Annotated in this window: 54 protein-coding genes and 1 other annotated feature (2 of these 55 cut by a window edge); of the genes, 38 read left to right on the top strand and 16 right to left on the bottom strand. The window is 49.3% G+C overall.

What is annotated here, in order from left to right:
• From wbaP to wzzB, 31 genes are all read left to right on the top strand, one after another.
• Positions 1-1,115: the 3' portion of an undecaprenyl-phosphate galactose phosphotransferase WbaP gene (gene wbaP, locus FBY13_RS10920; RefSeq protein WP_063880176.1), read on the top strand. Its footprint begins 319 nt before the window's first position; 1,115 of the gene's 1,434 nt are visible here — the last part of the coding sequence; the start codon falls outside the window, past its left edge; it ends in the stop codon at positions 1,113-1,115.
• Between the two features lie 278 nt (positions 1,116-1,393).
• Positions 1,394-2,539 carry a polysaccharide export protein gene (locus FBY13_RS10915; RefSeq protein WP_145394140.1) on the top strand — a complete coding sequence of 382 codons (1,146 nt, stop codon included), beginning with the start codon at positions 1,394-1,396 and terminating at the stop codon, positions 2,537-2,539.
• A 9-nt stretch (positions 2,540-2,548) separates the two neighbouring features.
• Entirely contained in the window at positions 2,549-2,983 is a 435-nt protein-coding gene (locus FBY13_RS10910; protein WP_063880174.1) for a protein tyrosine phosphatase, read from the top strand.
• A 12-nt stretch (positions 2,984-2,995) separates the two neighbouring features.
• A complete protein-coding gene (gene wzc / locus FBY13_RS10905; protein WP_145394139.1) occupies positions 2,996-5,173 on the top strand; it encodes a tyrosine-protein kinase Wzc in 2,178 nt (725 codons plus the stop codon).
• A 255-nt stretch (positions 5,174-5,428) separates the two neighbouring features.
• Entirely contained in the window at positions 5,429-6,565 is a 1,137-nt protein-coding gene (locus tag FBY13_RS10900) for an EpsG family protein (protein WP_063880172.1), read from the top strand.
• 129 nt (positions 6,566-6,694) lie between these two features.
• Positions 6,695-7,612, top strand: a complete 918-nt coding sequence (locus tag FBY13_RS10895; RefSeq protein ID WP_145394138.1) for a glycosyltransferase family 2 protein — start codon at positions 6,695-6,697, stop codon at positions 7,610-7,612.
• An 81-nt stretch (positions 7,613-7,693) separates the two neighbouring features.
• On the top strand, positions 7,694-8,446 hold the full coding sequence (locus FBY13_RS10890; protein WP_063880171.1) for a glycosyltransferase family 2 protein: 753 nt from the start codon (positions 7,694-7,696) through the stop codon (positions 8,444-8,446).
• A gap of 45 nt (positions 8,447-8,491) precedes the next feature.
• Positions 8,492-9,526 carry a glycosyltransferase gene (locus FBY13_RS10885; RefSeq protein WP_145394137.1) on the top strand — a complete coding sequence of 345 codons (1,035 nt, stop codon included), beginning with the start codon at positions 8,492-8,494 and terminating at the stop codon, positions 9,524-9,526.
• 87 nt (positions 9,527-9,613) lie between these two features.
• On the top strand, positions 9,614-11,827 hold the full coding sequence (locus tag FBY13_RS10880; protein WP_145394136.1) for a phage tailspike protein: 2,214 nt from the start codon (positions 9,614-9,616) through the stop codon (positions 11,825-11,827).
• Positions 11,828-11,971: 144 nt separating this feature from the next.
• Entirely contained in the window at positions 11,972-13,234 is a 1,263-nt protein-coding gene (gene wcaK / locus FBY13_RS10875) for a colanic acid biosynthesis pyruvyl transferase WcaK (RefSeq protein ID WP_145394135.1), read from the top strand.
• Between the two features lie 4 nt (positions 13,235-13,238).
• Positions 13,239-14,462, top strand: a complete 1,224-nt coding sequence (locus tag FBY13_RS10870; RefSeq protein ID WP_145394134.1) for a glycosyltransferase — start codon at positions 13,239-13,241, stop codon at positions 14,460-14,462.
• Positions 14,459-15,799 (top strand): lipopolysaccharide biosynthesis protein, encoded by a 1,341-nt coding sequence (locus tag FBY13_RS10865; protein WP_063880166.1) that lies wholly within the window; start codon positions 14,459-14,461, stop codon positions 15,797-15,799. Before FBY13_RS10870 ends, FBY13_RS10865 begins: the two co-directional genes overlap by 4 nt.
• Before the next feature lie 267 nt (positions 15,800-16,066).
• Entirely contained in the window at positions 16,067-16,963 is an 897-nt protein-coding gene (gene galF, locus FBY13_RS10860) for a UTP--glucose-1-phosphate uridylyltransferase GalF (protein WP_063880165.1), read from the top strand.
• A gap of 45 nt (positions 16,964-17,008) precedes the next feature.
• Entirely contained in the window at positions 17,009-18,022 is a 1,014-nt protein-coding gene (gene galE / locus FBY13_RS10855) for a UDP-glucose 4-epimerase GalE (RefSeq protein WP_063880164.1), read from the top strand.
• A gap of 511 nt (positions 18,023-18,533) precedes the next feature.
• Entirely contained in the window at positions 18,534-19,610 is a 1,077-nt protein-coding gene (gene wecA / locus FBY13_RS10850; RefSeq protein ID WP_096010810.1) for a UDP-N-acetylglucosamine--undecaprenyl-phosphate N-acetylglucosaminephosphotransferase, read from the top strand.
• Positions 19,611-19,766: 156 nt separating this feature from the next.
• The gene (gene rfbB, locus FBY13_RS10845) at positions 19,767-20,852 is read left to right on the top strand and encodes a dTDP-glucose 4,6-dehydratase (RefSeq protein WP_145394133.1); all 1,086 of its coding nucleotides are present in this window, start codon (positions 19,767-19,769) and stop codon (positions 20,850-20,852) included.
• Positions 20,852-21,748 carry a dTDP-4-dehydrorhamnose reductase gene (gene rfbD / locus FBY13_RS10840; RefSeq protein WP_145394132.1) on the top strand — a complete coding sequence of 299 codons (897 nt, stop codon included), beginning with the start codon at positions 20,852-20,854 and terminating at the stop codon, positions 21,746-21,748. Before rfbB ends, rfbD begins: the two co-directional genes overlap by 1 nt.
• Before the next feature lie 55 nt (positions 21,749-21,803).
• Positions 21,804-22,679 carry a glucose-1-phosphate thymidylyltransferase RfbA gene (gene rfbA, locus FBY13_RS10835; protein WP_096010807.1) on the top strand — a complete coding sequence of 292 codons (876 nt, stop codon included), beginning with the start codon at positions 21,804-21,806 and terminating at the stop codon, positions 22,677-22,679.
• 76 nt (positions 22,680-22,755) lie between these two features.
• Entirely contained in the window at positions 22,756-23,319 is a 564-nt protein-coding gene (rfbC, locus tag FBY13_RS10830; RefSeq protein WP_145394131.1) for a dTDP-4-dehydrorhamnose 3,5-epimerase, read from the top strand.
• A gap of 4 nt (positions 23,320-23,323) precedes the next feature.
• The gene (locus tag FBY13_RS10825) at positions 23,324-24,565 is read left to right on the top strand and encodes a flippase (RefSeq protein WP_145394130.1); all 1,242 of its coding nucleotides are present in this window, start codon (positions 23,324-23,326) and stop codon (positions 24,563-24,565) included.
• Complete coding sequence (locus FBY13_RS10820) at positions 24,552-25,460, top strand: glycosyltransferase family 2 protein (protein WP_145394129.1); 909 nt, start codon at positions 24,552-24,554, stop codon at positions 25,458-25,460. Before FBY13_RS10825 ends, FBY13_RS10820 begins: the two co-directional genes overlap by 14 nt.
• The gene (locus tag FBY13_RS10815; RefSeq protein WP_145394128.1) at positions 25,457-26,641 is read left to right on the top strand and encodes an EpsG family protein; all 1,185 of its coding nucleotides are present in this window, start codon (positions 25,457-25,459) and stop codon (positions 26,639-26,641) included. Before FBY13_RS10820 ends, FBY13_RS10815 begins: the two co-directional genes overlap by 4 nt.
• A gap of 36 nt (positions 26,642-26,677) precedes the next feature.
• Positions 26,678-27,715, top strand: a complete 1,038-nt coding sequence (locus FBY13_RS10810) for a glycosyltransferase family 1 protein (RefSeq protein ID WP_145394127.1) — start codon at positions 26,678-26,680, stop codon at positions 27,713-27,715.
• Positions 27,712-28,818 (top strand): GDP-mannose 4,6-dehydratase, encoded by a 1,107-nt coding sequence (gene gmd, locus FBY13_RS10805; RefSeq protein ID WP_096010801.1) that lies wholly within the window; start codon positions 27,712-27,714, stop codon positions 28,816-28,818. Before FBY13_RS10810 ends, gmd begins: the two co-directional genes overlap by 4 nt.
• Positions 28,819-28,820: 2 nt before the next feature.
• Positions 28,821-29,783, top strand: a complete 963-nt coding sequence (locus FBY13_RS10800) for a GDP-L-fucose synthase (RefSeq protein WP_096010800.1) — start codon at positions 28,821-28,823, stop codon at positions 29,781-29,783.
• A gap of 1 nt (position 29,784) precedes the next feature.
• A complete protein-coding gene (locus FBY13_RS10795) occupies positions 29,785-30,249 on the top strand; it encodes a GDP-mannose mannosyl hydrolase (RefSeq protein WP_096010799.1) in 465 nt (154 codons plus the stop codon).
• Positions 30,250-30,253: 4 nt separating this feature from the next.
• Complete coding sequence (locus FBY13_RS10790) at positions 30,254-31,669, top strand: mannose-1-phosphate guanylyltransferase/mannose-6-phosphate isomerase (protein WP_096010798.1); 1,416 nt, start codon at positions 30,254-30,256, stop codon at positions 31,667-31,669.
• 2 nt (positions 31,670-31,671) lie between these two features.
• Positions 31,672-32,415: a glycosyltransferase family 2 protein gene (locus tag FBY13_RS10785; protein WP_145394126.1), complete on the top strand. Its 744-nt coding sequence runs from the start codon at positions 31,672-31,674 to the stop codon at positions 32,413-32,415.
• Positions 32,416-32,419: 4 nt separating this feature from the next.
• Positions 32,420-33,796 carry a phosphomannomutase CpsG gene (gene cpsG, locus FBY13_RS10780; protein ID WP_109717345.1) on the top strand — a complete coding sequence of 459 codons (1,377 nt, stop codon included), beginning with the start codon at positions 32,420-32,422 and terminating at the stop codon, positions 33,794-33,796.
• Between the two features lie 186 nt (positions 33,797-33,982).
• Entirely contained in the window at positions 33,983-35,392 is a 1,410-nt protein-coding gene (gndA, locus tag FBY13_RS10775) for an NADP-dependent phosphogluconate dehydrogenase (RefSeq protein ID WP_145394125.1), read from the top strand.
• A gap of 96 nt (positions 35,393-35,488) precedes the next feature.
• Positions 35,489-36,493: an LPS O-antigen chain length determinant protein WzzB gene (gene wzzB / locus FBY13_RS10770; RefSeq protein ID WP_096010794.1), complete on the top strand. Its 1,005-nt coding sequence runs from the start codon at positions 35,489-35,491 to the stop codon at positions 36,491-36,493.
• Between the two features lie 192 nt (positions 36,494-36,685).
• Here wzzB and FBY13_RS10765 read toward each other — a convergent pair whose 3' ends face one another.
• From FBY13_RS10765 to hisL, 12 genes are all read right to left on the bottom strand, one after another.
• Positions 36,686-37,984, bottom strand: coding sequence for a succinylglutamate desuccinylase/aspartoacylase family protein (locus FBY13_RS10765; RefSeq protein WP_096010793.1), 1,299 nt, complete (start codon positions 37,982-37,984; stop codon positions 36,686-36,688).
• 104 nt (positions 37,985-38,088) lie between these two features.
• A complete protein-coding gene (locus FBY13_RS10760) occupies positions 38,089-38,886 on the bottom strand; it encodes an ABC transporter substrate-binding protein (protein ID WP_096010792.1) in 798 nt (265 codons plus the stop codon).
• Positions 38,887-38,952: 66 nt separating this feature from the next.
• Entirely contained in the window at positions 38,953-39,432 is a 480-nt protein-coding gene (locus tag FBY13_RS10755; RefSeq protein WP_063881212.1) for a YbaK/prolyl-tRNA synthetase associated domain-containing protein, read from the bottom strand.
• Positions 39,433-39,521: 89 nt separating this feature from the next.
• A complete protein-coding gene (gene hisIE, locus FBY13_RS10750; protein WP_096010791.1) occupies positions 39,522-40,133 on the bottom strand; it encodes a bifunctional phosphoribosyl-AMP cyclohydrolase/phosphoribosyl-ATP diphosphatase HisIE in 612 nt (203 codons plus the stop codon).
• A complete protein-coding gene (hisF, locus tag FBY13_RS10745) occupies positions 40,127-40,903 on the bottom strand; it encodes an imidazole glycerol phosphate synthase subunit HisF (RefSeq protein WP_063880148.1) in 777 nt (258 codons plus the stop codon). The genes hisIE and hisF overlap by 7 nt, the downstream gene beginning before the upstream one ends.
• A complete protein-coding gene (gene hisA / locus FBY13_RS10740; RefSeq protein ID WP_145394124.1) occupies positions 40,885-41,622 on the bottom strand; it encodes a 1-(5-phosphoribosyl)-5-[(5-phosphoribosylamino)methylideneamino]imidazole-4-carboxamide isomerase in 738 nt (245 codons plus the stop codon). The genes hisF and hisA overlap by 19 nt, the downstream gene beginning before the upstream one ends.
• Positions 41,622-42,212: an imidazole glycerol phosphate synthase subunit HisH gene (gene hisH / locus FBY13_RS10735; protein WP_063880146.1), complete on the bottom strand. Its 591-nt coding sequence runs from the start codon at positions 42,210-42,212 to the stop codon at positions 41,622-41,624. Before hisH ends, hisA begins: the two co-directional genes overlap by 1 nt.
• Positions 42,212-43,279, bottom strand: a complete 1,068-nt coding sequence (gene hisB, locus FBY13_RS10730; protein ID WP_145394123.1) for a bifunctional histidinol-phosphatase/imidazoleglycerol-phosphate dehydratase HisB — start codon at positions 43,277-43,279, stop codon at positions 42,212-42,214. The genes hisH and hisB overlap by 1 nt, the downstream gene beginning before the upstream one ends.
• Positions 43,280-43,281: 2 nt before the next feature.
• The gene (hisC, locus tag FBY13_RS10725; RefSeq protein ID WP_109717339.1) at positions 43,282-44,352 is read right to left on the bottom strand and encodes a histidinol-phosphate transaminase; all 1,071 of its coding nucleotides are present in this window, start codon (positions 44,350-44,352) and stop codon (positions 43,282-43,284) included.
• Complete coding sequence (hisD, locus tag FBY13_RS10720) at positions 44,349-45,656, bottom strand: histidinol dehydrogenase (protein ID WP_063880143.1); 1,308 nt, start codon at positions 45,654-45,656, stop codon at positions 44,349-44,351. The genes hisC and hisD overlap by 4 nt, the downstream gene beginning before the upstream one ends.
• Positions 45,657-45,659: 3 nt before the next feature.
• Positions 45,660-46,559, bottom strand: coding sequence for an ATP phosphoribosyltransferase (gene hisG, locus FBY13_RS10715; protein WP_145394122.1), 900 nt, complete (start codon positions 46,557-46,559; stop codon positions 45,660-45,662).
• A 52-nt stretch (positions 46,560-46,611) separates the two neighbouring features.
• Positions 46,612-46,732 (bottom strand) — a sequence feature (His leader region).
• Complete coding sequence (gene hisL, locus FBY13_RS10710; protein WP_100396937.1) at positions 46,708-46,755, bottom strand: his operon leader peptide; 48 nt, start codon at positions 46,753-46,755, stop codon at positions 46,708-46,710. (Overlaps the previous feature by 25 nt.)
• Positions 46,756-46,933: 178 nt before the next feature.
• Between hisL and FBY13_RS10705 the strand changes: the two genes are divergently transcribed.
• Entirely contained in the window at positions 46,934-47,761 is an 828-nt protein-coding gene (locus tag FBY13_RS10705; RefSeq protein ID WP_145394121.1) for an SDR family oxidoreductase, read from the top strand.
• A gap of 44 nt (positions 47,762-47,805) precedes the next feature.
• On the opposite strand, the gene FBY13_RS10700 is transcribed toward FBY13_RS10705, so the two are convergent.
• The 3 genes from FBY13_RS10700 to puuD are packed head-to-tail and all read right to left on the bottom strand — an operon-like array spanning position 47,806 to position 50,426.
• The gene (locus FBY13_RS10700; protein ID WP_145394120.1) at positions 47,806-49,083 is read right to left on the bottom strand and encodes an FAD-binding oxidoreductase; all 1,278 of its coding nucleotides are present in this window, start codon (positions 49,081-49,083) and stop codon (positions 47,806-47,808) included.
• Positions 49,084-49,110: 27 nt separating this feature from the next.
• Positions 49,111-49,668 (bottom strand): HTH-type transcriptional regulator PuuR, encoded by a 558-nt coding sequence (gene puuR / locus FBY13_RS10695; protein WP_145394119.1) that lies wholly within the window; start codon positions 49,666-49,668, stop codon positions 49,111-49,113.
• The gene (gene puuD, locus FBY13_RS10690) at positions 49,665-50,426 is read right to left on the bottom strand and encodes a gamma-glutamyl-gamma-aminobutyrate hydrolase (protein WP_096010785.1); all 762 of its coding nucleotides are present in this window, start codon (positions 50,424-50,426) and stop codon (positions 49,665-49,667) included. The genes puuR and puuD overlap by 4 nt, the downstream gene beginning before the upstream one ends.
• Positions 50,427-50,638: 212 nt before the next feature.
• On the opposite strand from puuD, the gene FBY13_RS10685 reads away from it, so the two are divergent.
• Both FBY13_RS10685 and FBY13_RS10680 read left to right on the top strand, forming a co-directional pair.
• Positions 50,639-52,054 (top strand): glutamine synthetase family protein, encoded by a 1,416-nt coding sequence (locus FBY13_RS10685; protein ID WP_096010784.1) that lies wholly within the window; start codon positions 50,639-50,641, stop codon positions 52,052-52,054.
• A gap of 375 nt (positions 52,055-52,429) precedes the next feature.
• A complete protein-coding gene (locus FBY13_RS10680) occupies positions 52,430-53,788 on the top strand; it encodes an APC family permease (protein ID WP_063880136.1) in 1,359 nt (452 codons plus the stop codon).
• A 54-nt stretch (positions 53,789-53,842) separates the two neighbouring features.
• On the opposite strand, the gene ygbI is transcribed toward FBY13_RS10680, so the two are convergent.
• Complete coding sequence (gene ygbI, locus FBY13_RS10675) at positions 53,843-54,610, bottom strand: DNA-binding transcriptional repressor YgbI (protein ID WP_063880135.1); 768 nt, start codon at positions 54,608-54,610, stop codon at positions 53,843-53,845.
• Positions 54,611-54,874: 264 nt separating this feature from the next.
• On the opposite strand from ygbI, the gene ltnD reads away from it, so the two are divergent.
• The 4 genes in view from ltnD to FBY13_RS10655 are tightly spaced (each overlapping or abutting the next) and all read left to right on the top strand, a layout consistent with a single transcriptional unit that may run on beyond the window.
• A complete protein-coding gene (ltnD, locus tag FBY13_RS10670) occupies positions 54,875-55,780 on the top strand; it encodes an L-threonate dehydrogenase (RefSeq protein WP_109717334.1) in 906 nt (301 codons plus the stop codon).
• Positions 55,780-57,042, top strand: a complete 1,263-nt coding sequence (gene otnK, locus FBY13_RS10665; protein ID WP_145394191.1) for a 3-oxo-tetronate kinase — start codon at positions 55,780-55,782, stop codon at positions 57,040-57,042. The genes ltnD and otnK overlap by 1 nt, the downstream gene beginning before the upstream one ends.
• On the top strand, positions 57,035-57,661 hold the full coding sequence (locus FBY13_RS10660; protein ID WP_145394118.1) for an aldolase: 627 nt from the start codon (positions 57,035-57,037) through the stop codon (positions 57,659-57,661). Before otnK ends, FBY13_RS10660 begins: the two co-directional genes overlap by 8 nt.
• Positions 57,661-57,671 carry the start of an HPr family phosphocarrier protein gene (locus tag FBY13_RS10655; protein ID WP_145394117.1) on the top strand. 775 nt of this gene lie beyond the right edge of the window, so 11 of the gene's 786 nt are visible here — the first part of the coding sequence; its start codon is at positions 57,661-57,663; its stop codon lies beyond the right edge, outside the window. Before FBY13_RS10660 ends, FBY13_RS10655 begins: the two co-directional genes overlap by 1 nt.

The following is a 57,671-nucleotide window of genomic DNA, read 5'->3' as shown; positions in this document are numbered from 1 at the left end:
TGTCTCAATGGCAGATGTCACGTTTTGTCTGGTTGCTGACCTGGCTTATTACGCTGGTGATCATTCCGGTCTGCCGTTCGCTGTCTAAACGCCTGCTGAATAAATACGGCTTGTGGAAAAAGCAGACCATTATCATCGGTAGCAATAAAAACGCACAGGAAGCCTGGCAGGCGCTGCAGAGCGAAGAAGTCATGGGCTTCGACGTGATTGCCTTCTATGACGTGGACGGTTCCTGCCCGCAGGAGTTGATTTCAGGTATCCCGGTGCTGCGCGATGAGCAAGCGCTGTGGAATCTGACGAACAGTGAAACGCAGTTTATTGTTGCGGTTGAGTTCGAGCAAAGTCAGCACCGCGACATGTGGCTGAAATCCCTGGCCATGCATAACTGCCGTTCTGTGTCAGTGATCCCGACGCTGCGCGGTGTGCCGCTTTACGGCACCGACATGGCCTACATCTTCAGCCATGAAGTCATGATTCTGCGTGTTCAGAATAACCTGGCAAAACGTACCTCACGTTTCCTGAAACGCACCTTCGATATTTTCGGTGCACTGTCGATCATCCTGATGCTGCTACCGGCTCTGCTGGTGCTGGGCTTCCTGGTTGGACGCGATGGTGGGCCGCCGATTTATGGTCACGAGCGCGTAGGTTTAAACGGTCGTAAGTTCAAATGCCTGAAGTTCCGTTCGATGGTGATTAACTCGAAGGAAGTGCTGGAGGAAGTTTTACGCACGGACCCGATTGCCCGCGCTGAATGGGACAAAGATTTCAAACTCAAGAACGATCCACGTATTACTAAAGTCGGGCACTTTATTCGTAAAACCAGCCTTGATGAACTGCCGCAGTTGTGGAACGTCGTGCGTGGCGATATGAGCCTGGTCGGACCGCGTCCGGTGATTGAAGATGAACTGGCTCGCTATGCTGGCGATGTCGATTACTACCTGATGGCTAAACCGGGCATGACAGGCTTGTGGCAGGTCAGTGGGCGCAACGATGTAGATTATGAAACGCGAGTCTATTTCGACTCATGGTATGTAAAAAACTGGTCTCTGTGGAACGACATTGCGATTTTGTTCAAAACCGTTGGTGTCGTACTTAAACGTGATGGTGCTTACTAGCCGCAGAAAAAAACTCTGTCAGCCATGCTCTGATAGCAGCCTTTTTCAGGTGCCCGGCTGGCAGGTTTTTCTAAAAAAAAGCGGTACGGCATTGATAAACAGAAATGTTCTGCTTTGCTTTAATCCGTCCCGGGTAAAGCGCGTTATTGGTAAAAGACAGGAGCTAAGAATAATGAACGACATGTTCAGGGCCTGATTCAGGATAGTTTACATTTTTCGAGCGCTTACACAGCGGCGTATTCGCCTCTATCAAACATTAACTGATAGCGAAGATCTAAATGATTACAATGAAAATGAAAATGAAAATGATACCTGTTCTGGTATCTGCCACGTTTATGGCCGGCTGTACCGTCGTGCCGGGGCAAAATTTGTCCACTTCGGGAAAAGATGTCATTGAGCAGCAGGACAACAATTTTGACATCGACAAATACGTTAACGTTTACCCGTTAACACCAACGCTGGTGGAGAGAATGCGTCCCAAGCCCCTGGTGGCACAGGCTAATCCATCACTCCAGACCGAGATTCAGAACTACGAATACCGCATCGGCATTGGTGACGTGCTCACCATCACCGTGTGGGATCACCCTGAGCTCACCACCCCCGCAGGTCAGTACCGCAGCGCCAGCGACACAGGTAACTGGGTACATTCAGATGGCACGATTTTCTATCCTTACATTGGCAGAGTCCGTGTAGCTGGTCGTACCGTTGGTGAGGTGCGTGATGAAGTCGCGCGTCGTCTGGCGCAGTACATCGAAAGCCCTCAGGTCGATGTCAGCATCGCCTCGTTCAAGTCACAGAAAACCTACGTGACCGGCGCCGTGACCACTTCAGGCCAGCAGCCTATTACCAACGTCCCGCTCACTGTCCTGGATGCGATTAACGCCGCAGGTGGCTTAGCGGCGGATGCAGACTGGCGTAATGTCATTCTGACTCACAACGGTCGTGAGCAGCGCGTCTCGCTGCAGGCATTGATGCAGAACGGCGATCTGAGCCAAAACCATCTGCTTTATCCGGGTGACATTCTGTATGTGCCGCGCAATGACGATCTGAAAGTCTTTGTGATGGGTGAAGTGAAACAGCAGGCAACCCTGAAAATGGATCGCAGCGGCATGACGCTGGCGGAAGCACTGGGTAACGCGGCGGGCATGGATCAAACCACCTCTGACGCGACCGGTGTGTTTGTTATCCGACCGACTCGCGGCACTGATCGCAGCAAAATTGCCAACATCTATCAGTTAAACACCAAAGATGCGGCGTCCATGGTCATGGGTACCGAATTCCAACTTGAACCTTACGATATCGTCTACGTAACCTCGACGCCGCTGACGCGTTGGAACCGTGTGATATCGCAGTTGATACCAACCATCGCCGGTGTTAACGATGCGACTCAGGCCGCACAGCGCATCCGCAACTGGTCGAACTAAGGTTTAGCCATGATTAAGTCCGTGTTAGTCGTCTGCGTAGGCAACATCTGCCGCTCTCCCACAGGAGAGCGCCTGTTCAAACGTGCGCTGCCGCACCTTCCTGTGGCATCTGCCGGACTCGGCGCGCTGGTCGGTCATGCGGCGGATAAAACCGCGACTGAGGTGGCGGCCGAAAAAGGGTTATCCCTGGACGGTCATGAGGCCCAGCAGTTAACGGCCAGCCTGTGCCGGGAGTATGACCTGATTCTGGTGATGGAAAAACGCCATATTGAACAGGTTAACCGCATCGATCCGGCTGCACGCGGCAAAACGATGCTGCTTGGGCACTGGCTCAATCAGAAGGAAATAGCGGATCCGTACAGAAAAAGCCGTGAGGCCTTTGAAGAGGTTTACGGGTTACTGGAACACGCCACTCAGAAATGGGTCAGCGTACTAAGCCGATAGTTGGGATTATCCATGAATATAAAAAACAAAGTCATGACCGCGCCACGCGAGGAATCGAATGGGTGGGATTTGGCGCATCTTGTGGGACAGCTTATTGATCACCGCTGGGTCATCGTCGCTGTTACCGCTTTTTTCATGCTGGTGGCAACGCTTTACACGCTGTTTGCGACGCCCATTTACAGCGCCGACGCCATGGTTCAGGTTGAGCAGAAGAATAGCAGCACCGTCCTGAATGAACTGCAGTCAATCATGCCCACCACGCCGGCCTCTGATACCGAAATCCAGATCCTTGAATCACGTATGGTGCTGGGGAAAACCGTTCAGGACCTCGGCCTGGATGCGATGGTTTCGCAGAACTACTTTCCGGTCATCGGTAAAGGCTTGTCGCGTCTGATGGGCAACAAGCCCGGACAGGTCGCGGTATCCCGTCTTGAAATCCCGCGCACTATTGAAAAACGCAGTGTTGAACTGGAGGTTACGGGTAAAGACAGCTATACCGTTTCGGCTGATGGCGATGAGCTGTTCAAAGGTAAAGTGGGGCAGTTTGAAAAACACGGCGACGTGAGCATGCTGGTCAGCGATATCAATGCGGAGCCTGGCACCACGTTTACCGTCACCAAGCTCAACGAGCTGCAGGCAATTAACAGCATCCTGTCTAACCTGACCGTTGCGGACAAAGGGAAAGATACCGGCGTACTGGGACTGCAGTATGTGGGTGAAGATCAGGAGCAGATCAGCAAAGTTCTGAACCAGATTGTCAATAACTACCTGTTACAGAACGTGCAGCGTAAATCCGAACAGGCCGAGAAAAGCCTGGAGTTCCTGAAACAGCAACTGCCGGAAGTTCGCGGCAAACTGGATCAGGCCGAAGACAAACTTAACACCTACCGTCGCGAGAATGAGTCCGTTGACCTGTCGCTCGAAGCAAAATCGGCACTGGATTCTTCCGTCAGTGTTCAGAGCCAGCTTAACGAGCTGACCTTCCGTGAAGCTGAAGTTTCACAGTTGTTCACCAAGGATCACCCAACCTACCGGGCGCTGTTGGAAAAGCGTAAAACGCTGGAAGACGAGCAGACGCAGCTGAACAAGAAAATTGCGCAGATGCCTAAAACCCAGCAGGAAATTCTGCGTCTGACCCGCGATGTGCAGTCAGGACAGGAAATCTACATGCAGTTGCTGAATCGTCAGCAAGAGCTGAGCATCAGTAAAGCCAGTACCGTGGGTGATGTCCGTATTATCGATCAGGCCGCGACCGCCAATTCACCGGTTGCGCCGAAAAAGCTGCTGATTATTGCCGCCAGCCTGATTCTGGGTCTGATGGTGTCCGTGGGCGTGGTACTGCTGAAGGCGCTGCTGCATCACGGTATCGAGAACCCAGAGCAGTTGGAAGAGCTGGGCATGAACGTTTATGCCAGCGTCCCGCTTTCCGAGTGGCAACGTAAGAAAGATACCGAAGCACTGGCACGTCGCGGTCACAAGGTGAAAACCGATCCGCATGAGACGTTGTTAGCGCTGGGTAACCCAACCGATCTGTCCATCGAAGCGATTCGTAGCCTGCGTACCAGCCTGCACTTCGCGATGATGGAAGCGAAAAACAACATTCTGATGATTACCGGTGCCAGCCCGGGTATTGGTAAAACCTTTATCTGCGTCAACCTCGCCACTCTGGTTGCGAAAGCAGGGCAGAAGGTGTTGTTTATCGATGGTGATATGCGCCGTGGTTACACCCACGAACTGTTGGGCGCGGAAAATAAATCCGGTCTCTCTAACGTGCTGTCAGGCAAAACTGAATTTACGCCAGCGATGATTCAGCAAGGACCATACGGTTTTGACTTCCTGCCGCGCGGTCAGGTTCCACCGAATCCGTCGGAGCTGTTGATGCACCGCCGCATGGGTGAACTGCTGGAGTGGGCAAGTAAAAATTACGACATAGTCCTGATTGATACGCCACCGATTCTGGCCGTAACGGATGCCTCCATTATCGGTAAGCTGGCCGGTACCTCGCTGATGGTGGCGCGCTTTGAAACCAACACCACGAAAGAAGTGGATGTCAGCTTCAAACGCTTTGCCCAGAACGGTATCGAAATTAAAGGGATTATCCTTAACGCTGTGGTACGAAAAGCGGCTAACTCGTACGGTTATGGCTATGACTACTACGACTACGAGTACGGTAAACCGACGAAAAGCTAAGAGCTGAAAGAAAAGGGGCGGGTTTGACCGCCCCTTTTGATCGCAGGCTCAGGATGACGACACATAACGATTTGCACAGGTGATTCTGGATACAACGCACAATAAGCGACGATCTAACGTCAATCATCAGAATTCATCATCAACACGCTTTTGTCTGTCGCGATGTCGGCGCAGACCCGCTGAGATATCAACCCGGAAGGTAATCAGCACAGGCCGCTGTTGGCATGAGAACTTGTGGATTTAAGGAATCACACCATGGCTCCATATTGGTATATATCAGGGTTTTTGCTGCTGATTTCGCTGTTTGAAATCCTGGTGAAAAAAGACGAACGCACAAATTATATTCTGACCTGGCTGCTGTGCTTTGCGGCCATTATTCTGATCGTGTTTGGTGGTATTCGCGGGCTTGGCACCGGCATGGATGACTACCAGTACCGCAGTTTCTTCGAAGATTTTATCCGGCGCATCCAGATCAACGGCTTTTTCGAGACCGTTGCGTTTTTCCGCTACGAACCGCTGATTTTTGCGATGGCGTGGGTAACCAGCTTAGTTTCGCACAATGCCAGCGTGTTCCTGTTTGTCTTCTGCGCCATCGCGGTATCGATAAACGCTTATTTTTTCAAAAAGATGTCACCTTACCCGGTGCTGGCGCTGGCGCTGTATTCGGCGCACATCTTTATCAATAAAGACATTAACCAGATACGTTTTGGCTTAAGTTCCGCCCTGTTCCTTGGCGTACTGTGGACGATATACCTCAAGCGCTACTGGTGGGCCTTTGCCTTTTTTATTCTGTCATTTATGAGCCACAACACCGCCGTGATGGTGGTGACGCTGGTGCCATTCCTGTTTATTCGTGACTGGCGCTGGTGGCCGGTGATTATCATCGGTTTCAGCCTGCCGCTCTCGGTGGTGGGGGGATCAAGCTTTATTGCCCTGATTGCCGGTCATCTTGGATCTCTAGGGGAAAGGGCATCGGGTTATAACAATGATCCCTCCTATGCAATGGATGGCAGCATCCTGTCAGTGTCGAACCTGAAGAACATCATGCTGGTGTTTATCTTCTTCTATTTCATGCTGAGCAATGAGCTGAAACGCGAAAACTATGCGCAGTATCGCCTGAACTACCTGCTGATTTTAAGCTTTGCTATCGGCGGGGCGATCCGTATCTTCCTGTACAACTTCCCGTCAGGTTCGCGTCTTTCTAACTATCTGCAACAGGTTGAGCCCATCATCCTGACCTCACTGATCTATCAAGCCAGGCGAGTATGGAAGCCGGCGCTGTTTGGCATGCTGTTTTTCTTCCTGCTCTATTACCTCTACTACAACACCATTTCAACCAAGCAAGCGGTTGTTGGGTATGAAGTGGCCCAGGAGTTTTGGCTGATTCGGTAACGGACCCGGCGATCCGCGCCGCGTGAACGGCTTCACTCAGCGCGGCGGTCGCCTGAAATATCACAGGTTTTTCTTCGACGTTTGTCGATTGAATTGTTTATTTTTGAATACTTTTATGAGGTGCTGGCAATGAAGGACATTCGTTTCTCCATCGTAATTCCGGCTTATAACGCGTCAGAATCGATTGTCACGACGCTGGATTGCGTTAAAGCACAAACGTATCGTCATTTCGAGGTCATCATCGTGGATGACAAATCCGCGGATGCTGCCGCGCTGGCCGATGTGGTGCGCAGTGAGCGCTATCAGGATCTGGACATCAATCTGGTGTTATCTGAGGTGAAACTCAACGGTGCCGGGGCTCGTAATAAAGGCATCGAGCTGGCAACGGGTGACTACGTCAGTTTTCTGGATGCCGACGATGAGTGGCATGCGGACAAGCTGCAGCAGGTCAGCGAGAAAATTGCTGAGCTTGAGGCACAAGGCAAACAGAACACCATTATTTTCAGTCAGGTGAATATCTATCAGGACGGTGAGTTCCTGAAAGTCATGCCCATGCAGCCGCCCGCCGAAAATGAAACCGTGGCGGAATACCTGTTTGGCTGTTATGGCTTTATTCAAACCAGCACCATTGTGCTGAAGCGTGAAGATGCCGCTAAAATTCAGTTCGACGCGCGGTTTATACGCCACCAGGATTATGATTTCTGCATCCGTGCCGATCGCATGGGCTATCGGTTTGAAATGATCGCTTTCCCGCTGGCTAACTATCATCTGGTCACGAAGTTTGGATCTAAACACAAAGGTGAATCGGTCAAGTACTCCCTGTTTTGGCTGGAGACGATGAAACCGCACCTTACCGCACGTGATATTCACACCTACAAAGCGTTCAAGCTGCCCCTGCGCTACAAAATGGACGGCAACTCGCTGATGGCGAGCGTCAGTTTTGCACGCTACTTCTTGCTGACCAATAAAGACAACCGCACTTACTTCCTGAACCGCGTGAAAGACAAGTTAAAAGCGCGTTTAGGCGGCGAAAAGGCGCTCTCCTGATTCCATTTAATGTCGTGACGTTTTAACGCTGCCGGACAGGCTCCTGGTGGCTCCGTCTATTTTATTTATTCAGGTATGAAAATGAATAATCACTCTGGTACCGTTGGCATTGTTATGCCTATGTATAATGCTCGCCAGACGGTATTACGCGCCGTGCAGTCCGTTATCAATCAAACCTATCAGGACTGGCACCTGTATCTGATCAACGATAAATCCACCGATGATTCACTCGAGTGGGTGAGAGAACAGTGTCAGGACCCGCGTATTACCCTTCTCGATAACGCGGTCAACATGGGCGCCGCAGAAACCCGCAATGTCGGACTGCGTGCCGCTACAGAAGAGATCATCGCCTTTCTTGACAGCGATGACGAATGGCACAGCGATAAGCTGCGTCAGCAGATGCAGGCTATTGCCGATGGCGATAATCTGGTCATTACGGAATATCACTACAAAACGCGCAAAGCCGACCACGATATCCGCTACGCAAAGCCTTACCTGCAACAGGACAACTTCGTGAAAAAACAGTATCGGGTGTGCTTCTCATCCGTCTGTTTTCGCCGTCCGCCGGGTGGCATTTTGTTTGAACGTAAAGGCCATGAAGACTTCCTTTTCCTCTACGAACTGTTTAACCGTTATAAACAGGCCCGCATAATTCAGAGCATTCTGGTGAATTATTACGAACTGGGTGATTCCCTGTCGCGCAATAAAAATAAAGCCGCCAAATGGCACCTCGAACTATTAAGAATTATCTATAAAAACAATCCGTTAAAAATCTATTACTATTACGCCTGGTATATGGTGAATGGTGTGCTGTTTAGCCTGAAACACCGCTAAGCCGATCGGCAGGATTGTGTATAAATTTGAGGTGGATAACGTTTCATGAAAAAAATTGTCCTGGTGATCAAAGACGCTTACTCGTATGCGGGCACCGAAAATATCTGTAATTTTATGTCGGAATGTCTCGGCGATGAGCACGACGTCACCATCTACTCGCTAGAGGGGCACGGTGAACCCTTTTACCCTTTTGAGAAGGTCAGGCAGATCGTCAGCTTTGAAGGGGAAAGCAATCCCATCAAGCGTGCCGTTGCCCGTATCCAGCAGGAAGGCTTCGACACCGTATTTTTAATCAGCATGGGTCGCCTGAGCGTGATGTTTGCCTTCTGGAACCTGATGGCGCTGAAAAAGAAGCGTTTCAAAGCCTATGCCTGCGAGCACATCGCCATTAACTCCTTCAGTAAACCCATTAAATTCCTCAAGTTCCTGCTACTGCGCTACTACGATCGCGTCATCGTGCTGACGGATAAAGATCACCAGGTGTTTCAGCGCTGGCACATTCCCAGTCAGGCCATTCCTAACCCGGTAGTGTACAAATCCTGGCATCGCACCACGCGCCATCGTCAGGCGCTGGCCGTGGGCCGTCTGGACAATCAAAAGGGATTTGACCTGTTACTGGATATCTGGCGCGACTTTACGAGAGCCCATCCTGACTGGACGCTGGTCATTGCCGGCGACGGCGAATTACGTCAGCAGTTGCACGATCAGGCGGCGGTACTGGGCATCACTTCCAGCGTGAATTTTGTCGGTAAAGTCACCAATATCAATGATTACTATCGCGACAGTGATATGGCGCTGATGACCTCGCGCTACGAAGGTTTGCCGCTGGTGCTGCTGGAAGCAAAATCCTGGTCACTGCCGGTCGTCGCCTATGACTGTCCAACCGGCCCGCAGGAGATCATTAACCACGGTGAAGACGGTTTCCTGGTGCCAATGAACAAGAAAAGCGAATTCCTGGCGCGGATGGAACAGCTGGCCAGCGATGATGCGCTGTTCTACGCCATGAGCAAAAAAACCCAACAAACCGCGCTGAAATTTGACGGCAAGCAAATTAAACAAAGCTGGCTGGCACTGGTGTAACGGGCTGGAGAAGCTCACTTTTGATGTGCCTCATGGGACACCTTTTATGGCTGAGTTTATAGCCTTCATGACGACGGGATTTATTGCATGAAAAGAAGAGAAGTCTTGCAAACCGCAGCCTCCGCCCTTGTAGGAGCGCTCTCCGTGAGCACCTTTTCCAGTTACGCCGCTAAAAACAATGGCCTGGCGCTAAAGTCGGTTGATGCCACCGCGATTCCCAAAGGCGATGTACCCATTCTGACACCTGAAAACGTCTATGCGATGCCGCCGCAGTTTTGGCAAAACTTTCAGGGAAAACTGTGGATTGGTCAATCCGGCAGTGATGCCAGCAAACCGGGTAACCAGATACCGGTATTCCTGCGCGATGCAAAAGGTAATCTGGCACAAATCAGCCAGCCGATTACCCTGAACAAAGGCAATTTTGACCAGTTCGTTAAAGATAATGCGGCGCTGATAGCCAACCCCTCGCACTCGATGGCGCTGGAAGACAGCAACGGGCAGATGGTGTTTAACATTCCTGATGTCAGCCAGCCGGGCCAGGCGGCCTTCAGCCAGCGTCTGGCGCAGCCTGCGGGTTACCAGCTGATTGGCGAGATCCCCTCGGTAGACGATCTGCGCAAGACGCGACCGCTGTTTGAAGGGGCAAAAATCAAGCTGAAAAGCTGGCACGCCGGGCTTGAAGTGGGCGGCGGTGAGTTCGTCGGCAGCTTTCAGCCGGCGCAGGACGATCAGGGGGTGATTTTCAGCGGCGACGGATTTCACTGGCGTCGCGTGGTCGATGACTTCAACCGCCTGTCGCTGTTTGATTTTGGCGCTATCGCTGACGGCAAAACCGACAGTGCGCCCGCGATTAAAGCCATGTACCAGTGGTCGCAACAGAGCGATCAGCCCATCTGTGTGCAGTTCCCTGCCGGTACCTTCTTTGTGTCCGGCTGTGATTTCGGCGAAGAACAGCGCCGCTTCTTCCGTATCTCCGGGGCGATGGTTAACTTCGGCTATTTCCCGGCGACCACCATCGTTTCAGATGGTAAATCCCCGTTTGTGTTCGAAGTCAGCGCCCGCTGGGTGGAAATCTCTAACCTGATTTTCAATGGCAATACGGATTCCAGTCCCAATAAACAGGGCCTGTTCCGTAATACCTGTCCGGGCGGCCAGTTTTTCCGTGGCGCGTGCCTGCGCTTCAACCAGGTCGGCGGCACCGCGCTCAGCCTGCTGGATACACTGGACTGTAAGATTGACCAGTGGTACGCCTCGGCCTGTACCGGTGATGTGATCCAGGCGGGCTGGTCCGGTCAGAAGAAGGGCAACTGGGATCACAGCACGGCCATCGAGCTGTCTAACTTTAACGCTCAGCACTGTAAGGGCGGCAAAGTCCTCAATCTGCCGCGCTGCAGCCAGTCGCTGATTCATAACGGCTGGATAGAGCACTGCGACAATCCGGGTGATATCTCAAACGGTCAGTGGATTATTGACGCCCTCAGCCTTGAGGATTGTAAAAATCCGCTAATTGCCTGGCATTCCCGCCTGAATACACGTCAGACCAACCTGCAATCCGGTAGCTGGATTGATAATTCAGAGCAGGGCGACCGGTGGTTAAGCGCCTGGGAGATGGGATCAACCCGCGTTGAATCCTATGGCGTCGCCATTGATGGCAGCCTGAAATACAACTACCTCACCTCGCGCTGGTTGCTGGAAAACAACAGCAATCAGGCCGTGTGGTTCGAACTAGCTAATCTTTATTCCCCGACCGTCGGTGATTCGTGGGAAATCGAACTCTTTGGTCAGTCGCAGTTCAATAACGGCACGGATGGTGAACCGCTGATGAACCTGATCAGTGGCAAAAACACCGGCGGCCGGGCGGTGGTTCATATTCAGCGTAAGAAAGACCATGCCGAAGCCAGCTGGTCAGCGGAAGGCAGTAGCCCGGTGCTGGATGTGCGTTACGTCGCCAAAACCGATACCGACACCCAGGTTTTCGTCAAACTCGCCGGGTGGACGCCATCTGCCGCCGTGATGATCAAGAGCACAGCGAAAGATCGTTTTGTGACCGGCCGTTGTGCGCGGGTCGATGCCAAAATGGCGAAGGCCACGCCGGACAGCAGCAGTCATGCTGCCCCACAGCGTTTCAGCCTGCACAATGGCAAAGCGGGCGTGGGCGCGAATGAGCAGGGGGATTTATTGCTGGCCTCCCGCGCGTTGTCTGAGGACAAGGTGGATACCAGCAAACCTGAAGGATTCGTGTCTGTCGTTATTAACGGTAAGCAGGTCGCTTTACCGTATTTTGCTATCAAATCGTCATGAGAGAGGGCTGCCTGATGGCAGCCAACACCAACAGCATCTGGGACGTTGGTGAACTGAAATAACTTGCTGTTTTTAATCGTATTCATTTTGCCCGTTTCGGAACTGGGCGGTTGGTAGAATTAGAAAAAATTATTCGGAGTTTTTATGAAGATTTTATTGGTGGGTAACCATACCTGTGGGAATCGTGGGGATGGCGCGATTCTACGTGGACTGATTGATTCAATTCAGGCCGCGCGCAACGATGTAGATATTGATGTTATAAGCCGTTATCCAACCAGCTCCGGTTATCTGCTTCAGCAACATATTCAGCAGGATAAGCTCTTCCTGCACAATAACTCCTCGGGTAAAGGCCTGATTGGCTCCGTGAAACGCAAAGTCGCTAACCGACTGATGCCGAATATCATGATGGCGCACCTGGGCAAAGGCGGGCCGTATAAATCCTTTTCCGTTCCGCCGCACCTAAAAGCTTTTACGGAAAGTCTGGCGCAGTACGATGCGGTGATTCAGGTTGGCGGATCGTTTTTCGTCGATCTCTACGGTGTCACCCAGTTTGACCATGCGCTCTGCGCACTACTGGCGAAAAAACCGCTTTATCTCATCGGTCACTCAGTCGGCCCCTTCCAGAACGCCCGCACTAATCAACTGGCCAATTTTGTCTTTGACCGGGTTGATCAACTTATTTTGCGTGAGTCTGTCAGCCTGGCCCTGATGAAGCGCGACGGCGTGACCAGCTCGAAAGTGGTGCCCGGCGTGGATACCGCATTCCTGGTTCGCGCCCGCCACGTTGACAATCCCAGCCACAGCCTGCAGCACTGGCAAAGCGTCATCCGTACCCGTAAAACCATTGCGATTACGGTCCGCGAACTGGCCCCGTTTGATAAGCGTCTCGGCGTGACGCAGCAAGAGTATGAAGCCGCATTCGGTCGGGTGATCAATGCGATGATCGCCAGCGGTTACCAGGTCGTGGCGTTATCAACCTGCACGGGCATCGACAGCTATGCAAAAGATGACCGTATGGTGGCGCTGACTTTACGCGACCATGTCCAGCAGCCTGAGCATTATCACGTTGTCATGGATGAGTTTAACGACCTCGAGCTGGGAGTGCTCCTCAGCGAGTGTCATTTGACCATTGGAACCCGTCTGCACTCAGCCATCATCTCAATGAACTTTGGCACACCTGCGGTCGCTATCAACTATGAACACAAATCCATGGGCGTCATGAATCAGTTAGGTCTGCCGCAAATGGCGACCGATGTGCAGAGCCTGATGGACGGTTCGCTGATTGATAAGGTTCAGGCTATCCTGGCCGACTACGACACCATCAAGCAAAACGTCGACATCGCCGTGGCGCGCGAAAGGGAAGTCGGTAACAGAATCACGGAAGAGATTCTAAACGTAATAGGATAATGTGATGAAACTGACTTTTTTCACTATGCGTTTCCCGGTTGCCTCAGAAACCTTTGTTCTCAACCAGGTCACTCACTTTATTGATGCCGGTTACGACGTCGAGATTATCTCGGTGTTTCCGGGGGACTTAGTGAACCGGCACGGCGCGTTTGACGAATATGGCCTGGCGGCAAAAACGCATTATCTGCTGCCAGAAGAGAAAATTTCCCTGGCCGATAAGCTGGGTCAACGCCTGAAACTGGTTCTGCCGAAAATCACCAAAGTCTCGTTACTCCGTTCGCTGAACGTGCGCCGCTATGGCGCACAGTCCAGCAAACTGCTGCTGCCTGCGATTGTCGCCAACGCGCGCCAGACCTACGTCGCCGATGTCTTTCTGGTGCATTTCGGCTACGCCGGTGCGCTGGCAAACAAGCTGCGTGAACTGGGTATCCTGAAAGGTAAACAGGCAACGGTGTTTCACGGAGCGGATATCTCCCGTCGTCACATCCTGGACGAGCACAAGCAGGATTACCGCAATCTGTTCCAGCAGAGCGAACTGATGCTGCCTATCAGCCATCTGTGGCAAAACAAGCTGATTGCAATGGGTTGTCCGCCAGAGAAGATCCACGTTACCCGCATGGGCATTGAACCGGAAAAATTCAATTTCCAGCCACGTGATGCCTTTCACAAGCCGTTGCGCATTGTGTCCGTCGCTCGCCTGACCGAAAAGAAAGGGTTGGACGTGGCCGTTAAAGCCAGCGCCATTCTCAAACAGCGCGGCGGGCAGTTCCAGTACACCATCATCGGTAATGGCGACCAGGATCAGATGATGCGCGACTTCATCGCGCACGAAAAGATGGACGACTGCGTCACCATGCCGGGCTTTAAACCTCAGGAAGAGATCCGCAAGGCACTCAATGAAGCCGATATCTTTCTGTTGCCTTCGAAAACAGCTGCAGATGGCGATATGGAAGGGATTCCGGTTGCTCTGATGGAAGCGATGGCGGTGGGGCTGCCGGTGGTTTCCACCTTCCACAGCGGGATTCCAGAGTTAATCGAACATAACGTTTCGGGCTGGTTGGTGAAGGAAGATGATGCCGAAGCGCTGGCCGACACGCTGCTGAAGTTATCTCAAGGCGAAGTGGACGTTGCGCCGGTTGTCTCGGCCGCCAGACAAAAAGTTGAAACCGAGTTTAATCAGCACATCGCGTATCGCGAGCTGGCACAGATTCTGGAGCAAATGGTTTGAGTGGAATAAAGTCACAGGCGATGTGGTTGTTTGGCAGCACCTGTTTTTCAGCCGTATTACAGGTCGCCCAACTGAGTATTCTCGCCCGGAAACTCGAAACCCATGAACTGGGGCTGTTGGCGATCATCAACGCGATTCTGGCGGTAGCAGGCGTGCTGCAGGACATGGGCATGAGCAGTTATCTGGTCCATCGCCAGAACATTACCCGGCGCGAACAGAGCACCATCTACTGGGTGAACGTCTCGCTCAGCTTGTGTACCGGCCTTGTTATGCTGTTGATTGCCTGGCCTGTTTCCTGGTTCTATCATCTGCCGGAACTGGTGGGGCTGATTATGCTGACCAGCCTTAACTTTCTGGTACTGGGGCATCTTTCGCAATATCAGGCGCACTACATTAAAACCAAACGCATGGTGTCACTGGCGAAGATTGAAATGGGCACCAAGCTGTTTGCGTTTCTGTGCGTCGTGGCGATGCTGGAGTTTACCTCGCTGACGGTGGCTGCGGCGATCCTTGGCCTGTTCATCAACGCCTTCACCCGCATTCTGTGCATGATTGCGCTGGGTGAGAAGTCCTGGCGTCCTACATGGGAATTCGACAAGCAAACCTTCTTGAGTGCGATACGTTACGGCATCTATCAGCTGGGTTCACAGACCATTAATCAGCTCCGCACCCAGGCCGATGCGCTGGTGGTCGGTAAAGTGATGGGGGCCGAGATGCTCGGCATCTATTCACTGGCAAAAGAGCTGGTGCTGCAGCCGCTGAAGTTGGTGTCGCCGGTCATCAACCGCCTGGCACTGCCGCGTTTTGCCGAGAAGCAGCAGGACCCGGAGCAGTTAAAGAAGCTGTTCCTGAAAGGCACATTGATGATAATGCTCTTCAGCAGCGCCATGTACCTTGCTATCGGTATTCTGTCTCCGGTCATTGTACGCGTGCTCTATGGTGCATCTCATGAACAGGTTTATCACCTGATCCCGCTGATGCTGCTGTTTGGTATGTTGCGTCCAATGGGTGGACTGACCGGGGCGATTTCCCAGGCGAATGGCCGCACTAACGTGGAGTTCTACTGGAACATCGTTGCCAGCCTGGTGGTCATGGCCGTGCTTGCCACCACCTTCATCTGGCCAAACGTGCTCTATGTCGCGCTGACGTTGTCGATCTCACAGGTGCTGATTTCCGCCCTGGCGCATCCATTCTTCATCAAGCCGGTGATAGGTATCCGCTTTATCCCTTACGCCCGACAGTGGGTATCTGTGTCGGTACTGTTTGTGGGACTCATGCTGCTGGTTAATCACTTCGATCTTTTCGTGATGCCAGAATGGTTTGAACAGTGGCTGTAAGCCAATAACTACGGGCGACCTCAGGTCGCCCGTTTCTTTTTACGGCTGGTATTAAAAACACCTGAGTAAATTCTGATAACACGTCTCAGGCTCGCCTTAATTAATTGTGTTCACTCCGCATATTTCGGTGTTCAGGCATCGTAAAAAACCGAATTTGTAAGATTTCACAGCGAGTTAGTGTTGCCTTTTCAGATAAAGATTATACTTCCTTTTCCGGTCCATCCGGCATAATTGACGTATGTCTTCACTTCATTAGATGGAATAACTATGACCAAGCTTAAAGCAGTAATCCCGGTTGCGGGTCTCGGTATGCATATGCTTCCGGCGACTAAAGCCATTCCGAAAGAGATGCTGCCTGTAGTGGACAAGCCAATGATTCAATACATCATTGATGAGTGTGTTGCGGCAGGTATCAAAGAGATTGTGCTGGTCACCCATGCGTCAAAAAATGCGGTAGAAAATCACTTTGACACCACCTATGAGCTTGAAGCTCTGCTCGAAGCACGCGTTAAGCGCCAACTGCTGAGTGAAGTCCAGTCAATTTGCCCACCAGGCGTGACCATCATGAACGTGCGCCAGGCGCAGCCATTGGGCCTGGGCCATTCCGTCCTCTGCGCACGTCCTATGATTGGCGACAATCCTTTTGTTGTTGTCCTGCCGGATGTGCTGTTAGACGATTCCACCGCTGACCATTTACGCTATAATCTCGCGGCAATGGTTGCACGTTTTGAAGAGACAGGTAACAGCCAGGTCCTGGCAAAACACCTTACCGACTACGATCTGTCTGAGTATTCCGTTATCACTACGGAGCAGCCGCTGGAAAACCCAGGCGATGTTAGCACCATTACCAACTACGTTGAGAAACCAGAGCATCCGGATGAGTTAAACTCGGATCTGGCAGCGGTAGGCCGTTACGTGCTTTCTGCGGATATCTGGGCTGAACTGGAACGTACCGAACCGGGTGCATGGGGCCGTATTCAGCTGACGGATGCCATTGCCAGCCTGAGTAAGAAGAAAACGGTGGATGTGTCACTGATGACAGGACACAGTTTCGACTGCGGACGTAAAATGGGTTACATGCAGGCATTTGTTTCTTATGGTTTGCGTAGCAATGCGCAAGGTCGCGAGTTCCGCGAAGCCATCAAGAAAATTCTGGCGAAGTAATCACATATTATTCGCTGCGGCTGACGCGGCAGAAAGGGAGAAAAGATGGCTATTTTGGTAACGGGAGGAGCAGGTTATATCGGCTCCCACACAGTGCTGGCACTGCTTGAGCGCGGTGATGATGTGGTGGTACTGGATAATCTGTGCAACGCCTCGCGTGAGGCCATCAATCGGGTTGAAAAACTTGCCGGTAAGAAAGCCACCTTTATTGAAGGTGATGTTCTTGACCGCGCCTGCCTGCGTGACCTGTTCGCTTCAAACAGTATCTCTGCCGTGATTCACTTTGCCGCGTTAAAAGCGGTAGGGGAGTCAACGCGTATGCCGCTGGAATACTACGAAAACAACGTAGCCGGCACGGTAGTTCTGCTGGAAGAGATGCGCAATGCGGGCGTCTGGAACTTTATTTTCAGCTCTTCCGCCACCGTTTACGGTGCCAATGCGCCCGTGCCTTACGTGGAAACCACACCGATTGGTGGTACCACGAGTCCGTATGGTACCTCCAAACTGATGGTTGAATTTATCATTCGTGATTTCGCCAAAGCTGAACCTCATTTCAAAACCATTGCACTGCGCTACTTTAACCCGGTCGGCGCGCATGAGTCGGGTGAGATTGGCGAAGACCCAACGGGTATTCCTAATAACCTGCTGCCCTATATTGCCCAGGTCGCTATCGGTCGGCTGGACAAGTTAGGCGTTTTCGGCGGTGACTATGACACGCCAGACGGCACCTGTCTGCGTGACTATATTCACGTTGTTGACCTGGCGGAAGGCCACCTGAAAGCGCTGGACCATCTTGGCAAGATTGAGGGTTATAAAGCCTATAACCTCGGCGGTGGGAAAGGTTTCTCCGTGTTGGAAATGATCAAGGCGTTTGAGAAAGCCTCAGGCAAACCGATTCCGTTTGAAATCAAGCCGCGCCGTGATGGTGATTTGCCTGCGTTCTGGGCGGATGCCTCGCTGGCAAACCAGGAACTGGACTGGCGGGTTTCGCGTGGTATTGATGCGATGATGCGCGATACGTGGAACTGGCAGTCGAAGAATCCGGATGGGTTTCGCTAATCCCGTCACGTTGAGCGTATAAAAAACCCCCACGTTGTTTAATGACTAACATAGCATTAGAACAACGCGGGGGTTTTTTCTTTCAGGCAGTGAATTTTTTTAGATTAGCCAGCAAATGAAACCGCTTCATTAGAAAAAAGGCAGAATATCAAATTTTTGTTTTTTTAATGAATAAAATCAAGGGAATATGGCCGTTATACTTAACCTGCTGTGCGAATGGACGTAGAGCTTTGTAGATTAAATGAGCAAGTTTGTGATTTTGCAGTCGGGTTAATTACAAAATTGTCAAAAAGTGGCTTTTTAAATCTTGTTTCGAGACCCGTATAGTACGAGAATCGTAAGGTTTTTTATCGATTAGGCTGGGTTCTCAAAAATATTAGCCCGGCAATACAACGCCATTTTGTAATGCAGTCTATGCTTAACGATGGCTAAAACTACGTTCACGCAAGTGGTTGCGATAGCCAGGGGCGGTAGCGTGGTCAAAATATGACAACTCAGCAGTGGTGCATACATGCAAGAGATCGTTTGTGTTTTTCTAAGTGCATTTGCGTTGCTATTCATAGCGCGCAAAGTGGCTCGCAAAGTCGGGCTGGTTGATAAGCCCAACGACAGAAAACAGCATAAAGGACACATTCCACTGGTTGGTGGCGTTTCGGTCTACTTATCATTATGGATACTGTATATCATGCAGCCGGGTTGGTTACCTGACTTCACCATTTATATGTTCTGCGCTACTGTGCTTTTAGCCGTAGGCGTACTTGACGATCGTTTCGATCTGCCCGTAATGCCGCGCATAATGATTCAGGCACTCATGGCTTGCATCATGATGTGGAATGGATACTACCTCTACTCGCTAGGTAATGTTCTCTTTGGTTTTCAGTTAGTTTTAGGGATCTTTGGTTATGCTGTCACACTATTCGCTGTTATAGGTGCGATTAACGCGTTTAACATGGTTGACGGAATCGATGGGCTATTGGGTGCATTATCATGTGTGACCTTTGGCGCATTAGGCATTGTGTTTGAACTCGGTGGTAACAAGCATCTTGCGCTGTGGTGTACCTGCCTCATGGCCGCTTGTCTGCCTTACATATTGTTAAACCTCGGTATTCCATGGGGTAAAAAGTTTAAAGTCTTCATGGGCGATGCAGGAAGTACGCTAATCGGTTTCACAGTGATTTGGCTACTGATGTTGGCCACTCAGGGAACGGAGCCGGTGATGCGACCCGTTACCGCATTGTGGCTTATTGCCGTACCTCTAATGGACATGGTTCGGGTGATGACAGCACGCATTCGTCGTGGTTCAAGCCCATTTAAACCCGATCGTGAACATCTACATCATCTCCTTATGCGAGGTGGCTTAACCGGGCGTGGGACACTCGTTGTTATGGTTGCATGTGCGGCGGTGCTTGCAGCAACAGGCATTGGCTTTGATGCTTTTGGCCTCAGTGATTGTTGGCAACTGATCTTTTTCATTGGCATCTTTTTTACATTCAACGCCATCATTTATAAGTCAGCGCGTTTCCATAGGGTTAATCAAATTACTCTGACAAATCAGAATGATAACAATGTATTTGCAGATAAATATTGATGCGTGTTTTATAAATATTTCAAATGTAATAACGATTTTTTTTGTGGTTTGAAGTTTATCTTCATGTGAAAATTTAACGGCATTTTGAATTAGATGTTAGATGTTTAAAAATCTTTTCAGAATGTAGTACTAAAAATAATATTCTGGATAGCGAACGTGAAAATTTTAGTTACCGGTGGTGCGGGATTTATTGGGTCTGCTGTAGTTAGGCATATTATCAAAAATACTCAAGATACTGTGGTTAATGTTGATAAACTGACGTATGCAGGCAATCTTGAATCTCTAAAAGAAATCGATGGCCATCAACGCTATGCTTTTGAAAAAGCGGATATATGCAATGCAAGTGAGATGGCGAGTATTCTTCAGCGTCACCAACCTGATGCCATCATGCATCTGGCAGCTGAAAGTCACGTAGACCGTTCAATTACAGGTCCTGCGGCGTTCATTGAAACGAATATCGTAGGGACATACACGTTACTTGAGGCAACCAGACAATACTGGCTTCAACTTGATAGTGTTAAAAAAGAAAAATTTAGATTTCATCATATCTCAACGGATGAGGTTTATGGTGATTTGCCACATCCTGACGAGGTTGAGGTTGGGTCTGAATTGCCACTTTTCACTGAAGATACTGCCTATGCGCCGAGCAGTCCCTATTCTGCGTCAAAAGCATCGAGTGATCATCTGGTCAGAGCCTGGTCACGTACGTATGGGCTACCGGTAATCATAACGAATTGTTCGAATAACTATGGCCCATATCATTTTCCAGAAAAACTCATCCCGTTAGTCATTCTCAATGCGGTTGATGGTAAGCCGTTGCCGGTTTATGGCAAAGGCGATCAAATCCGCGATTGGTTATATGTAGAAGATCATGCCAGAGCACTTGTCGTCGTGGTTAAAATGGGCAAAGCGGGTGAGACATATAACATTGGTGGTCACAACGAGAAGAAAAATCTCGATGTAGTGCATACTATTTGCGATTTACTGGATGAAATCTGTCCTAAAGATGTTTCTTATCGTGAACAAATTACTTATGTAAAAGATCGCCCAGGCCACGATCGCCGCTATGCGATTGATTCAAGCAAAATAGCGCGTGAATTGGGGTGGAAGCCATTAGAGACATTTGAGAGCGGGATTCGTAAAACAGTAAAATGGTATTTAGCTAATACACAGTGGGTAAGCAATATTAAAAGTGGTGCTTACAAAAGCTGGATTGAAGAGAATTACGGAGATCGTCAGTAATGGATATCCTGTTGTTAGGGAAATCGGGGCAGGTAGGTTGGGAACTTCAGCGTGCTCTGGCTCCTTTGGGAAATGTAATTGCGCTGGACAGACACTCCAAAGAATATTGTGGCGATTTAAGTAAGCCCGAAGAATTAATAAAAACAATTCGCCATATCAAACCTGGTATCATCGTCAATGCCGCAGCTTACACAGCAGTAGATAAAGCTGAGTCTGAACCTGAACAAGCTTATTTGATTAATGCTCACTGCGTTGAAATGATTGCAAAAGAAGCTCAGAAAATTAATGCCTGGGTTGTCCATTATTCTACTGATTATGTATTTTCAGGAACAGGCGACAGCGCATGGTCTGAATCCGATGTTACCAGCCCAATAAATACTTACGGTGCAAGTAAACTTGCGGGTGAGCATGCCTTAAGTACCTATTCAACTAACTATCTGATTTTTCGAACCAGTTGGGTCTATGCAGCAAAAGGAAACAACTTTGCAAAAACTATGCTGAAGTTGGCCATGCAAAGAAACGAACTTTCTGTAATAGACGATCAGTTTGGTGCACCTACTGGGTCGGAACTGCTGGCTGATTGTACTGCTCATGCTCTTAGAATGGCATTGAGTCAGCCTGACGTCGCAGGCATCTATCATCTGACTGCAAGTGGTACGACGTCCTGGTATGAATATGCATCATTGATATTTAATGAGGCACGAAAAACAGGTGTTGTGCTGTCTCTGGAAAAACTCAATGCTGTAGCAACCAGCGCTTATCCCACTCCAGCTCGACGACCTAATAATTCCCGGTTAAACAATACCCGTTTCCAGGAGGTGTTTGGGTTAAGGTTACCTGAATGGCAGTTAGGTGTTAAGCGTATGCTAAGTGAAGTTTTTGCAGCAATTCCGTAACAATAATCAATTGATTGCCTGATTTCAGGCTGATTGTGCTTAAAGAGATAAATGAATGGCAAAGCGTAAAGGAATTATTCTTGCAGGTGGATCTGGAACACGCCTCTATCCCGTTACAATGGCCGTCAGTAAACAATTACTGCCTATATACGATAAACCCATGATCTATTATCCGCTATCAACATTAATGCTTGCGGGTATTCGTGACATCTTAATTATCAGTACTCCCCAAGATACTCCACGTTTCGAGCAACTTTTAGGTGACGGAAGTCAATGGGGACTGAATCTTGAATACAAGGTTCAACAAAGCCCAGATGGCCTGGCTCAGGCTTTTATTATTGGTGAAGAATTTATAGGCAATGATAACTGTGCATTAGTTTTAGGCGACAATATTTTTTACGGTCATGACTTGCCAAAATTAATGGAAACGGCAATAGAAAAAGAAAGCGGAGCGACTGTATTTGCTTATCACGTCAACGATCCTGAGCGTTACGGCGTTGCTGAATTTGATAAAGACGGGAAAGCCATTAGCCTTGAAGAGAAACCAGTTAACCCAAAAAGCAATTACGCTGTAACAGGTCTCTATTTTTATGACAATCGTGTAGTGGATATGGCAAAAAAACTCAAACCATCATCTCGCGGTGAGTTAGAAATTACGGATATTAATCGTCTTTATCTCAAGCAAGGTGATTTATCTGTAGCAATGATGGGGAGAGGCTTTGCCTGGCTTGATACGGGAACACATCAGAGTTTGATTGAAGCGAGTAATTTTATACAGACAATTGAAGAACGTCAGGGATTAAAAATTTCATGCCCTGAGGAAATTGCATACAGGAAAGGTTTCATTGATCGCGAGCAGGTTGCAAAACTTGCAAAACCACTTGAAAAAAATCAATACGGCCAATATCTGATGAGAATGATAAAACAGTAATAATTGATTGTTTAGCTAGTATTATCATCTTAAATAAAAATCAGCCTTTAAGAAATTTATCATACAGATTGAAAATATGAATATCCTAAAAACAGATATTAATGATGTAATGATTATTGAACCAAAAGTATTTGGTGATGATCGCGGGTTTTTCTTTGAAAGCTTTAATAAAAAAGTTTTTGAGGAGGCAGTCGGCTACGAAGTAAACTTCGTTCAAGATAATCATTCTAAATCAAAGAAGAATGTTTTACGCGGGCTTCATTTCCAGAAATCACCCATGTCACAGGGTAAGTTAGTTCGCTGTGTTAAGGGTGAAGTTTATGATGTTGCAGTAGATATCAGACCGGACTCAGTTTCTTTTGGTAAGTGGATAGGTGTTTATCTCTCAGCTGAAAATAAAAAACAGTTATGGATTCCAGAGGGTTTTGCCCATGGATTTTATACGTTAACTGAAGAGGTGGAATTTGTTTATAAAGCAACAGACTATTATTCTCCAGAAAATGAAAGATGCATAAAATGGGATGATAAAGATTTGAATATTACCTGGCCTCTTATGGGTAATGTCATGCCTGAGTTATCAGTAAAAGATGAGAAAGGAAGTTCTTTTAAATCAAATTTTACTAATTTCATATCTGTATAACACAATGAGTTTAATAAAAAACAGCATATTTAATCTGTCAGGGTTCATAATACCGACTATTGTAGCTATTCCGAGTTTGGGTATTTTAGCACGTACGCTTGGAACTGAGCTTTTTGGAATTTTTACGTTAGCATTTGCTGTAGTAGGCTATGCAAGCATATTTGATGCAGGGCTAACACGTGCGGTTATAAGAGAAATATCTTTATACAGACATGATGACGATGAGCAAGTTAAAATAATATCAACAGCATCAGTTTCTGTTTTGGCATTAGGATGTATAGCGGGAGTAATACTTTACTTTATCACTTCTTATGTCCCGGGTTTTTTGAATGTGTCAACAGTCAATGTGAGTGACGTTCAATCATCATTTAAAGTGCTGGCGCTAACGATACCCGTTTTTTTATTGAATCAAATATGGTTAGCTTATCTGGAAGGGCACGAAAGGTTCGCTGTAATTAATATACAGCGCGCACTAAGTAGTTCCTCCATAGCAGCAATACCTGCGATTTTAGTGTTGCTGCATAATAGTCTTTATTATGCAATTTTAGGGTTACTGGTAGGTCGGGTTATTTCGCTGATAATGAGTTTCTACTTTAGCCGTGAAATTATTCTCAGAGACTTTAAATTAAGTAAAGAAACTTATCTTCGGCTATTGAAGTTCGGTGGATGGATTACAATAAGCAATGTTATATCACCTGTGATGGTCTATTTTGACCGGTTTGTGATATCGCATCTGCTCGGCGCAAACAAAATAGCATATTATACAGCGCCTTCAGAAGCCATCTCTCGTCTCTTAAATATTCCTACAGCACTTTCCAGAGCGCTTTTTCCTAAACTAAGTGCGGGCAACGTTGACAGAAAAAAACTTGAAAAATTGAGTTATTTATTAATGGCAGCATGTTGTTTGCCCATCCTTATCATCGGCATTCCATTTGCCGAAAAGATACTGGTTGCCTGGATGGGAAATGATTATGTCGGAGAACCTGCAAAAATATTAAAGATCCTTTTAATTGGTTTTTTATTTAATGCGATGGCACAAATTCCATTTTCGAAAATACAAGCTATTGGCAAGGCACACATTACAGCAAGTCTTCATATGTTAGAGTTAGTACCTTATTTGCTAATGCTTTATTATTTAACTGTTAATTATGCATTGACAGGGACTGCAATAGCATGGAGCGTGAGGGTGATAGTAGATTTTTTCGCTTTATTTTATCTTTCAAGGAAATTAGATGCAGAACGTTGACATAGCAATGGCAACCTATAACGGTGAAAGGTTTATAGCTGAGCAACTATTGTCTATACAAAGACAAACCTATCCTTACTGGACCTTGTATATCAGTGACGATGCATCTACCGATAACACGATTAAAATTATAAAAGATTTTGCATCTACTGATTCTAGAATAAAATTAATTAATACAGAAAGACAAGGCGGTGTAGTCAACAATTTCAACAAAGCTTTACTGGCTACCGATGCAGAGTATGTGTTGCTTTCAGATCAGGATGACTATTGGCCTGAGCAGCGGATCAATAATTTATTAGCAGCAATGATGGAAAAGCCTCAGGATAATGTCGCAATGGTGTTTAGCGATCTTACTTTGGTGGATGAGAATTTAAATATTGTATCTGAAAGTTTTTATAAATCGAGATCTATAAATCCTACAGAAAATATTAACTGTAATACGCTGATTTGGAAATGCAGTGTGTACGGTTGTTCCGTAATAGTTAATAGAAAACTGCTTAAAAAATGCTTGCCTATGCCCGAAGGAATTACAATGCATGATAACTGGCTGGCGCTTAACGCTGCGACAGAGAGTGGACTATATTTCTACAATCATCAGACTATTTTATACCGTCAACATAGCAATAACGTTGTAGGTGGGGCAGGTAAAACATTATGGGCAAAGATAACTACGCTTCCTCTAACAATTAAGAAAGTAATAAATTACAGAAAAAAAATAACGCGCCTCATCTCAGCAGCGAAAAAAATTGAAGGAAATGAATCTCTTCATTCTGTTTGTACTTCGTGGTTATCTGACGTTTTTTTTGCTTTTAAATATATTATGCCCGCAATTTTATTTGAGAACAGGAAAGGATTTGCCTTGACTATGTTCTTAGCTTTTGTGGTAAGCAGATGATTTATTTTATATATTTTTCTATAACTCTTCTCATATCCTTATTGAGACACAGGAAAAGTGAAAGAGTTACGTGCCTAATCATCACTTTATTGGTTTTTTGCTTTTCTTATCCAGCGGGAAATGACTGGATAGGTTATTTTCAAAATTATGATTGTTTGCAAAACAATCATTGTGACAACAACGCTCCGCAATTCGAACCTGGGTTCAATCTTATAGTCTATGTATTCGGAAGCTTAGGGTTTCTAGGCTATAATATAGTAATTGCCATATTTAATATCTATTGCCTTGATAAGTTTTCAAAACAATTCGAAAATAAAGCATTTATATATTTTTCAATGCTTAGTTTTATGTATTGGATGCTTTACCTCGAAGCAGTAAGACAATCGATAGCAATTTCATTATTATTATTAGCAATACCTTTCCTTTTCAGAAGGAAAATAATAGTTTATGTACTATTGATTTTGTTAGCCAGTACCGTACACACAACAGCTATTGTATGTTTGCTTTTTATTTTCCCAATAATTTCGCCAAGACTTTCAAGATTAAGTTCTTTATCGACACTGCTATTTTCATTAGCATTTCTATTTATTCCTTTTATTATTTTAAATGTCGTTTTTTCACTGTTACAACCAGGTTCACTTGTGTATGAAAAATTAAATTTTTATCTCACCTCTGAAGCTTATCGCCCTCAACTTTCAGCTGGTGTGGGTACGGTATTTGATTTCATACTAATAGTACTACTCTTTTTATGCTATAAGCAGATTAAACGCAAAGATGAATGGCTTACTAATCAGCGCCTGAATTTAGTTTTACCAGGTATTATACTTTATATAAGTTTTGCAATAATTATTGGAAAAATGATGCCTGTTATGACAAGAATAGGATGGTATGGGCTGCCATTTGTCATAATAATGCTTAATACGAAAATTTCAGATTCCATTTATTTCGATAAAATTAAAAGCACAGCGTCTTTTCCTGTTACCAAATTAATGATTTATCTTTTTCTAATCGCGCAAGCTGCGCGACCCATGCTTTATGAGCATTCACGATATGGAATAATGAATCAGGAAACTATCTTCCAGGCAGCTAACTACCTTAATGATGAAGGGCTTTATATTAAAGCGCAAAAAAAATGCGCAGTTTTACATGAGATGGGGCTTGAATTCCTGTGTTCAATATAATGGTTAACATGTGGAATAACTGATTAAGGCAACGTAATGATTTTTATTGATGGAATTATCTATTCTCTACAAAACTCGGGTGGAATATCTGTTTATTTTGATGAGTATTTGAAATGTCTGAAGAAAAATAAAATTGAAAACGAATTGATTATTTATCCTAATAATAATCCCTATGCCAGCGAATTCAATGTAAACCGAACTCCGCGGATGAGTCTCAGCATAGAAAGATATATTGACGTAAGTATTTCACCTGAAACAAAAGATGATATTTTCCATTCTAGTTATTATCGACTCCCCGTAAACAAAAAAAATGTAAAAATAATCACAACTGTGCATGACTTCACATATGAAGTTTTCCCAAAGGGACTCAAAACAATAGTTCATCATTGGCAAAAAAAACGTGCAATACTCAATAGTGATGGGATTATTTGTATTTCTGAATCAACGCGAAAAGATATGCTTAAATACATCCCTGAAGCACGGGATATTCCTACAAAAGTAATATACAATGGCGTTAGCGATTTTACTCCTTTAGAGAAAACTTCCAGCAACGATAAATATGTGGTTTTTGTAGGAGCAAGAAATGGTTATAAAAATTTCACTTCTTGTGTAAAAGCACTTCAAAAGCATGAGGATATTAAACTTGTAGTAGTGGGTGGCGGCAAGTTTAACCCTGAAGAAATGACATTGTTAAATGAATATATTCCAGGTCGCTTTAATCATGCAGGATTTGTTAGTGAGGAAGAACTCAACTTACTTTACTCAAATGCCTATTGCCTTATTTATCCATCCTTGTATGAAGGCTTTGGAATCCCTGTCATAGAGGCAATGCGTTCTGGGTGTCCTGTTATAGCGTCGAACTCTTCTTCTGTAAAAGAAATCGCTACTGGCTCAGCAATTCTATTAGATAAAATCACCGAAGACGATATCAGTCATGCGTTGCTACAACTCGGTGATAACGTAATAAGAGAAAAATTAATCTCATCTGGATTAGTTAATTCTGCTAAATTTTCCTGGACAAAAATGGCTCAGGAAACATTAAATTTTTATGATGAAATAAGAGATATAAAATGAAAAAAGCATTAATTACAGGCGTAACGGGTCAGGACGGATCTTATCTTGCAGATTTTTTGCTGGAAAAAGGATATGAAGTCCATGGAATAATTCGACGCACATCATCGTTTAATACTGAACGAATTGATAATGCTTTGAGTAAAAATCGTAATATGTACCTTCACTATGGTGATTTAACTGATTCTTCAAACTTAATAAGATTAATGAAAGATATCAGTCCTGATGAGGTCTATAATCTTGGCGCAATGTCCCATGTTGCAGTTTCATTTGAATCGCCGGAATATACTGCAGATGTAGATGCGATTGGTACTCTTCGTTTGCTTGAAGCTATTCGTATTTGCGGCCTTGAGAAAAAAACCAGATTTTACCAGGCTTCTACTTCGGAATTATACGGTCAGGTAAGAGAAATTCCGCAAAAGGAAACCACACCTTTCCACCCTAGATCGCCCTACGCCGTTGCTAAAATGTATGCCTACTGGATCACTGTTAATTATCGTGAATCCTATGGTATGTACGCTTGTAATGGTATTCTTTTTAATCACGAATCTCCACGTCGTGGTGAAACATTTGTTACCCGTAAAATTACTCGAACACTGGCTAATATCGCGCAGGGGCTGGAGAAGCAGTTAGAGTTAGGGAATATGGATTCATTACGTGATTGGGGCCATGCAAAAGATTATGTACGCATGCAATGGATGATGCTGCAGCAAAATCAGGCTGACGATTTCGTTATCGCAACAGGTAAACAAATTTCAGTTCGTGAATTTGTAAGAATGTCAGCACGTGAGCTTGGCATTGAGCTGGCGTTCACGGGTACCGGTGTTGATGAAATTGCTACGGTAACGTCTGTTTCAGGTGATAATGCGCCTGAAGTAAAAGTCGGCGATGTTATTGTTAAAGTTAATCCCCGTTATTTCCGTCCTGCGGAAGTAGAAACGCTTCTCGGTGATCCATCGAAAGCGAAGGAGCTACTTGGCTGGGAACCTTTAATTACTGTAGAAGAAATGTGTGCAGAAATGGTAGGACACGATTTAGATAACGCGAAACAACACGCATTATTAAAAAGTCATGGCTTCAACGTTTCAATTTCTGTGGAAAGTTAATTATGATTAAAAAAGTATTTATTGCAGGTCATCGCGGGATGGTAGGCTCCGCAATTCTACGCCAACTATCCAGGCGAACAGATATCGAAATTATTACAAAAACAAAAGAAGAGTTAAATTTACTTTCAAAAAATGATGTAGAAGAATTTTTCCAGTCTTCTGATATTGATGAGGTTTATCTCGCTGCTGCAAAAGTTGGTGGAATTCATGCTAATAATCATTTTCCAGCTGACTTTATTTATGAGAACATGCTGATTGAATGCAATGTCATCCATGCAGCGCATCTTGCCAATATACCTAAATTACTTTTTTTAGGTTCAAGTTGCATCTATCCAAAATTTGCCGAACAGCCAATTAAAGAATCTGCTCTTCTTACTGGCGAACTTGAACAAACTAACGAGCCTTATGCTATTGCTAAGATAGCAGGTATTAAATTGTGTGAATCTTACAACAGGCAATTTGGGCGAGACTATCGAAGCGTAATGCCAACTAATTTGTATGGTGAAAATGATAATTTTCATCCTGAGAATTCCCATGTTGTTCCTGCTTTGATGCGTCGCTTCCATGAGGCCATGCTTAATGACGATTCAGAAGTAATTGTATGGGGAAGTGGTAACCCTATGCGAGAATTTTTGTATGTGGATGATATGGCGGAAGCTTCGGTTTTTGTAATGGAGCTGAATAATGCTACTTACGCAAACAATACTGCACCTATGCTTTCACATATAAACGTAGGAACGGGTATTGATTGCTCTATAAGAGAGTTGGCGCAAACAATTGCTGAAGTAGTTGGTTACAAGGGCGAAATAAAATTTGACAGTTCAAAGCCTGACGGGACGCCAAGGAAATTACTCGATGTACAGCGCCTGAAAGATATGGGTTGGTCCTACTCTACCGATCTTAATGTTGGACTTAAAAAAACATATAATTGGTTTTTAGAGAATCAAAATTCTTTTAGGAAGTGAAATGGTACACCGACTAAGCAAAGATTTATTTGAGTCTGTTATCGCTAATGCGCCTTTAATTTCTATTGATCTTATTGTTGAAAATTCTAAAGGTGAAGTTTTACTAGGATATAGAAATAATAAACCTGCACAAAACTATTGGTTTGTACCGGGTGGCAGGATATTTAAATCGGAAACAATCCCTAATGCCTTTAAACGGATCGCGTATGATGAGTTAAATCTTAACTTAGATATTGATCTTGCTACCTTTAAAGGTGTTTATGAACATCATTATGACGATTCATTCGTCAGTGACGATGTTAAAACGCATTATGTTGTTCTCGCTTACGCTATATTTAATGTATCTGATTCAGAAAGTATGCCTGACATACAGCATGCGAAATTTAAATGGTTCAGCAAAGAAGAACTTTTAGTTTCTGATTCCGTTCACACCTATACTAAAAACTATTTTCAAGAAAGGCATTGATCTTATGTCAGTAAAATTGTTACCTGTTATTATGGCTGGAGGTTCGGGTAGTCGTTTATGGCCATTATCGAGAACATTATATCCTAAGCAATTCCTTGCACTTACCTCTGATGCAACCATGCTGCAGGAAACGATTAAGCGTGTTGAATCTTTGCCTCATCTTTCACCGTATTTAATATGTAACGAATCGCACAGGTTTATTGTCGCTGAGCAACTCCGGCAACATAATATAAAACATGGAGGGATTTTCCTGGAGCCTGTGGGGCGAAATACAGCACCTGCAATAACTTTAGCGGCGTTACAGGCAGTTAAGAACTTAGACGATCCTGTTATGTTAGTACTGGCTGCAGATCACGTAATTAAGGATGAACAAGCATTCTTAACCGCAGTTGAAAATGCTATTCCTCTTGCTGAGTCTGGTAAGCTGGTTACATTTGGTATTGTACCTGACCGCCCTGAAACGGGATATGGCTATATCAAGCAAGGCGCTAATGTAAATGATTACTCCTTTAAAGTAGATTCTTTCGTAGAAAAACCAAATCTTGAAACTGCTCAAGAGTACTTATCCTCTGGAAAGTATTATTGGAATAGCGGGATGTTTTTATTTCGCGCCTCTGTGTTCTTAAAAGAAATAAGAAAGTTTCATAAAGAAATTTTAGAACACTGTGAAAAAGCCTTACTTGGTCAACATACCGATCTTGATTTTATACGTTTAGATGACACCGCATTCAAAAATTGCCCAGATGAATCGGTTGACTACGCTGTGATGGAAAAAACCCAGGACGCTGTCCTGGTTCCAATGAATGCAGCATGGAGTGATGTAGGTTCATGGTCTGCTTTGTGGGAAATAAACACTAAAGACAAAAATGACAATGCTATCAGAGGTGATGTCGTTACTTCAGATACATCCAATAGTTATATATACTCTCAAAATAAACTTGTTGCCACTGTTGGAATTGATAATTTAGTCGTTGTCGAAACTAAAGATGCAGTATTAATTGCACATAAAGATAAAGTGCAGGGCGTTAAAGATATTGTTCAACAGTTAAAAATTGATGACCGTTGTGAACATCTTCAGCACCGTGAGGTATTCAGACCATGGGGTTCACATGATACTATAAGTGAAGGTGCCCGTTTTCATGTTAAGAAATTGACTATAAAACAGGGGCAGCGCACTGCAACTCAGATACATCATCATCGTGCTGAACACTGGATTGTTGTATCTGGTACTGCAAGAGTATATAAAGGCGAGCAAAGTTACCTAATTACAGAAAACGAATCTATATATATACCTATAGGTGAAGCGCACGCTATCGAAAACCCTGGTGTTCTTCCTCTTGAGATCATTGAAGTCCGTACAGGAACATACTTGTCTGAAGACGATGTCATCCGTATTGGTGATGACGGGACAGGATATTAAGAATGAAAGTTTCTATAATTACAGCAACGTATAATAGTGAAAAAACAATCAAAGATACTATCTTATCATTAGAGTCTCAAGATTATGATGACATCGAGTTTATTATTATTGATGGCGGATCTAAGGATAACACACTCGCTGTTGCACAAGAACACAGTTCACGGATTTCTAAAATAATTAGCGAGCCGGACAAAGGTATTTATGATGCTTTAAATAAAGGCATCCTTCATTCAACAGGTGATATTGTAGGTTTTCTTCACTCGGATGATGTTTTTTCATATCCTTCCGCGGTGTCGGATATTGTAAATAGTTTTAGTAATAATAATGTTGATGCTGTTTATTCTGACCTTAATTATGTTTCTCAAAAGAACATGAATAAAGTGGTTCGTAAATGGCATAGTGGTGTCTTCGATATTAGAAAACTTAAGTTTGGATGGATGCCCCCGCATCCCACTTTTTACATGAAAAAGAAAAAATATGATGAGTGGGGCGCATTTAATATTTCATACAGAATCTCAGCAGATTATGATTCCTTGCTGCGATATTTATATGTTCACAAAGCCTCAGTATTTTATCTCCCAAAAGTTCTGATTTCGATGAGGGTGGGCGGAGAAAGCAATCGATCACTCAGTAATATTATTAAGAAATCCAAAGAAGATATTGATGTTATCAAAAAAAATGGCTTGTTCTGGCCAGTTGTTCTGATATGTAAAAATCTTTCTAAACTTCCTCAATTCATCAAGTAATGATATGAAAAAATTAACTTGTTTTAAAGAATATGATATTCGTGGGAAACTTGGCGACGAACTTAATAATGATATTGCTTATAAAATAGGCCGCGCTTTCGGCCAATTTTTACAACCTAAAACAGTGGTTGTAGGTGGCGATGTAAGACTTACAAGTGAAGAGCTTAAACTTGCTCTTGCTCAGGGCCTCCAGGATTCGGGGGTTAATGTACTTGATCTGGGTATGGTTGGTACTGAAGAAATTTACTTTGCCACATTTCACTTAGGCTGCGATGGCGGTATTGAAGTAACGGCGAGCCATAATCCTATAAATTATAATGGTATGAAGCTTGTCCGGGCAGGCGCAAAGCCCGTTAGTGGTGACACCGGCTTGAGAGAGATTCAGTCCCTTGCTGAGTCCGCTATTTTTAGTCCTGTTGAGAGTAGCGTTAAAGGGACTTATTCGAAAATATCAACCCTTAACGAATATGTTTCTCATATCATAAGTAGTATCAATCTCAAGAACTTAAAACCCCTGAAGTTGGTCGTCAATAGCGGTAACGGTGTAGCTGGGCATGTCATTGATGCTATCGAAAAAAGATTCGTTGAAAATAATGTACCTGTCGAAATAGTAAAAATTCACCATAATGCCGACGGCCATTTCCCTAATGGTATTCCCAATCCGCTCTTGCCCGAATGTCGTGAAGATACGCAAAAAGCGGTTATTGAGCATAACGCCGATTTTGGGATAGCCTTTGATGGTGATTTCGATCGCTGCTTTTTCTTCGATGAAAAAGGAAGATTTATTGAAGGTTATTACATCGTTGGATTACTTGCTGAAGCTTTCCTCAAGAAAAATCCTGGCGATAAAGTAATCTATGATCCTCGGTTGACATGGAACACTATTGACATTGTTACCTCAGTCGGGGGGCAGGCGATCATGTCTAAGACAGGCCATGCATTCATTAAAGAACGCATGCGCAAAGAAGATGCGATTTATGGTGGAGAGATGAGCGCGCATCACTATTTCAAAGATTTTGCTTATTGTGATAGTGGAATGATACCCTGGTTGTTGATCGCTGAACTGGTTAGTCTTAAAAACGTGTCTTTAGGTGAACTGGTTTCAGAAAGGATCGCCGCCTATCCTTCATCTGGTGAAATAAACATAAAATTAGCTGATCCTGACGCATCGATCGAGCGTGTGCTCGAGCACTACAAAGATATTGCAGAAAGTAAAGACTTTACTGATGGAATTAGTCTTGATTTTGGAACATGGCGTTTTAATTTGAGAAGATCGAATACGGAGCCTGTGGTGCGTTTGAATGTAGAATCACGAGGCAATATTCAATTGATGCAATCTAAAACATCTGAAGTATTGGACCTTTTAAATTTATCCAATTAAACCTAAAGTCAAAAATGTCTTTTAGTTTAGTTGCGTTTAGTACACCTGTAAATTTTAAGTTTTTATGGTTTAACGATATATGCTGAAACCATCAATTACTTCCCTCATCTCGTTATCATGGGATAACATGTCAACACATTAAAAGCAGTCGTGTACTGCTGATTTCACATCAAGACAGGAGTAGATATGTCTAAGCAACAAATCGGTGTTGTAGGTATGGCAGTAATGGGACGCAACTTGGCACTTAATATTGAGAGCCGCGGCTACACCGTTTCTGTCTTTAACCGCTCACGTGAGAAGACTGATAAAGTGATTGCTGAGAATCCAGGCAAGAAGCTTGCGCCGTTCTACACCGTTGAAGAGTTTGTTGATTCACTCGAAAAACCGCGTCGTATCCTTCTGATGGTACAAGCCGGTGAAGCAACAGATAAAACGATTGCTTCTCTGACTCCACACCTTGATAAGGGCGATATCCTGATCGATGGGGGGAATACTTTCTATAAAGATACCATCCGTCGCAATAAAGAGCTTTCAGATCAGGGTTTCAACTTCATCGGTACTGGTGTTTCTGGCGGCGAAGAGGGTGCACTGAAAGGCCCTTCAATCATGCCTGGTGGCCAGAAAGAAGCGTATGAGCTGGTTGCACCTATTCTTGATAAGATTGCTGCACGTGCGGAGGACGGTGAGGCTTGCGTCTCTTATATCGGTCCGGACGGTGCTGGTCATTACGTTAAGATGGTTCATAACGGTATCGAATACGGCGATATGCAGCTGATTGCCGAAGCCTATGCTCTGCTGAAAGGGGCGCTCGGCCTGAACAATGAAGAACTGGCTGAAACCTTTACTGAGTGGAATAACGGTGAACTGAGCAGTTATCTGATCGATATCACCAAGGACATTTTCACTAAGAAAGATGAAGAAGGTCACTACCTGGTCGATGTGATTCTTGATGAAGCAGCCAACAAAGGTACGGGTAAATGGACCAGCCAGAGTTCGCTGGATCTCGGTGAGCCGCTGTCGCTGATTACCGAATCTGTGTTTGCGCGCTATCTTTCTTCACTGAAGACTCAGCGTGTCGCTGCTTCAAAAGTTCTGAGCGGTCCTCAGGCTAACGCTTTTACCGGCGATAAAGCTGAATTCATTGAAAAAGTCCGTCGCGCTCTGTACCTGGGTAAAATCGTTTCTTATGCACAGGGCTTCTCACAGCTACGTGCAGCATCAGACGAGAACAACTGGGATCTGCAGTATGGTGAAATCGCGAAGATTTTCCGTGCTGGCTGTATTATCCGTGCGCAATTCCTGCAGAAAATTACGGATGCGTATGCAGAGAATGCAGGCATTGCTAACCTGCTGCTGGCGCCATACTTCAAAGATATTGCTGACCAGTACCAACAAGCGCTGCGTGATGTTGTGGCTTATGCCGTACAAAATGGTATTCCAACACCGACTTTCTCAGCCGCTATTGCCTACTACGATAGCTATCGTTCAGAGGTTCTGCCTGCTAATCTGATTCAGGCTCAACGTGATTATTTTGGTGCGCACACCTATAAGCGCATCGATAAAGATGGCGTTTTCCATACTGAATGGTTAGATTGATTTATAACGAAACCTCCCTTCTGGGAGGTTTCGTTTTTTAGTTCGCCTTTTTGCATATAACGCGATTGGAAACAGTCTATCCCGAGTTGAATTTTTATGAATGAAAATATTTCCACTAAAGGTAAAGGATCTGCAGCCCATGAAAATAATTCTGTTTCAAGCAATGAGCTTGACTTAATAGATGTTGTTTTTCAGCTGTGGCAAGGTAAGAAATTTATTGTCATTGGGATGATGACGGCGCTTATTATAGCAATAATATATGTGAGTGTGGTTAAGGAAAAATGGACATCGCAAGCTACAGTAACTTTACCCGCTGCAGGGCAGGTTGCTAACTACAATGCTGCTTTAGCTATTGTATATGCAGATACACCACAAGATAAACCTTCATTAAGTGGGTTACAAAATCAACTGTTTGGCCGATTCAGCGCTTCTCTAAATGCCTTGTCAGGCGCACTTGCCAACCTTGAAGAGCCTTTGTCGTTACGAGTAGAGCCCATCAAAGGAAGAGATGATGCACTCAATATCTCATTTGTTGGAAGCACGGCTAAAGAAGCACAATCACAACTTTCAAAATATATTGATAATGTTAATGCTGATGTTGTGAGAGATTATGGTGATGATATTAAGCGTAACCTTGGAGTGAAAACAAGGGAACTGACAAATACGCTCGATACCTATACTCAGGTTGCCATTAATCAAAAAGAGCACCGACTTGATGTAATCAAGCAGGCTCTCAAAGTTGCTCAGGCATCCAACGTCGATAAGCTGCAAGTCAATCAGGCAGAATTTCTCTCTGATGATACCTTATATTTACTGGGTACTGATGCACTGAATGCTATGGTGACAAACGAGAATTCTAAACCTCTTGATTATAGCAAAGAGTATTATGAAGCTCAGCGCGCTTTGCTGGCTGTGACGCATCTAAAAGTCGAGGTTGAAAACCTCCAATCCTATCGATACATTTCTCAAGCGGATCTTCCATTTAGGCGAGACAGTCCTAAAAAGGGCCTTATATTATTTCTTGCTATAATAGGCGGTGCAATTATTGGAGCATTGTTTGTTATTACACGTAATGCTTTTTACAGTTACAAGCAAAAATAATAAAGGCGATTGACGCATCTAAGAAATCTAAAATGATAGGTTGATATTGTAATTGTTAGAAAAAGCTCATTGTAAAATGAGCTTTTTTTTATTTTGATGGCATCAGGATTAAAAGATCTTTCGTAAAATCTGTGAGTAGGTGGTAAATCACCTCCACATCCTGAACATTTATTAAAAATTGTAGTTTTTACCTTATTGAACCAACAAATCCCCACTCCTCACCGACTTCTCTCCCGCCAGCCTCAACACCAACATCCCTGCAGTGGCAAATCTGGCCCAGTGACGGGCATAAAGTATCCCACCGAACTCCGCCACCAGTGGCGTGATATGGTCCGTTACCGGATCGACAATCTCCGCGACCACTTCACCTGGCCTGATAAGCGCACCCAGAGGTTTACGATGCAGAATCAGTCCCGACACCGGCGAGTGAACATATTCGCAACCCGCAAGCGGAGTAGGGGGATTTTTCAGCGCAGGCGACAGGGCGGATGTCCCTTCGATATGACGCTGTTTAATAATGCTGCTTTCATCAATGCTCGTTGCCACACCCGGAGCGCCGAGCCCGGTACCGCTCTCGTCAACGCCTACTACATCTTCGCCGCCGCTGGCGACCGACACCAGTTCATCACCGCCGATAACCGGTGCCGCGACCTCGACAGAAACGGCAGCCTCACTGGCGGTAATGTAGCCCGATTCCTGTAGCGCGCTGATAATCGCATCGGCATCCTGCTCCGCCTGCTCTGGTGACACGTCGCGCACGCCCCGAAGTTCAAGCGTCACAGGTAATAAGCCCTGCGGCATCGGAAACTGTTCGCCAAAGCGGTCAGCCAGCGTCAGCCAGGGTTCACAACAGGCTTCATCGAATGGCTCTCCGCCGGAAATTTGCGCCAGCAGTTGAACTTCACTGCCTAACCAGCGTGCCAGCGGTTCAACCTCCGGCCACGCATGAGGCGTGGTATACAGATGCGGCAGGGCTTCCCAGTCGCAATGCAGGTCGATCATTAAATCAGCCTGGCTGGCCATGCGCATCAGCGTGAAACGCTGTGCTTCAAGCTCCGTTTTGGGCACGGTATCACGGTAGTGGCGATCGATCGCATCGCGAATCAGCCGCTTGTTCTGGGTTTCGTTTGGCGTCAGGACAGTGGCCAGTTCATTAGCCAGCGACGCGCCAAGCGACGGAAACTTACGGTTAAAGTCTTGACCGGTCTGGGTATGAAATCGCCCTAAATGGGTGCCATGCCAGTGCTGGCTGAGCGCCAGAGGATTAGAAACCGGGATCAGTGTAAACGACGCTTTCAACCGTCCGGCGGACTCCAGGGTTTGCAAACGCTGTTTCAAAAACCACGCGACAGCCATGCCGGGTATTTCATCGCCATGCAAGGCTGCCTGGATATAAACCTGTCGCGTAGGGTCATCGCCAAAATGAAAACTGATGATTTCACGCTGGGTGCCGAGAGAGGCGCTTAACAAGGGGTGATGTTGTTGGTACATACCGTGTTAATGTCCTTTTGTCGGTTCAGGGCAGCAAGCGCTGCCCATAAAGTCATTGAGTATAGCCCTGCAGAGGCCGAAGGGCGAAAATGCCCTTCATGACCTTACTTTTGAATGGAAATGTCGGTCGAGAAATAGTGCTTCTGAATCTTATCAAAGGTGCCGTTTTTCTTGATTTCATCAAAGGCATTATCCAGCGCCGTTTTCAGCTCGGTGTCATCTTTGCGCAGGCCAATAGCCGTGCCTGGACCGATAATGGGGTCCTGAACAATCGGGCCTGCGAGCGCAAAATCTTTGCCCTGCGGCTGTTTCAGAAAACCATTGGCGGCCTGCGCGGCATCGGTAAAGACCGCGTCAAGGCGTCCGGCCACTAAATCGCTTTCCACCTGGGCCTGATCGCCGTAAGGCACCACGGTGACGCCATGCGGCTGCCATTTGGCGCGGGCATAACGTTCCTGCACCGTGCCCTGTTCTACACCAACCGTTTTCCCTTTGAGCGACTCTGGCGTCGGTAACAGGCCAGAACCTTTGCGTGCGATAAGCTGAGTGTGGGTATCGTAAAGCGGCTGGGTAAAGTCGATTTGCTTCAAACGCTCTTCTGTAATGCCCATGTCAGACAGGATGGCATCGAATTTACGGGCTTTGAGTGCCGGGATCATGCCGTCGAACTGACTTTCCACCCACACGCACTTCGCCTGCATCTGTGCACACAGGGCGTTGCCTAAGTCGATATCGAAACCCACCAGTTTGCCCTGCGGGGTTTTTGATTCGAAAGGCGGATAAGTGGGATCGACGGCGAAGCGGACCTGTTCGATTTTTGCCTGTGCGCCGAACGCACAACCGGCAAGCACGGCCAGTGCCAGCGCAGCGCGCAGGCGGGTTTTGAGGGTTTTCGTTGCCATAGTTAAGATCTTCTGTTGTCGTAATGTTGTATTACGCAGAGTACCTTTCGACCGGGATGATGGCAATTAGAGGATGATTTTCACAGTGTTAGCCCCACAAAGTGCACGGTAATCCTGGGTGTTCAGGATGACGGAGTGGTCCAGCACGCCCGCATTAAACGCAATCTCATCGTAACGTTCAAACAGCAGCGGATCGACAATCAGCAGTAAATCGGGATGAAAGCTGAATGGCGGAATAGCACCAAATACACAGCCGGTAAGACTGTCCACTTCCGCCGGTGAGGCGAGTGAGGCTCGGCGTCCACCCACTGCCGCAGCCACTTTGGACAGGTCCGCCTGCTGGTCGGCCGGCAACACCGCCAGCACATGCTGTTTAACCCCATTGCCTTTGACATGGCACACCAGCGCCTTTGCACCCTGACCGACATCGGTGCCGCGGAGTTGTGCGACGGCTTCACATTTGCCGCTGGGCTGATGGGCGACCAGCCGGTAACGTGCCTGATGTTGATCGAGCAGCGCGATCAATTTTTCATGGGTACTGAGCATCGGCTTTTCCGTTTTAATAAAAAAGGCGCCACCGCGCCTTTTTGTAACGCTGCTGTCCGCCCTAACGGAGGAGCAGCAGAGAGGACAATCTACTTATGACGGGCGCGCAGATTACTGATAATCGTGCTGAAGTCTAACGCCTGGTCCTGCAGGAGTACCAGCAGGTGATAGATCAGATCCGAGGCTTCATTGGTCAGCTCTTCACGATCGTTCACCGTCGCCGCCAGTGCGGTTTCCACGCCTTCTTCACCGACTTTCTGCGCGATGCGCTTGGTGCCACTGGCATAGAGTTTCGCGGTGTAAGAGCTGTCCGGATCGGCGCTTTTGCGTGACGCCAGCAGTTGTTCCAGCTGATAGAGGAACGTCCAGTCAGGGGCTGCAGGCGAGAAGCAACTGGACGTGCCAAGATGACAGGTTGGGCCAATCGGGTTCGCCAGCACCAGCAACGTGTCGTTGTCACAGTCCGGCGTAATGCTGACGACCTGCAAAAAGTGACCAGAGGTTTCACCTTTGGTCCACAGCCGGTTTTTGGTGCGTGAAAAAAACGTCACGTTACCGTCCTGCAGAGTTTTCTTCAGCGCATCCTGGTTCATATAACCGTGCATCAGAACTTCGCCAGATACGCTGTGCTGGACGATAACGGGCATCATGCCTTGGGTCTTTTCCCAGTCTAACCGGGACAACTGTTGTTCAGTTAACACGCGCGAATCTCCACACCGTTGTCGATCAGAAAGCGTTTCAGCTCGCCGATATTAATAATCTGTTTGTGAAACACCGATGCCGCAAGGGCACCGTCAACGTTGGCCTGTTCAAAGGCCTCAAGGAAGTGGGCCATGGTACCTGCGCCACCGGAGGCGATAAGCGGGACCTTGCACACTTCACGCATTGTCTTTAGCTGTACCAGGTCATAGCCATTGCGCACGCCGTCCTGGTTCATCATGTTCAGCACAATCTCACCTGCGCCAAGCTTCTGCACTTCCTGCACCCAGTCGCGCGTTTCCCATTGGGTAACGCGCGTCCGGGATTCATCGCCCGTGTACTGATTAACATGATATTTGCCGCTGGCATCATCGAACCAGGTATCAATGCCCACTACGATGCACTGCACGCCAAAGCGGTCGGCCAGCCGGGTGATCAAGGAAGGATCGGCCAGGGCAGGGGAGTTGATGGAGATTTTATCCGCACCAAACTCCAGAATCCGGGCTGCATCTTCCGGGGTTTTAATCCCGCCCGCCACGCAGAAAGGAATATCGATAACCTCAGCGACGCGCGAAACCCAGCTTTTATCCACTACACGGTCATCCGATGAGGCGGTGATATCATAAAATACCAGTTCGTCGGCCCCTTCTTCCGCATAGCGCTGGGCCAGCGGCACGATATCACCGATAATTTCGTGATTACGAAACTGAACGCCTTTCACCACCTGACCGTCACGCACATCAAGACAGGGAATTATCCGTTTTGCCAGCATGCTATTGCCTCCGAAACCGTAAATTTACCTTCCAGCAGCGCACGCCCGACAATCACGCCCTGAACGCCACTGCCGCGTAAGGCGGCAATATCACTGAGTTCACCAATACCGCCCGACGACTGAAACGCAATCTGCGGAAAGCGCGCGGTCACTTCTTTATACAGTTCCACATTCGAGCCGCTGAGCGTACCGTCGCGGGAAATATCCGTGCAGAGGACATGCCTGAGGCCAACGGGCTGAAACTGTTCGATCACCTCTTCCAGCGTCAGACCGGCCGCTTCCTGCCAGCCGCTGATGGCGATGTCTTTACGGTTCGCCGCATCAATACGGACGTCCAGCGCCAGCACGATGGCCTCGGGGCCAAATTCCTGAAACCAGGCTTTGACGTCCTCGGGCTGTTTAACGGCGGTTGAACCGACAACGACCCGGCTGGCGCCCGCATCCAGCAACGCTTTTACGTCATCCCGGGTGCGAATACCGCCGCCAACCTGCACGATCGCATTTACGCCGTTGAGCAGGTTTTTCAGTAAGGCAATCTGGCGTTTAGCCGGGTCTTTGGCACCGGTCAGGTCAACAAGGTGCAATACCGTTGCGCCCTGGCCTGCGTAGTCCTGCAACCGGGGCAGGGGATCGCTGCCGTAATCACGCTGTTGCGCATAATCACCCTGATGCAGGCGCACGACCTTGCCATCGATTAAATCTAATGCGGGGATAATCATTACATCTCCAGGAAGTTTTTCAGCAACTGTGCGCCCACTTTGCCAGAGCGTTCCGGGTGGAACTGCACGCCAAAGAAATTATCTTTCTGCACTGCGGCGGTAAAGGCCTGACCATAGTGACACTGGGCAATGGTGCTGGCGTTTACCGGCATGGCATAGCTGTGGACGAAGTAGAAATAGCTGCCTTCATCGATGCCGCGAAACAGATGATTTCCGGCCTGCGAGGTAATCTGGTTCCAGCCCATGTGCGGCAGCGGCAATCCCTGAGTATCCATCAGCGAAACCGGCTGGTCGATAATGCCCAGCGTCGGCACGCCGCCGTTCTCTTCGCTGTGGCTGCCCAGCAGTTGCATCCCCAGACAAATACCTAATACCGGTTGCGTACAGGCTTTGACCAGCTCAATAAGCTCGCGCTCTTCTAACTGATTCATGGCGGCCTGCGCCGTGCCTACGCCCGGCAGAAACAGCTTATCGGCGCGCAGCACCACGTCAGGATGGCGGCTGACCTCTGGTGCGTAGCCCAGACGTTCAACGGCCCACTTTACCGATGACAGGTTGGCACAGCCCGTATCCAGGATCACCACGTTCATTAGAGCACTCCTTTCGAGCTCGGCAGGGTATTTCCCTCAACGCGAATGGCCTGACGCAGCGTACGGCCAAAGGCTTTGAACAAGCTTTCCACACGGTGGTGGTCGTTTTTACCTTTCGTCTTCAGGTGCAGGGTGCTCATCATGGCGTAGGACAGCGAACGGAAGAAGTGTTCCACCATCTCCGTGCTGAGATCGCCCACGCGCTGGTAGCTGAATTCCGCTTTGAATTCGATATGCGGACGACCGGAAATATCCAGCGCGCAGCGCGCCAGGCATTCGTCCATTGGCAGCACAAAGCCAAACCGACCAATGCCGCGCTTATCGCCCAGGGCTTTCAGCAGTGCTTCACCCAGTGCCAGGCCGGTATCTTCAACCGTGTGGTGATCGTCGATGTACAGATCGCCTTTCACTTCGATGTTCATGCGAAAGCCGCCGTGTACGGCAATCTGATCCAGCATGTGGTCAAAGAACCCCACACCGGTATTGATTTTGCTACCGTCTTCACGGTCCAGCCAGACCTCGACGCGCACCTGGGTTTCTTTGGTGTTGCGCTGTACCAGTGCATAGCGATCGCGTTGTGTCAGCTGTTGCTGAATGGCTTTCCAGTCCTGACCTTCTGTGCCGTAGCGAATGCCCTGAATGCCCATGTTCTCGGCCAACTGAATATCGGTCTGACGATCGCCAATCACATAGCTTTGCGCGATGTCGAGTGCGCCCTCTGCCAGCCAGGCTTCCACCATTTTGGTTTTTGGCTTGCGGCAGTCGCAGTGATCGTCTGGCTTATGTGGGCAGATCAAAATGTCGCTAAAGCGAATGCCCTGCGAGTTCAGGATCTGCATCATCAGATTGTGCGGGCCATCAAAATCGGCCTGAGGAAAACTGTCCGTGCCCAGACCGTCCTGATTGGTGATCATCACCAGCTGATAGCCTGCGTCCTGAAGCGCCAGCAGCGCGGGCACCACATCCGGCTCAAATGCCAGCTTATCCATGCGATCCACCTGAAAATCCTGCGGAGGTTCAGAGATAATCGTGCCATCGCGGTCAATAAAAAGGGTCTTCTGACTCATGCTTACTCCAGAGATAAGGCTTGCAGCGCGGCGATCAGGCGTTCGCACTCTGTTCGGGTTCCCACAGAGATACGCAGGCAGCCTGCAAGGCCGGGATTCTTGTTTTGGTCACGCAAAATAATGCCCTGATCCCACAAGGTTTTAAAGACCCGCGGCGAGTCAGTAAAGCGCACCAAAATATAGTTGGTTTCGCTGGGAAAAACCTGCTCTACGGCGCGAATCTGTGGTAACTGCTCAAACAGCCAGCGGCGATTGGCATTCAGCTCTTCCACGTGCTGGCGCATCAGGGCAACGCCTTCTTCGCTCAGGGCCTGGCCCGCGACGTCGGCGACCGGTGTGGCAAGCGGATAGGGCGCAATCACTTTCATGAGCAAATCGATGACCGGCTTATTCGCCAGGGTAAAGCCACAGCGCAGGCCAGCCAGCGCAAAAGCTTTCGATAAGGTACGCAGAATCACCAGGTGCGGATAATCCTTTAACCAGCCCGCGAGCGTCGCCTGGGGGCAAAACTCAATATAGGCTTCGTCCGCGACGACCAGCGCTTTTCCGGCGGTCATCGCCAGCAACTGACGGATATCGTCCTGGTCGATCAAATTACCGGTGGGGTTATTTGGGCTGCACATGTAGACCACTTTCACACCGTCGAGCTGCTCGGCAATCGCGGGCAGGTTCAACTGCCAGTCTTTCAGCGCCGGAACGGTACGGTATTCAATGCCGATGGTTTCGGCACTGACGCTGTACATGCCATAGGTCGGTGGGCAGAAAAGAATGGCATCTTTCCCCGGCTCACAAAATGCACGCATCAGCAGTTCAATGCCTTCATCTGCACCACGGCTGACCAGCACCTGCTCTGGCGTGAGACCGGCATAGGCCGCATAACGCGTGATCACCTGTTTCGGCTGGCATTCCGGATAGCGATTCAGGGTTTGCTGCGACAGCTCAAAGGGCACCGGCAGCGGGAACTCGTTAGCGTTCAGCCAGACATCACCATTGCCGCCCAGACGACGGGCGGACTGATAGGGCGTCAGTGCCCGCACGTTAGCCCGTGCCAGCTGTTCAATATCCTGACTCATGCTTGCTCCTTGAGTGCGGCAACGCGCAACGTAACGGCATTTTTATGGGCATGCAGCTGTTCAGCCGCCGCCAGGGTTTCGATGGTCGCCGCCAGGTTCAGGAAGCCCTGCGGTGTCAGTTCCTGCACGGTCATGCGTTTCTGAAAGTCGGCCAGGCCCAGGCTGGAGCAGGTCGCGGTGTAGCCATAGGTGGGCAGCACGTGGTTGGTACCGGATGCATAGTCACCCGCTGATTCCGGCGACCAGTCTCCCAGAAAAACCGAACCGGCGCTGGTGATGTGTTCGACCAGGTCCCGTGGCGCGCGGGTTTGCAGAATCAGATGCTCCGGGCCATATCGGTTGGAAATGTCGAGGCACTGTTGCATATCCTGGGCCACGATCAGACGGCTGCTTTCCAGCGCCTGCCGGGCAGTCGCGGCGCGCGGCAACTGGGCCAGCTGTTCTTCAACCGCGTCAGCGACGCGCTCAGCCAGCGCCTGGGAAGGCGTCAGCAGAATCACCTGCGAATCGGGGCCGTGTTCCGCCTGTGACAGCAGGTCAGAGGCAACGAAAGCCGGCGTCGCACCTTCATCGGCAATCACCAGCACTTCCGACGGACCGGCGGGCATATCAATCGCCGCGCCATCAAGACGCTGGCTCACCTGACGTTTGGCCTCGGTCACCCAGGCATTGCCCGGGCCGAAAATTTTGTCCACCTTAGGAATGCTTTCCGTGCCAAAGGCCAGGGCGGCAATCGCCTGTGAACCACCGACCTGAAACACCTCTTCCACCCCGCAGAGCTGCGCTGCGTAGAGAATTTCATCCGCAATGGGCGGAGGCGAACACAGCACGACGCGACCGCAACCGGCAATGCGTGCAGGCGTCGCTAACATCAAGACGGTAGAGAACAGCGGGGCAGAACCGCCAGGAATATACAAACCGACGGATTGTACCGGGCGCGTCATTTGCTGACAGCGCACGCCGGGCTGCGTTTCCACATCCACCGGCGGTAAGATCTGCGCACGGTGAAAGGTTTCAATATTGCCAATGGCTACTGCCATCGCCTGCTTCAGTTCGTCACCAAGACGATCGCTGGCGGCCTGAATCTGCTGCGGTGTGACGCGCAGCGTTTTTACGTCGACCTTGTCAAAGCGCGCGCTGAATTCACGTAACGCCGCGTCACCCTCGTCTTTCACCCTGACCAACACATCGCGCACAATCTGACTGATGCTGTCAGATGAGGAGAGCGCGGGGCGCGCCAGCAGCGCCTGTTGCTCCTCGCGGCTGCACGCTTGCCAGTTCACGGGCGTCATGATTTTGCTCATCGCTTACTCCAGCATTTTTTCGATTGGCAACACCAGAATAGAACTGGCACCCAGCGCTTTGAGTTTTTCCATGGTTTCCCAGAACAGCGTCTCGCTGCTCACCATGTGCATCGCCACGCGACTGACATCGCCCGCCAGCGGCAGGACCGTCGGGCGTTCGGCACCCGGCAACAGGCTGATCACGTCTTCCAGACGCTCGCTTGGCGCATGTAACATGATGTATTTCGATTCACGCGCTTTGATCACGCCCTGAATGCGGGTCATCATTTTATCGATCAGCTCCTGCTTGGCGGCTGGCATCTCGCCGTCGCGCTGAATCAGCACGGCTTTTGAGCGATAAATGACTTCGACTTCGCGCAGGCCGTTCGCTTCCAGCGTCGCGCCGGTGGAGACCAGGTCGCAGATCGCGTCGGCCAGACCGGCACGCGGTGCCACTTCTACCGAGCCGTTTAATAAACAGGATTTAAAGCTGACGCCTTGCTTGTCGAGATACTGTTTTAACAGGTGAGGATAGGAGGTGGCGATACGGGCATTGTTCAGGCCCTGCGGGCCGCTGTACGCGTCGTCAACCGGCATGGCCAGTGACAGGCGGCAACCGCCAAAATCCAGGCGACGCAGCGTGAAATAACGCGGGTCTTCGCCCTGCGCGCGGCGGTTCAGCATCTCTTCTTCCAGCACGTTCTCGCCGATAATGCCCAGATCCACTACGCCGTCCATTACCAGTCCCGGAATATCGTCATCGCGCACCCGCAGGATATCAATAGGCATATTTTCCGCAAAGGCGATCAGACGCTGTTGCTGAAGATTAATTTTGATACCACAGCGTGCCAGCAGCTCGCGTGAATCATCGCTTAATCGACCTGATTTCTGCATAGCTATGCGTAAACGGCTATTGTCTAACATCGTTCCTGTCCCCTTGATTGACCTGTCCTGAATGATTGATTTGCGTCAGCCCATAAAAAAACCCCCGGAAGACGATCTTCCGGGGGTTCTCTTGCGTTCGCACCACTGGAAGATCCTAGACGTCTTCCAGCACACATCGCCTGAAAGACTAGTCAGGGTGATGGTGGTGATGATGGTTGAACTGAACGCGTGTCATAAAATTCTCGATAATGAAAAGTTATTCATTTGTGTGGAATTAACCTAACGAAGATAGTTGAAATTGGCAACTCTTTTTTAATGTTGTTATTCGCAAAGCGCCGAAACACTTTGAACTGGTTTGCAACTCAGCGGAGGCTTAAGATGAGAACATCTTGAAGTCTGCAGCAGGAGACAAAATGAAAAAGGTCGCAATAGTAGGACTGGGCTGGCTGGGCATGCCGTTAGCTACGGCGTTAACCGCCAGAGGCTGGCAGGTCACCGGCAGTAAAACCACGCCGGATGGCGTTGAGGCGGCCCGTCGCTGCGGTATCGACGCGTTTCAACTGGAACTGACGCCCGACCTTATCTGCGATGCTGAAGATCTGGACGTGCTGTTCGACGTTGACGCGCTGGTCGTCACCTTGCCCGCCAGCCGCACGGCAGAGGGCGGGGACGCTTACGTACAGGCGGTGCAAAACGTGATAGACACGGCGCTGGCCCGTAACGTACCGCGTATTATCTTTACCAGCTCGACGTCCGTCTATGGCGGCAGCTCAGGCATCAAAACCGAAAAAAGCGCCCTGCAACCGGAAACCACAGCGGGCAAAACGCTGGTGGAGCTGGAAAACTGGCTGCATGATTTACCTGGCACCAGCGTGGATATCCTGCGTCTGGCAGGGCTGGTGGGGCCAAAGCGTCATCCGGGACGTTTCCTGTCCGGTAAGCTGGCGCTGCCCAACGGTTCACATGGTGTCAATTTGGTTCACCTTGATGATGTGGTTGAGGCCATCCTGTTGCTGTTACAAACGCCTAAAGGCGGGCGCACGTTCAACCTGTGCTCTCTGAAACATCCGTCTCGTGCGCAGTTCTACCCCGGCGTCTCACGCCAGTTGGGCATGACGCCACCGACCTTTGCGCCTGAAGCCGGTGACGACAGCGGTAAGCTAATAGACGGTTCGCGGATTTGTCACGAGCTGGGTTTTGAGTACCGCTACGATGATCCGCAAAAAATGCCTCTGGAATAAGCCCGGTTTTCCCCTCGCCGGGCAAGGAATGTAGAAACCGGCTGTCAGACGCCGAGCCTGTCGCGCAGCGCATACCAGGCTGCGCCCATTGCCGTCAGCGGCACTTTAAACCGCCGTCCGCCAGGGAAGGGCAGATGAGGCAGTCTGGCGAAAGCGTCAAAGCGTTCCGCATCGCCACGCAGCACTTCGCTGATCAGTTTGCCGGAAAGATGGGTTGCGGTGACGCCATGACCGCTGTCGCCCTGCATAAAATAGACATTGTTTTCCAGCCGACCAAACTGCGGCATACGTGACATCGTCAGCAGAAAATTGCCGCTCCAGGCGAAATCGAGTTTCACGTTATGTAACTGCGGAAAGGTGCGCAGCATCTTAGGGCGGATTATTTTCTCTACGTCGGCGGGTTCCCGCGCGCCGTAAATCACCCCGCCGCCGTAGAGCAGGCGGTTGTCAGCGCTCAGGCGAAAGTAATCCAGCAGATAATTACAGTCCTCTACCGAATAATTATTGGGTAACAGCGCCAGGGCCTGATCGCGGGACAGCGGTTCGGTGGCAATAATCTGCGAGCCGCAGGGCATACTTTTTCGGCTCAGGCGCGGCTCCAGTTCGGAAGGTAAATAGGCATTACCCGCAAAAATCAGGAAGGTGGCGCTGACTTCCCCCTGAGTGGTTTTCACCCGATTAGGTGAGCCATAGTTGACGCTTAACGCGGCGGACTGCTCATAAATGCGCCCGCCGTGACGGCGAATCGCTTCGGCTTCGCCCAGTGCCAGGTTGAGGGGATGCAAATGTGCCCCACGTTTATCGAGCAAACCGCCGACATAGCGTTCACTTGCCACTTCGCGCCGAATCCCACGTTCATCCAGCAGTTCAAGCTCATGATTACCATAGCGCGCCCATGCTGCTTTTTGCCTGGCCAGGTGCGCCATCTGACGGGCATTAAAGGCAGCAAAAATCCCGCCAGGCCGATAGTCGCAGGTAATCGCGTAACGATCGATGCGGTCACGGATGATATCACCGCCTTCAAACATCATGCTGCCCAGCATTTTCGCGGTATCTTTGCCGTAACGTTGCTCAATCACATCCACATCACGGCTGTAAGAGTTGACCGCCTGGCCGCCGTTACGGCCGCTGGCACCAAAGCCGACCCGTGACGCTTCAAGCAGGACCACATCGTAGCCGGCCTCGGTTAAAAACAGCCCGGCGGATAATCCGGTAAACCCCGCGCCAATGATGCAAACGTCACACTGAACGCTCTCCTGTAATACCGGCCAGGGCGCATGTGGATTCCTTGTCGCAGTGTAGTAATTTTCCACATAATTCATACTAAGCTCCTTGGCTGTCGACCCGGGTTAAAAATTAGCGGGCGTATGGGCGCTGACGATGCGACAAGGCACATCGGCAGGGTTGGTAAAACTGTGTGGCAGGCCCGTATCGATGACATAACTCTCACCGGCAGAGAGGTGAAATTGCTGACCGTTTATCTCCAGTACAATCTGACCTTCCAGCAGCGTGCCGGTTTCTTCACCCGCGTGACGTAACTTTTCCCCGGTACTGGCATCGGGTTGATACGTCTCCAGCAGCATGCCCAGGGCTCGCCGGGTGGTGCCGTTATCAATCAGCTTCAGTGAAACGCCCTGGCTGCCGATCTCCAGCAGATCCCCGGCGCGCACTACCACTTTTGGCCCATCCTGCCCCTTCGGCTCAGAGAAAAACTCCGACAGCGACAGGCCATAGACTTTTAACAGCTTTTGCAGCGTACTGACCGCCGGGCTGACCTTGTCCTGTTCAATGGTGCTGATCGCGCTGTGGGTAAGACCAGCCAGTTCAGCAACGCGCCGTTGGGATAAGCCCATCGCCTGGCGAATCTGCGACAGGCGTCGCCCGGGAGCCTGGGTCGCATCGCTCATTGTTGCTTTTCCCGTTTGTAGAGATGCGCGGCCTGAATAAAGCCGTTAAACAGCTGAAAGGAAGGCGTCGCGGGTTTCAACTGCCACTCTGGATGCCACTGCACGGCCAGCGCGAAAGGATGTCTGGCCAGGCTTATGGCCTCAATCAGTCCGTCCGGCGATCGGGCTTCAATGCGCAGCTGAGGCCCGGCTTCACGAATGCCTTGATGATGCACCGAGTTTACGCTTAACGGCGCAGTACCCAGCAGCGCGGCCAGTAATCCGCCGGGTTCAATATTGACGTCGTGAGCGGGTGCGTACTGCTGGGGGAGCGGGGCGGCATCATCATCGTGATGGCGCTGAAACTGGGGATGCTGATTAAGGTGACGATAAAGTGCACCGCCGTTAGCCACCACCAGCTCCTGCATGCCGCGGCAAATGCCAAATAACGGCAGCTGTTTGCCCACGGCGTGCGTAATCAGGTTAAAGGCCAGACGATCCCGTCCTGCATCTGCGTCCGGTTCCTCGCCTTCTTCACCATACAGCCAGGGTTCAAGGTTGCTTGGGCTGCCGGTCAGTAAGATGCCGTCCAGTGCAGCCATAGCGTTTTCTAATAGATGCGGGGCAGCCATAAGCTGATGAGGCAGAGCGAGCGGCGCGCCACCGGCGATAACGACGGCATCAAGATATTTATTATGCACCGACTGGACAGGATGGCCCTGATGATGAGTCTGGCACATCACTACGCCAATCAACGGCTTGTCAAAAATAATGCCCATGCTTCCCCCTCAACAGCTGTTCAAAATATTTGACGAAAAGGGCATAACTGACGGTTAAGTGTGCAATATTTTGTCAATCTAGCAACCCATCGCTGAATCTTCAAACAGATTTGTTACATTTGCACACTTTTTGTGTTAGCGCTATGTTAGAGGTGTGGCCGTTTTTTTGAGCATTACGCACTCCCATTTTGTGGTTAAAGGCGGATGAAATCATGACTAACCTGGTAGAAGTAGAAGACTTCACGTTGCACAGTGAAGAGAGACGAACCAGCGCGTTCCAGCAAGAGGTGAAAAACTGGCTGGAGCGCCACCCTGAAACGCAGTACGTTGATATTTTACTGAATGATTTAAATGGTGTTTTTCGTGGTAAGCGCATCCCGGTTTCCGCGTTAGCGAAGCTGGAGAAAGGCTGCTACTTCCCCGCTTCTGTGTTTGCCATGGATATTCTTGGCAACACCGTTGAAGACGCCGGGCTGGGACAGTCTCTCGGCGAGCCCGATAATCTTTGCCTCCCCATTCCGGATACGCTCGTTCCCTCTGCCGCCGATCCGCAACACATTGCACAACTGCTGTTAACCATGTGCAACCAAGATGGCACTCCCTTTGACGTTGAACCCCGAAATGTCCTGAACCGGCTGTGGCAACAGCTGCGTAACCGAGGGCTTTTTCCGGTGGTAGCGGTAGAGCTGGAGTTCTATCTGGTCGATAAAAAACGCGATGCCGAAGGCTTTATTCAGCCGCCCTGTGCACCGGGCAGCGACGAGCGCAATATGCAGAGCCAGGTCTATTCTCTGGACAACCTTGATCACTTCTCCGATGTACTACGGGATATCGACACGCTGGCCCGCCTGCAGGGGATTCCAGCCGACGGCGCGCTGGCAGAAGCCTCGCCTGGGCAGTTTGAAATCAACCTGCACCATACACGGGACGTACTGAGCGCCTGCGACCACGCCATTCAGCTTAAGCGCCTCATTCGTCAGGTGGCTGAAAATCACGGCATGACGGCGACCTTCATGGCGAAGCCCTATGAGGACTATGCAGGCAGTGGCATGCACGTGCATATCAGTATGCTGGATGCGGCCGACCATAATGCCTTTGCCTGCGACGACGGCAGCGACTCACCGCTGCTGAAGCGCACCCTGGCCGGCATGATTGATTTAATGCCGGCTTCCATGGCGCTACTGGCACCAAACGTGAATGCCTACCGCCGTTTTGTACCGGAAGCCTATGTGCCGTTACAGGCATCCTGGGGCCATAACAACCGCACGGTTGCGCTGCGCATCCCCTGTGGCGATATAGAAAGTCGTCGTATTGAGTATCGGGTTGCCGGGGCGGATGCGAATCCGTATCTGGTGATGTCAGCGATTTTAGCCGGGATGTTGCACGGTCTTGATACGCCGCTCTCCTTACCGCAGCCGGTAAAAGGTAACGGTCATGAGGCGGAAGGGCTGGCATTACCGATACGGCAAAGTGATGCCCTTTATGAATTTGAAAACAGCAACCCTTTACAAAAGTTACTGGGTGAGAAGTTTGCCAAAGTGTGGTTTAGCTGTAAAAATTATGAACTAATGCAGTTCGAAAGGTTAATCACTTCCACGGAAATTGATTGGATGTTAAAGAACGCCTGATTAATATTTTGCATTCTATGCGACAACGTCTTGAAATAATGCGTTGGGTTGGGGCAAAATACGCCCCCTGCAAATTCAGAACATAACCGACGCTCACCGCGCCGGTTATTTTTTTGCACGTTATCACAGAGTGAATTTTCGCTGACACAACCGAGGCCGGGCGCGTACCCGGATAGATAAACACTGAAAACACGCATTGGCGTGAGATAGAGGATGTAAAGATGGGGATGTTTAATACTCTACCGGCTCAGGCTGGTACACGTTTTCGTGACGACTACGGCGCCGCGCTTGCCGCAAACCTTACTCCCTGTCGCTTAATGCGCAGTATCCTTGTGAGTCAACCCAGTCAGGTTGCTGCGCAAGGAGGACTGAAGCATGTCGCTTAATACCTCTGCTGCACCACAACGTGCTCAACTGAAAAAAACGCTGACGTTACTGCCGGTTGTCATGATGGGCTTAGCCTACATGCAGCCGATGACCCTGTTTGATACCTTTGGGATTGTCTCGGGTTTGACCGACGGTCACGTTGCCACCGCTTATGCTTTCGCCCTGATTGCGATTCTGTTCACTGCCGTGAGTTACGGTAAGCTGGTACGCCGCTTCCCATCTGCGGGCTCCGCTTATACCTACGCTCAAAAGGCAATCAGTCCGCATGTCGGCTTTATGGTGGGCTGGTCATCGCTGCTGGACTATTTGTTCATGCCGATGATTAACATCCTGCTGGCAAAAAACTATTTTGAAACCCTGGTGCCAGGTATCCCGTCGTGGATTTTCGTGGTGCTGTTGGTCGGGTTTATGACGCTGTCCAACCTTAAGGGCATCAAAACCGTTGCCAACTTCAACAGCGTGATTGTGATCCTGCAGGTTGTGGTGATGGTCGGGATTACGGCCATGGTGATTTACGGTGTGGCGCACGGTGAAGGCGCGGGAACCGTGGTCAGCAGCAAGCCGTTCTGGTCGGAGAACGCCCATGTGGTGCCGATGATTACGGGGGCGACCATTCTGTGTTTCTCGTTCCTGGGCTTTGACGGCATCAGCTCGCTGTCGGAAGAAACCAAAGATGCAGAACGCACCATTCCGCGTGCGATTTTCCTGACCGCGCTGATTGGTGGCCTGATGTTTATCGTGGCGTCCTACTTCCTGCAGCTGTACTTCCCGGACATCTCGCGCTTTAAAGAGCCGGACTCCTCACAGCCTGAAATCATGCTGTACGTGGCGGGTAAAGCGTTGCAGGTCGGTATCCTGGTCTTCTCTGTGGTCACGGTACTGGCTTCCGGTATGGCGGCACACGCGGGTGTTTCACGTCTGATGTATGTGATGGGCCGTGATGGTGTCTTCCCGGAGCGTTTCTTCGGTTATATCCATCCAAAATGGCGCACGCCGTCCCTGAACGTGATTCTGGTCGGTGCCGTGGCGCTGATGGCGATTAACTTTGACCTGGTCACCGCCACCGCGCTGATTAACTTTGGTGCGCTGGTGGCCTTTACCTTCGTGAACCTGTCGGTGATCGCGCAGTACTGGGTACGTGAAAAACGTAACAAAACCCTTAACGATCACTTCCAGTATCTGGTTCTGCCGATGCTGGGCGCGCTGACCGTGGGTGCGCTGTGGGTAAACCTGGAGCAAAGCTCAATGGTGCTGGGCCTGATCTGGGCTGCCATTGGTATTATTTATCTGGCGTTTGTGACCCGCAGTTTCCGCAATCCTGTTCCGCAGTTTAGCGAAGAAGTGTAAGACCCTGGCCCTGTTCTGTTCCCGATGACGGGAGCAGAGCAGGGCAGCCTCCATTCAGTTTTCCCGCGCGATCACCAATTCCCAGCTCCCCGTACTCAACGCTTCGCGTCCCGTCGCATTCAGCTGACTGTCGGTAATAATGACATCGAACGTCTCCAGCGGTAAGGCCAGCCAGGTGGCGATTTTGTCGTATTTAGAGCTGTCACTGAGCAGCACGCGTTTGCTGCTGACGTCACATACCGCCTGCTTCACCGCCACTTTATCTTCGTCCGGCGTAAACAATCCACGCAGTCCCCAACTTGAGGTGGAAACAAACGCAATATCGATTGCCAACTGGCGCAGGCTGCGCGCTGCCGCATCGCCAATGCAGGAACGATTATCGCGACATACTGTGCCGCCAGTATGAATGACCCGGCAACGACTTGTCTCCATCAGCAAATTGGTCACCATAAAATCATTGGTCACCACTAACAAATCGTCCCGCTCGGCGATTTCCCGTGCCAGTGCCAGCGTAGTGGTGCCGGCATCCAGATAAATACAGCTGTTGCGCGGAATATGCTGGGCCGCCAGTCGTCCTATCGCCTTCTTCTGCTCATTGAACAGGGCCGTCTTGGTCAGATGCGAGGGTTCACTGGCCAGCCGGTTAGCGGAACGCACGCCACCCGACACCGACAGCACCGCGCCTTGCTCTTCCAGCTTTTGCACATCGCGGCGAATGGTCATATGTGACACGCCAAACCGCTCCGTGAGCTCGGCAATGCTCATGACGCCGCGCTCTGCCACCAGAGCCAGGATCTGTTGATGACGCTCAACGGGGATCATAACTACCTCGATTTATCATTTTTTCACATTGTAGAGCATCGGCTCACGAAGACACACGGAAATTTTAACGCGGTTTCCCCCGCTGAACCGGCTGTTAAAGGCAGTGAACAGTCGGGGCCGGCGCATTTCCAGTGTGAATAAATGTTTAACATCGATCCATTTTCGTTAATTTATGTGAATTAAGGCACGTTTTTGTGCGCACTTTATTGGCACTATTAACAACAGAAATCAAAAATTCACTTAATTTAACAACGGAGGCCACCGATGCCAGTTTCACAAGTCTGTGTCATAGGCTTAGGTTCAATGGGAATGGGCGCGGCGCAGTCGTGTATCCGGGCAGGGCTGTCAACGTGGGGCGTCGATCTGAATCCGCAGGCGCTGGAGACACTGCGTCAGGCTGGCGCGCGCGATGCGCAGACCTCAGCGCATGCGTTTGCTGAGCAGCTTGATGCCGTGCTGCTGCTGGTGGTCAACGCGAAGCAGGTTAACGCCATCCTGTTTGGCGAAGAGGGACTGGCTGCCAGGCTTCGACCCGGCACGGTGGTCATGGTCTCCTCAACCCTGTCCGCGCAGGATGCAAAGCAAATCGAACAAGGGCTGGCTGACCATCAACTGTTGATGCTGGACGCGCCGGTGTCAGGCGGTGCCGCCAAAGCCGCGACAGGCGACATGACCGTCATGGCGTCAGGCAGCGATGCGGCGTTTGCGGCGTTGCAGCCGGTGCTGGACGCGGTGGCGGCGAAGGTTTACCGCGTCGGGAGCGAAATCGGTCAGGGTTCCACGGTCAAGATCATTCATCAGCTTCTGGCTGGCGTGCATATTGCCGTCGGGGCTGAAGCGATGGCGCTGGCCGCCCGCGCCGGGATTCCGCTGGATACGATGTATGAGGTGGTCACCAATGCCGCAGGCAATTCATGGATGTTTGAAAACCGCATGCGCCACGTTGTTGACGGCGATTACCGCCCAACCTCAGCCGTCGACATCTTTGTGAAAGACCTGAATCTGGTCGCCGACACTGCGCAAGCTCTGCATTTCCCACTGCCGCTGGCGTCCACCGCACTCACTATGTTCACCGAAGCCAGCAATGCCGGTTTTGGGCGCGAGGATGACAGCGCGGTCATTAAAATCTTCAGCGGGATTACGCTGCCGCAGCGCCAGGAGAAAGCATGATACGTTTAGGTGTGATTGCCGATGACTTTACCGGCGCAACCGACATTGCCAGCTTTCTGGTGCAAAACGGCCTGTCCACGATTCAGTTTAACGGCATCCCTCAGGAGGACGCGCCGTCTGATGCGCAGGCCATTGTGATCAGCCTTAAGTCACGTTCCTGTCCGGCTGATCAGGCGGTGGCACTGTCGCTCAGCGCGCTGCGCTGGCTGCAACAGCAAGGCTGTGAACGTTTTTATTTCAAATACTGTTCCACCTTCGACAGCACGCGCGGCGGCAATATTGGCCCGGTCACCGATGCGCTGCTGGCTGAGCTGAATGAGACGCAAACGATAATCTGTCCGGCCCTGCCGGTGAACGGTCGCACCGTCTATCAGGGCTATCTGTTTGTCGGTGAACAGCTGCTGTCCGACTCCGGCATGCGTCATCATCCGGTCACGCCAATGACTGACAGCAATCTGCTACGGCTGATGGAAAGTCAGAGTAAGGGAAAAGCCGGTCTCATTTCTGCCGCCACCGTGGATCAGGGGGCCATGGCGATAAAGCAGCAGCTGGATCAACTGCGTGAGCAGGGCGTTAACTATGTGGTGATTGACACGCTCAGTGAGCAGCATCTGTTGGCACAGGGCCAGGCGCTGCAGGACAGGCGGCTGGTCACCGGTGGCTCCGGGCTGGCGATTGGCCTGGCACGTCAGTGGTCAGGCGACAGCGGCGATAAACGTCAGGCGCAGCGTGCCGGTTATCCGCAGGGTGAGCGGGCCGTCGTGCTGTCCGGCTCCTGTTCACAGATGACTCATCGCCAGGTCACGGCCTATCAACAGCAGGCACCAGCCCAGGCAATCAGCGTCGAGCGTTGTCTCAGTGATGAACATTACGCACAGGTGCTTTGTGACTGGGTCGCAGAAAATAGCGATGGACCGCTGGCCCCGATGTTATTTGCCACCGCTGAGGCCCAACAGCTGCAGTCGATCCAACAGCAATATGGCGCGCAGCGCAGTAGTGAAGCGGTAGAGCAGCTGTTTGCGCAGGTGGCCCGGGAACTGCAATCCCGCGGCTGGCAGCGTTTTATTGTCGCGGGCGGCGAAACCTCGGGCGTGGTCGCCCAAAGCCTGGGCGTCACCGCGTTTCATATTGGCCCGGTGATCTCGCCAGGTGTTCCCTGGGTCAGAGATATACAGCAGCCGCTGTCGCTGGCGCTCAAATCCGGTAATTTTGGCGACGAGCACTTTTTCCGTCGCGCGCAAACGGAGTTTCCCCATGACTGAACAACAGGCCCGTGAAGAGATGGTCAAACTCGGTGCGTCGTTCTTCCAGCGCGGTTATGCCACCGGGTCAGCCGGCAACCTTTCCCTGCTGCTGGACGACGGCAATCTGCTGGCAACGCCCACCGGCTCCTGCCTGGGAGCGCTGGATGCCAGCCGTCTGTCAACGGTCACGTTACAGGGGGAATGGCTTGCCGGGGATAAACCCTCAAAAGAAATCGCCTTTCACCGGGCGCTCTACCTGAACAATCCAGACTGCCAGGCGGTCGTTCATCTGCACAGCCACTACCTGACCGCGCTGTCGTGCCTGCAAAATCTGGACAGCCAGAACTGCATCCGCCCGTTCACGCCCTACGTGGTGATGCGGGTTGGCGATGTGCCGGTTGTGCCTTACTACAAACCCGGCGACGTGCGACTGGCGGAAGATCTGGCACAGCTGGCACCGCGCTATCGTGCGTTTTTGCTGGCTAACCATGGCCCGGTCGTGATGGGTAAATCTCTGCAGGAAGCCGCGGACAATACCGAAGAACTGGAAGAGACCGCGCGCCTGATCTTTACTCTGGGCGATCGGGCCATCCGCTATCTCAGCGCTGACGACGTCGCCGAACTCAGGAGCCGATAATGCCAAAGTT

The organism is Pantoea sp. SJZ147 (genome assembly GCF_007828605.1).
Lineage (GTDB): Bacteria > Pseudomonadota > Gammaproteobacteria > Enterobacterales > Enterobacteriaceae > Pantoea > Pantoea allii.
This window is presented reverse-complemented; position numbering and strand designations above follow the sequence as displayed.

Excerpts from the sequence above, each read along its gene's own strand:
- ltnD (WP_109717334.1), top strand. The coding sequence starts at position 54,875 with ATGCCAGTTTCACAAGTCTGTGTCATAGGCTTAGGTTCAATGGGAATG.
- FBY13_RS10810 (WP_145394127.1), top strand. The coding sequence starts at position 26,678 with ATGATTTTTATTGATGGAATTATCTATTCTCTACAAAACTCGGGTGGA.
- FBY13_RS10915 (WP_145394140.1), top strand. The coding sequence starts at position 1,394 with ATGATTACAATGAAAATGAAAATGAAAATGATACCTGTTCTGGTATCT.
- FBY13_RS10820 (WP_145394129.1), top strand. The coding sequence starts at position 24,552 with ATGCAGAACGTTGACATAGCAATGGCAACCTATAACGGTGAAAGGTTT.
- FBY13_RS10700 (WP_145394120.1), bottom strand. The coding sequence starts at position 49,083 with ATGAATTATGTGGAAAATTACTACACTGCGACAAGGAATCCACATGCG.
- gmd (WP_096010801.1), top strand. The coding sequence starts at position 27,712 with ATGAAAAAAGCATTAATTACAGGCGTAACGGGTCAGGACGGATCTTAT.
- FBY13_RS10815 (WP_145394128.1), top strand. The coding sequence starts at position 25,457 with ATGATTTATTTTATATATTTTTCTATAACTCTTCTCATATCCTTATTG.
- FBY13_RS10895 (WP_145394138.1), top strand. The coding sequence starts at position 6,695 with ATGAAGGACATTCGTTTCTCCATCGTAATTCCGGCTTATAACGCGTCA.
- wecA (WP_096010810.1), top strand. The coding sequence starts at position 18,534 with ATGCAAGAGATCGTTTGTGTTTTTCTAAGTGCATTTGCGTTGCTATTC.
- FBY13_RS10890 (WP_063880171.1), top strand. The coding sequence starts at position 7,694 with ATGAATAATCACTCTGGTACCGTTGGCATTGTTATGCCTATGTATAAT.
- FBY13_RS10870 (WP_145394134.1), top strand. The coding sequence starts at position 13,239 with ATGAAACTGACTTTTTTCACTATGCGTTTCCCGGTTGCCTCAGAAACC.
- FBY13_RS10885 (WP_145394137.1), top strand. The coding sequence starts at position 8,492 with ATGAAAAAAATTGTCCTGGTGATCAAAGACGCTTACTCGTATGCGGGC.
- rfbA (WP_096010807.1), top strand. The coding sequence starts at position 21,804 with ATGGCAAAGCGTAAAGGAATTATTCTTGCAGGTGGATCTGGAACACGC.
- ygbI (WP_063880135.1), bottom strand. The coding sequence starts at position 54,610 with ATGATCCCCGTTGAGCGTCATCAACAGATCCTGGCTCTGGTGGCAGAG.
- FBY13_RS10825 (WP_145394130.1), top strand. The coding sequence starts at position 23,324 with ATGAGTTTAATAAAAAACAGCATATTTAATCTGTCAGGGTTCATAATA.
- FBY13_RS10900 (WP_063880172.1), top strand. The coding sequence starts at position 5,429 with ATGGCTCCATATTGGTATATATCAGGGTTTTTGCTGCTGATTTCGCTG.
- FBY13_RS10880 (WP_145394136.1), top strand. The coding sequence starts at position 9,614 with ATGAAAAGAAGAGAAGTCTTGCAAACCGCAGCCTCCGCCCTTGTAGGA.
- wcaK (WP_145394135.1), top strand. The coding sequence starts at position 11,972 with ATGAAGATTTTATTGGTGGGTAACCATACCTGTGGGAATCGTGGGGAT.
- hisA (WP_145394124.1), bottom strand. The coding sequence starts at position 41,622 with ATGATTATCCCCGCATTAGATTTAATCGATGGCAAGGTCGTGCGCCTG.
- rfbC (WP_145394131.1), top strand. The coding sequence starts at position 22,756 with ATGAATATCCTAAAAACAGATATTAATGATGTAATGATTATTGAACCA.
- hisD (WP_063880143.1), bottom strand. The coding sequence starts at position 45,656 with ATGAGCAAAATCATGACGCCCGTGAACTGGCAAGCGTGCAGCCGCGAG.
- wzzB (WP_096010794.1), top strand. The coding sequence starts at position 35,489 with ATGAATGAAAATATTTCCACTAAAGGTAAAGGATCTGCAGCCCATGAA.
- puuR (WP_145394119.1), bottom strand. The coding sequence starts at position 49,668 with ATGAGCGATGCGACCCAGGCTCCCGGGCGACGCCTGTCGCAGATTCGC.
- FBY13_RS10685 (WP_096010784.1), top strand. The coding sequence starts at position 50,639 with ATGACTAACCTGGTAGAAGTAGAAGACTTCACGTTGCACAGTGAAGAG.
- FBY13_RS10910 (WP_063880174.1), top strand. The coding sequence starts at position 2,549 with ATGATTAAGTCCGTGTTAGTCGTCTGCGTAGGCAACATCTGCCGCTCT.
- gndA (WP_145394125.1), top strand. The coding sequence starts at position 33,983 with ATGTCTAAGCAACAAATCGGTGTTGTAGGTATGGCAGTAATGGGACGC.
- FBY13_RS10680 (WP_063880136.1), top strand. The coding sequence starts at position 52,430 with ATGTCGCTTAATACCTCTGCTGCACCACAACGTGCTCAACTGAAAAAA.
- hisG (WP_145394122.1), bottom strand. The coding sequence starts at position 46,559 with ATGTTAGACAATAGCCGTTTACGCATAGCTATGCAGAAATCAGGTCGA.
- FBY13_RS10785 (WP_145394126.1), top strand. The coding sequence starts at position 31,672 with ATGAAAGTTTCTATAATTACAGCAACGTATAATAGTGAAAAAACAATC.
- FBY13_RS10760 (WP_096010792.1), bottom strand. The coding sequence starts at position 38,886 with ATGGCAACGAAAACCCTCAAAACCCGCCTGCGCGCTGCGCTGGCACTG.
- FBY13_RS10800 (WP_096010800.1), top strand. The coding sequence starts at position 28,821 with ATGATTAAAAAAGTATTTATTGCAGGTCATCGCGGGATGGTAGGCTCC.
- hisC (WP_109717339.1), bottom strand. The coding sequence starts at position 44,352 with ATGAGTCAGGATATTGAACAGCTGGCACGGGCTAACGTGCGGGCACTG.
- hisH (WP_063880146.1), bottom strand. The coding sequence starts at position 42,212 with ATGAACGTGGTGATCCTGGATACGGGCTGTGCCAACCTGTCATCGGTA.
- galE (WP_063880164.1), top strand. The coding sequence starts at position 17,009 with ATGGCTATTTTGGTAACGGGAGGAGCAGGTTATATCGGCTCCCACACA.
- FBY13_RS10660 (WP_145394118.1), top strand. The coding sequence starts at position 57,035 with ATGACTGAACAACAGGCCCGTGAAGAGATGGTCAAACTCGGTGCGTCG.
- hisF (WP_063880148.1), bottom strand. The coding sequence starts at position 40,903 with ATGCTGGCAAAACGGATAATTCCCTGTCTTGATGTGCGTGACGGTCAG.
- galF (WP_063880165.1), top strand. The coding sequence starts at position 16,067 with ATGACCAAGCTTAAAGCAGTAATCCCGGTTGCGGGTCTCGGTATGCAT.
- wzc (WP_145394139.1), top strand. The coding sequence starts at position 2,996 with ATGAATATAAAAAACAAAGTCATGACCGCGCCACGCGAGGAATCGAAT.
- FBY13_RS10705 (WP_145394121.1), top strand. The coding sequence starts at position 46,934 with ATGAAAAAGGTCGCAATAGTAGGACTGGGCTGGCTGGGCATGCCGTTA.
- FBY13_RS10765 (WP_096010793.1), bottom strand. The coding sequence starts at position 37,984 with ATGTACCAACAACATCACCCCTTGTTAAGCGCCTCTCTCGGCACCCAG.
- rfbD (WP_145394132.1), top strand. The coding sequence starts at position 20,852 with ATGGATATCCTGTTGTTAGGGAAATCGGGGCAGGTAGGTTGGGAACTT.
- puuD (WP_096010785.1), bottom strand. The coding sequence starts at position 50,426 with ATGGGCATTATTTTTGACAAGCCGTTGATTGGCGTAGTGATGTGCCAG.
- FBY13_RS10755 (WP_063881212.1), bottom strand. The coding sequence starts at position 39,432 with ATGCTCAGTACCCATGAAAAATTGATCGCGCTGCTCGATCAACATCAG.
- hisB (WP_145394123.1), bottom strand. The coding sequence starts at position 43,279 with ATGAGTCAGAAGACCCTTTTTATTGACCGCGATGGCACGATTATCTCT.
- FBY13_RS10790 (WP_096010798.1), top strand. The coding sequence starts at position 30,254 with ATGTCAGTAAAATTGTTACCTGTTATTATGGCTGGAGGTTCGGGTAGT.
- cpsG (WP_109717345.1), top strand. The coding sequence starts at position 32,420 with ATGAAAAAATTAACTTGTTTTAAAGAATATGATATTCGTGGGAAACTT.
- FBY13_RS10795 (WP_096010799.1), top strand. The coding sequence starts at position 29,785 with ATGGTACACCGACTAAGCAAAGATTTATTTGAGTCTGTTATCGCTAAT.